This window comes from Kitasatospora sp. NPDC028961 (assembly GCF_055564815.1).
This window is the reverse complement of the sequence record NZ_JBVHVO010000013.1, coordinates 1-57,671: the sequence shown is the minus strand read 5'-3', so window position 1 is coordinate 57,671 and position 57,671 is coordinate 1. Positions and strand designations below refer to the sequence as shown.

Genomic DNA, 57,671 nt, shown 5'->3' with positions numbered 1-57,671 from the left:
CCCGACGTCGCGTTCCCGCATGATCCGGGCGGCGGAGGCGAGGGTCTCGTGCTCACCCACGCACGCCGCGCCCGGGTGCATGATGTCGCTGGCTCTGGTCATGATCGGCCTCCTGACGTGCCTGCCACTCCCGTCCCTCCATCGTGGTCCGGGCCCGGGGGCGCCGCCACCGGGCCCGGCGCGGGGTGGCCGGCGCCGTTCAGCCGGTCCACCGGCGACTGCTCCAGCACCTCCTCCAGCGGCGGGAGTTCGAGCTGCTCCACCTCCGGCAGCCGCGGCGGTTCGGCCGGTGGCGGCTCCGCGCCCGCCTGGTCGCCGCCGTCGCCCACCGTCTTGCGGTTCACCTCCGCCGCGCTGTCCAGGAACCGCAGCAGCTCGACCGGGAACGGCAGCACCAGCGTCGAGTTCTTCTCCGCCGCCACCTCCACCACGGTCTGCAGCAGCCGCAGTTGGAGCGCCGCCGGAGTCGCGCTCATCACCGCCGCAGCCTCCGACAGCCGCGCCGAGGCCTGGTACTCGCCGTCCGCCGTGATGATCCTCGCCCGGCGCTCCCGCTCGGCCTCCGCCTGCCGGGACATCGAGCGCTTCATCGACTCCGGCAGGGCGACGTCCTTGATCTCGACCCGGTCGATCTCGATGCCCCAGCCCAGCGCCGGGCTGTCGATCATCAGCTCCAGTCCCTGGTTGATCGGCTCCCGGTTGGCCAGCAGGTCGTCCAGCTCGCTCTTGCCGATGATCGAGCGCAGCGAGGTCTGGGCGACCTGCGAGATGGCGAAGTTGTAGTCCTGCACGTTGACGGTCGCCTTCACCGGGTCCTCCACCCGGAAGTAGACGACCGCGTCCACCCGGACGGTCACGTTGTCGCGGGTGATGCCCTCCTGGGCGGGGATCGGCATCGTCACGATCTGGACGTTCACCTTGCGCAGCCGGTCCGCCACCGGCATCAGCCGCACCAGCCCGGGGCCCTGGACCTGCTCGCGCACCCGGCCGAAGCGGAACACCACGCCCCGCTGGAACTGCTGCACGACCCGGACGCTCAGCCCGGCCCACACGGCCACCAGTACGACGGCCGCCAGCACCGCATCGAATATCAGCATCGCGGTCTCCTCGCGCGCGCCGCCGCCCCGGCGGTCGCCGCCCCGGCCCGGCCGGGGGCCGCCGGAGCAGCCGATTCCACGCTACGCCTGCGGAGGCGCCGCCGGAACGGCCGACCGCCGGCCGCCGCGCCTAAGATCGTCCCCATGTCCCAGCCCGTAGCCGACGGCCCGGCCACCGACCCCGAGGACCCGGGCCACCCCGTCGCGGCCGCCGCCCGCACCGCCACGGTCCCCGCGCTGGACGCCGTCGTCACCGGCTGCCGCGCCTGTCCCCGCCTGGTCGAGTGGCGCGAGGCGACCGCCCGCACCAAGCGCCGCGCCTACCTGGACTGGGACTACTGGGGCCGCCCGATCCCCGGCTTCGGCCCGCCCGACGCGCCGCTGGTCCTGGTCGGCCTCGCCCCCGCCGCGCACGGCGGCAACCGCACCGGCCGGATCTTCACCGGCGACCCGTCCGGCGACCTGCTCTACGCCACGCTCCACGAGCTCGGGCTGGCGAACCGCGCCGAGTCGGTCCGGCACGGGGACGGCCTGCGCCTGCGCGGGGTCCGGATCACCGACCCGGTGCGCTGCGCGCCGCCCGACAACAAGCCGACCACCGCCGAACGGGACACCTGCCGCCCGTGGATCACCCGCGAGCTGGAGCTGCTGCGGCCGACCGTGCGGACCGTCGTGGCGCTCGGCGGCTTCGCCTGGCAGGCGCTGCTCCCGGCGGTGGCCGCCGCCGGCTGGCAGGTGCCCCGGCCCCGGCCGGTCTTCGGCCACGGCGCCCGGGTCACCCTGCCGGCCGCCGACGGCGGACCGCCGCTGGAGCTGTACGGGTGCTACCACGTCAGCCCGCGCAACACGAACACCGGCCGGCTGAGCACCGTCATGCTGCGCGAGCTGCTCCGCGAGGCCGCCCGTTCGGCCGGTCTGGACCCCCTCCCGGAGCGCCCGGGCGCCGGTGGGGAGCCGTAGCCGTCCGGCGGCCCCTCAGCCCGCCAGTACCTCGGTCAGCAGCCCGCCGACCAGCCGGACGCCGTCCTCGGTGAGGATCGACTCGGCGTGGAACTGCAGCGAGGCGAAGTGCGGGCCGCGCAGCGCGTGCACCTCGCCGGTGTCCGGGTCGCGGCTCACCTCGACCAGACCGACGCCCTCGCACTCGACCTTGGCCTCGACGCTGCGGGCCGCGAAGGTGTTGTAGAAGCCCACCCGTTCCCGGACACCGAAGAGGTCGATCTCCCGCTGGACGCCCTGGTTCGGCGCCTCCCGGCGGACCAGCGGGAGGCCGAGCCGCAGCCCGAGCACCTGGTGGCTGAGGCAGACCGCGAAGAACGGCCGCCGCTCCCGGAGCAGCGTGTCGATCGTCGACCGCAGCCGCGCGATCTTGGGGTGGCCCGCGCCGCGCGGATCGCCCGGGCCGGGGCCCATCACGACGAGGTCGTACCCGTCCGGCGCGTACGGCTCGTCGAACCGGCGGACCGTCACCGCGAGGCCGAGCGAGCGGAGCTGGTGGTCGATCATCGCGGTGAAGGTGTCCTCCGCGTCCACCACGAGCACCCGGCGACCGGCCAGGGCGGGCCTCGGCCGGGAGCGCGCGGACGCCGGTGCCAGCCAGAAGTCGGCGATGCCGGCGTTGCGCCGCTCCAGCGCGGCCCGAACGTCCGGGTGCGCGCCGTAGACGGCCGGGGTCGGGGCCTTGGCCGGGGTCGGGGTCGGGGTCGGGGCCGGGGCCGGGGTCGGGGCCGGTGCCGCCACCGGCGGGCCGTCCGCCTGAAGGGCCGCGAGCAGGCCCGCCGCCTTCGCCCGGGTCTCGGCCACCTCCTGCTCGGGGTCGGAGTGGCGCACCAGGGTGGCACCCACCCCGATCCGGACCCGGCCCGCGTCGTCGATGTCGGCCGTGCGGATCAGGATCGACGAGTCCAGCGCGGATCCGCCGTGCTCGTCGCGCCCGATCAGCGCGACCACCCCGCTGTAGTAGCCGCGGCCCTGCGGCTCGTACCGGCGGATGACCCGACAGGCGCTCTCCAGCGGGCTGCCGGTGACGGTCGGGGCGAACAGCGTCTCGCGCAGGATCTCCCGCGGATCGCGGTCGGTGCGCCCCTCGATGAAGTACTCGGTGTGCGCCAGCCGAGCCATCTCCTTGAGGTACGGGCCCACCACCCGGCCGCCCTCCGCGCAGATCCGGGCCATCATCTTGAGTTCCTCGTCCACCACCATGTACAGCTCGTCGGCCTCCTTGCGGTCGGCCAGGAAGTCCATCACCCCGGGCAGGGTCGGGCCGGACGGCGGGTACCGGTAGGTGCCGCTGATCGGGTTCATCACGGCCTTGCCGCCGGCGAGGCTGAGGTGCCGCTCCGGGGTGGCGCCGACGAACGTTCGGGCGCCGGTGTGCACGATGAAGGTCCAGTAGGCGCCCGACTCGCCCCGCACCAGCCGCCGGAAGAACGACAGCGCGCTGTGCGTGGTGTAGCCGGTGATGTCGGCGAGGAAGGAGCGCTTGATGACGAAGTTCGCGCCCTCGCCCCGGCCGATCTCGTCGGCGACGACCCTGCGCACCGTCCCGGCGTAGGTCTCGTCGTCCATGTCGAAGTGGCCGCCGGCCAGCGTGATCGGCACGTCCGGGAGCCGTCGCAGCACCTCGGCCAGCGGCAGCACGCCCTGGTCGGTGACGGTCATCGCGATCAGCGGCTCGCCGTCGTCGGCGCAGGCGTAGCCGCGCTCGGCGATCTGCCGGTAGGGGACGATCGCCAGCACCTCGTGACGGGCGGCCCCGGCGGCGGCCCCGGCGGGAACGGCCCCGGCGGGAACGGCCCCGGCGGGAACGGGAAGCTCGGCGAGCGTCCCCGGCGTCGACACCGTGCCGACCAGCACGTCCAGCGCGTCCGGGCCGGTCGACTCCGGGCGGTGGATGAGGGCGAAGGGCGGCGGCCGCAGTCCCAGGACGCGGTCCAGCAGGTCCACGGGGTACGGCGCCGCCCCGGCCCCGGTCATGCGCCGGCCTCCCCGGGGCCACCGGCCGCGACGGCGGCCGGCCGGAGCCCGGCGAGGACGTCGTCGGTGGTGACGACCACGGCGCAGCGCTGGGCCGCGTAGTCCAGGGCCAGCCGGTGGTACTCCTCGGAGAAGTCCGCGACGGCGTCCGCCACCAGGAACGGCTGGATGTCGTTGGTGAACGCCTCGACCGCGGACATCAGCACCCCGACGTGCGCGTAGACGCCGCAGAGGACGAGCTGGTCGCGGCCCTGCTCGCGCATCCGGTCCAGCAGGCCGGAGCGGAAGAAGGCGCTGTACCGCCACTTGGTGAACACCCAGTCGCCCGGGGCCGGTTCGAGCGGCTCGACGACCTGCCGGTCGAGCGGGTCGACCCGCATGCCCGGCCCCCAGAAGTCCTTCAGCAGGCCGCGCTCCGCCTCGGTCATGCCGCCGGGCTGGGCGGTGTAGGCGACCGGGACCCCCAGGGCGGCGCTGCGCTCGCGCAACCGGGCGGCGTTGCCGACCAGGTGGTCGCGGACGACCGCGGGGAACGGCCGCAGGAAGTAGCGCTGCATGTCGTGCACGAGCAGCACCGCCCGGTCCGGGTCCACGGTCCACCGGGCGGTGTTGCCGGGCAGGTCGGCCGCGGTCGGCATCGGGTACGGCGCGATGGGGGGTATGCCCGCCATGGCCTTCCTCTCCTGGGTTCCTGGGTCGAATCGTTGGTGGGGCTGGTGGGACCGAGCGGTGTCGAGCGGGAGCGGACGGGCCGCCGGGTGGGTGGCGCGGGCGGCCGCGCCGGTGGGCCGGTCCGGCGCCGCGGGTACGCGGCGCCGGACCGGCGGGTGGGCTCAGCCCTGGGCCGCGGCGGCGCCCACCGGGGTCGACCGGCCGGTCAGCCACCAGGCCGAGACCACGGAGAGGGCCTGGCCCGGGTTGAGCCGGGGGTCGCAGAAGCTCGTGTACTTGGCCCCGACCTCGTCGATCCGGGCTTCGCTCTGGACGCATTCGGTCACGTCGTCGGGAGTGGTCTCCAGGTGGAGCCCGCCCGCCGTACCGCCGGCGTTGCGGACGGCGTGCTGGAACTCCCGCACCTCGCGGGAGATCTCCCGCACGAACCGGGTCTTGAGGCCGTCCGGCGTGCTGACGGTGTTGCCGTGCATCGGGTCGGTGAGCCAGATCACCGGGTGGCCCGCGGCCTTCACCGCCTCGACGAGGACGGGCAGCCGCCCGGCCACCGCCTCGGCCCCCATCCGGGCGATCAGGGTGAGCCGGCCCGGCTCGCGCCGGGGGTCGAGCCGCTCGCACAGGGCCAGCAGGTCGTCGACCGCCATGGTGGGACCCACCTTGCAGGCCACCGGGTTCATCACCTCGGCGAGCAGGGTGACATGGGCGCCGTCGACCTGCCTGGTCCGCTCGCCGATCCACGGCCAGTGGGTGGAGGCCAGCAGCAGCCGCCCCTCGTCGTCCCGGCGCAGCATGGGGACTTCGTAGTCGAGCAGCAGTGCCTCGTGGCTCGTCCAGACGGGCGTCCCGATGGAGAGGGGCCCGCCGCGGCTGCGCCAGCCCAGGTGTCCCATGACGTCGTAGGCGGTCTGGTAGCCCGTCAGCAGTCTCAACGGGTCGGGGCGCCGCAGCTCCGGGTCGGGCTCCGGACTGTTGACCATGTGCCCCCGGTAGACCGGCAGTTCGACGTTCCCGACCCGCTCGGTGGGGTGGGAGCGGGGCTTGGCGAACTGTCCGGCGATCCGGCCGGCGCGGATCACCGGCTTGCAGGTGTCCAGTTGGAGCGCGCCCGCGAGCAGGTCGAGCACGCCGACCTTGCGGGCCACGTAGCCGGGGGTGCACTCGGCCGGGTCCTCCGCGCAGTCGCCCGCCTGCACCACGTGGGCTTCGCCCGCGGCGACCCGGGCCAGCAGCGCGCGCAGGGTACGGACGTCCTCCGCCTCGACCAGTGCGGGGCGGGTCGCCAGTTCCTTCCGCACCTGGCGGACCAGCGCGGTGTCCTCCCACGGTGGTTGCTGCAACGCGCTTTCCAGTCGGATATCGAGCAGAGTACTTTCCACCGATTTCTCCAAATCGCGAACGGGCGATGGGCGCGGTCGCCCCACGGCCGAGCAGGCGAGCGTCGTGCGCGGCTGTCAACGGAGCCGGAATTCGAATCCACACAGGCCCGGGGGCGCGGTCGCCGCACCGTCGGCGGGACCGGGGAACTTCTCGTTCGTCCTGGGTGAACGTCGATGGAACACGAGGGCGGTGGGCGCAGAGGTCGGACCGGTCCGCCGCACCGCGACGGTGGGCGCCGAACCGTCGGCGGCCTCCGCCACCGTTCAAATCATGGAACAGAACGGAGTGCCGGCCAACGTTCGTCATCGCACTTCGTCAGGTGACCGGCACTTCGTCAGGTGACCGCTACTCCGTCAGGTGCCGAATAGTCCATCAGGTCGCTGCGGGCACGTAGCACCGCCGGCGGCCGCATCGGTTCGACGGAGCTCCGAAGCCGGCCCGACGAACTGAATTGCCGTCAAATCATTGTGACAGCAGGAAGACAGGCCGGCCTGGTGACGTCCGGACGGGGGCCTGCGAGACTTCGGGCCATGAACAGCGACCTCCTCTCCGGCAGAATCGTCCTCATCACCGGCGCGAGCAGCGGCATCGGCGCCGCGGCGGCCCACGTGTTCGCCCGGGAGGGCGCCACCGTGGTGCTCACCGCCCGCCGGGAAGAACGCCTGGCCGCGCTGACCGCCGAACTACGCGAAAAGGGAGCCCGCGCCGCGTACGTGGTCGGCGACGTATCCGTCGCCCGAGATGCCGCGAGGGCGGTCGAGTTCGCCGTGGCCGAATACGGGCGGCTCGACTCGGCCTTCAACAATGCGGGGATCGGCGGTGACCGCACCCCGCTGCACCTGATGTCGGACGACGTCTACGACACCGTCATGGACACCAATGTGCGCGGCGTCTTCAACTGCCTGCGGTACGAGATAACGGCGATGCTGGAACAATCCGGCGGGGGCACCATCGTCAACAACAGCAGTGTGGGCGGCCTGGTGTCGATCCCCGCCGCCGCCCCCTACATCGCCTCGAAGCACGCCGTCATCGGCTTCACCAGGGCCGCCGCCGACGAGTACGCCAAGCAGGGCATCCGGGTGAACGCGGTCGCCCCCGGAACCACCCGCAGCGAGATCACGGCCGACTGGTTCGGCCGCAATCCCGGCCTGGAGGATCTGGCCAACTCGCTGACGCCGCAGGGGCGTACGGCGGCTCCGGAGGAGATCGCGGAGGCGGCGGCCTGGCTGCTGAGCGACCGCTGCCCGTTCCTGACCGGTACCGTCCTGCCGGTGGACGGCGGCTTCGTCAACCGGTGAGCCGCCCCCGGCCGCCCGGCGGTGGCACCGTCACCGCCGCAGACCGTTGAACTCGACCCGGAAGGCCGGCTCCCCGCCCTGCGTGCCCGTGACCCGGACGGCGCACCGGGCGGGGTGGCCGGCCAGTGTCTCCTCCGCCTCGATCCAGCACGGCCGGTCGAACTCCACGTACCGCCGGAAGCTGGTGGCGACCCGCAGGGGCAGGAAGGACGACCGGCCCCGGAGGGCCTGCGCGGCCTGGGCCGCGGCCTCCAGCAGGGCCAGCCCCGGGACGTGGTCCACGGGGTGGTCGAAGAGCAGGTGGTTGTCGATGTCGTTGCGCAGCAGCCAGCGGTGCGGCCGGTCGCCCGGCGCGAGGGCGACGTCGGTGGCGCGAGGCCGGGCCACGAGGTCGGCGGCTATCGGCTCCGGTAACGGCCAGGCGCCCCAGCCGACCCCGAGGCCGTCTCCCCGCACCCGCCGGTAGGCGGCGGGCGAGATCCAGCCGAACTCGGAGTCCGCCCGGGCCGCCACGACGCCGTCGCAGCGGATCAGGATGCCCATCCGCAGAGAACTGACGGACCGTCGGTTCCGCACGGCGCCCGCCACCGTGACCCGCACGTCCAGCCTGGCGCTCCGGCCGCGTGGCACGCGGAAGTCCGGGTCGATCGTGTAGTCCAGGGTGCTCAACACGGTCTGATGGGTCAGCGGGACGCCGTACTCGGCGTGCGCGACGACCAGGCCGCACTGCCGGATGGTCTGGGCGAGTATCCGCGGGTCGTACGGCAGGCCCACCTGCACGGCCGGCCACCGGACGCCGACCCCGAACTCGTCGGCACCCAGCCGCTCCCAGCCGGTGACCAGGACGGACGTGCCCCGCCGCAGATGCGCGTAGGCGCCTACGAGAGCAGGCGAAGGAGTGGATGAACGTGGTGCGAGCGTGACGTCTTGCAAGGCCCCCCCTTGGTCTGACGGGTCGGCACAGTTCAGTGGACTGTGCTATTCAAGTACCGGCTCTCCGGTCGGTTTCGAACCATGAGCAAGTCTAGTTCAAGCAATGGTAAAGAGAATGCAGTGGAGGCATAAAGTGTCAAGGCAGGAGCGCGCGATCCATACCCGCCGGCTGATCCTGGAGGCCGCGGCCGAGATGTTCAACGAGCTCGGGTACGACGCCACCACCATCGGCGGCCTCATCGAGCGCATCCAACTCACCCGCGGTGGCCTCTACTTCCACTTCACCACCAAGGAGCAGCTCGCCCGCGGCGTGCTGGCCGAGGCGGTGACCATGGAGGGGCTGGCCCCGCAGGCCTTCAAGCTGCAGGAGTGGGTGGACCTCGCCCTGCTGCTCGCCCATCGGCTCCCCCGGGAGCCGATGCTGAGCGCCGCGATCCGGCTGTCCGTGGACGTCAAGTCCCGCGGCCTGTTCGGCACCCGCTGGCCCGACTGGATCGAGGTGGGGCAGGGACTGCTGACCGAGGCGAAGGAGCGCGGCGAACTGCTCGCGCACGTCGACCCGGCCGAGACCGCCCGGCTGTTCGTGGGGGCGTGGACCGGGGTCCAGCTGATCACCGAGACCCTGCCGGAGCGGACCCTCTCCCAGGAGATCTCGAACCTGTTCGCACTCGTCCTCCCCAATGTCGCCAGCGCCGGCGTGCTGGCCAGGCTGGACTCCTCCCCCTACCGCGCGAAGCGCCTCCTGGAGGAGGCCGGCCGGGCCGGGGCGCCGTCCCCCGTCGACTGACCGGCCGTCCGGACCACCGCCCGACCACCCTCGCCCCGGCGACCGTGCCGGCCGGCCGGCACGGAATTCGCACCTGCGATTCCCGTGTCCACGCGGCACGACGGGGCAGCCACCGTCCGCGCCGGCCTGTATAAATGAGAACAGGACAGCAGTCCTCTTTTGGGAGTCCGACCCGGACGACGCCGATGCGGGGCGGCGGTCCGTCCGGTCGGCTGGGGTGGCGGACCACGGGGGGATCAACCATGCGGCACCTGCACGGATCCGTCGGCGCGACGGACGGCGAACCGGCCGCCGACACGGCGCTCGACCCCGAGCTCAGCGCCCAGTTGTTCGGCTCGCTGCGGCGCAGCGGCCAGCGGCTCAAGGCCGAGCAGTACGTCCGCGGCCTGCTCGCACTGGAGGGGCGCAAGACCCTGCGCGGCATCGCGGCGCAGTTCGACGGCGCCGCGGCGCAGCAGAGCGTCCACCACTTCATCAGCGCGTCGCCCTGGGACTGGATGCCGGTGCGGCACGCCCTGGCCCGCGAGGTGCAGCGGGCCCTGGCACCGCAGGCCTGGGTGATCAGACCGATCCTGATACCCAAGGCCGGCTCCCATTCGGTCGGCATCGACCAGCAACTGCTGCCGCTCGGACGGATCGTCAACGGCCAGCACGCGGTAGGGGCCTGGCTGGCCTCCGGACACTGCGCCGTCCCCGTCGACTGGCAGCTGCGGCTCTCCGACCGCTGGCTGACCGATCCGCTGCGGCAACGGGCGAGCGTTCCCGCCGACGCCGCGGTCGCCACCATCGAGGACTGCGTCCGGGCCGCGGTGGCCGACATCCGGGAGATCGGCGGGGTGCTGCGCGGGCCGGTCGTGGTGGACGTCGGGGAGGTGGACGCCGTGGCGGTCGCCCGCCACCTGGCGGCCCTGGGCGTCGCGTTCGTGGTGCGGGTCGGCCCGCAGGCCCAGCTCTGGCTCGACCGGACCGAACTGCCCAGCTACAGCGGCCGGGAGCACACCGTGGGCGAGCTCGCCGAGTCGCTCCCCCGGCTGCGCCGGCAGGTGAATCCGGGCGACGGCCCGACGACCGCGGTGGCGATCCCGGTGGTGACCTCGCCGGCCCGCGGGGAGCGGATGCTGCTGCTCGGCGAGTGGCGGCCGGCCGGGCGCCCGCGCCGGCGGCTCTGGCTCACCAACGCCGACGCGCCCTCCGTCCTCACCGCGCTGCGGCTCACCCGGCTGCCGGGCGTCGTCCTGCGGGACTTCACCGCGATCTCCGAGCGGGTGGGGGTACGGGACTTCGGCGGGCGGTCGTTCCCGGGCTGGCACCGGCACATCACGCTGGCCTCGGTCGCCCACCTGATCGCCACCCTGGAGAACCGGCGGCCGCTGCTGCCCGGCGGCCGGGCCGGACGCTGACCCACCGGCTCCGGCTTCACAGGACTACTGTCCGGTAATGTGACACTCTCACTCCTCGTGCCATGGCATCGCCCCGGTTCGCTCCTTACTGTCTGGAGCAGGGCACGAGCACGTTCATGACCGCCCCGGGAGACCGAACAGGAGTGTGCACACGTGGAGTTCACCTCTGCCGGACTTCCCTGGCGGCGCTCCGGCAGGGGCCCGGCACGGACCGTGTCCGCAGGGCAGGATGGGCGTCCGCTCAGCCGCTTTGCCTCCCACCCCTGATCGAGCGCGGACCGGTCGGCTCCCGCGCTGAGGACAGGGGCGCCGCACCGCCAGGAAGCCGCTCCCCCACCCGCGGCAGGGCCCGGCGACGGCCGGTCCCGCTTCCGACCCCCACTCCGACCCGACCCCCACTCCGACTCGACCCGCTTCGCCCTCACCCGACCCGCCCCACCGTGACCCGCGCCGCGCCGCCCCGACCCACCCCGACCCGACGCTCCCGATCCACCCGGCCACCGCGAGGCCGGGCCCCGCCGCCGCCGTCCGGCGCCTCCCCCGAACACCACGACCACGGAGACGACTTGACCTCTCAGACGTTGGCACAGCGACGGCGCACCCAGGCTCCGGTCGGCGACAACGACCGGTCGAAGCCCTCCGCCCGCCCCCTGCGCCCCACCGGATTCCCCTCTTCCGTCCCGGCCCCCATCCCCCCTGCGGCCGCCTCTCCGTGCCCGGCGCCGGCCGGTCCGCACGGCACCGCCTCCCCGGCCCGGCTCGCGCCCGGAGGGCCGTCCGCGGCGGCCGAGCCGTCCGGACCGGGCCCGGCCCGGCACCCCCGCACACCGTTCCCGCCCGGTGCCCACGACGTCCTGCTCACCGAGCTGTGCTCGATCCTGTTCACCTCGCTGTCCCGCAGCGACCAGTGCCGCAAGGGCATGCAGTACCTGCGCGGACTGCTGGAGACCGAGGGGCGCAAGTCGATCCGCAACATCGCGGCGCTGCTCGGCAAGCCGGCCTCGGAGCAGAACCTGCACCACTTCATCTGCAGTTCGACCTGGGACTGGATCCCCATCCGCCGGGCGCTGGCCCACTACCTGGCCGGTGCGGCGGCCCCCCAGGCGTGGGTGGTGCAGCCGATGATCATCCCCAAGACGGGGCAGCACTCGGTCGGCGTCGAGCGGCACTTCTTCCCGACCCTCGGGCAGGTGCTGAACGCCCAGCACGCCATCGGCGTCTGGGCGGCCTCGGAGGAGCTGAGCACCCCGGTCAACTGGCGCCTGCATCTGCCCGAGGCCTGGCTCAAGGACGATCTGCGGCGCAGTCAGGTGTCGATCCCGGACGAGGCCGGGGTGGAGACCCTCGGCGAGTGCGTGACCGAGGCCTGCCTGGAGACCACCACGGGCTGGGGGCTGCCGGTCCGGCCCGTGGTGCTCGACATCGGTGAGTCACAGGCCATGACGATCTTCGGGAAGCTGCACGCCCACGGGGTGCCGCTGCTCGCCCGGGTCGGCGGCGACCTCCGGCTCTCCGTACTGGACCAGGCCCTGCCCGCCTCGGGGAGCAGGCCGCAGCCGGCCCTGCGCATCATGAGCCTGGCCAAGGACCTGCGCCGGCTCGTCCCCGGCCGGGAGCACGGTCCGCACACGGCCCCCCGGGCGGTACCGGCCGCCACCGTCCGGGTCGGCCTGCCCGCGCCGTCCGCACCGGGCACACCGACCGCACCGGGCACTCCGGGCACTCCGGGCGCTCCGAGTGGTGAACTCCTGCTGCTGGGCATCGGTGAGGAGGGCGGGCACTGGCCCGCGGAGCTCTGGCTGACCAATCTGACCGCCGTGCCACCGGCCACCCTGGTCCGGCTCAGCCGGCTCACCGGAAAGGTCGACCGGGACTTCACGGAGATCGCGGACCGGGTGGGCATCCGCGACTTCACCGGGCGCTCCTTCAGCGGCTGGCACCGGCACGTCACGCTGGCCTCGGCCGCCCACGCGGTCGTCGCCCTCGCCGACCGGCGCGAGCGGCCCGCCTGAGCGAGCCACCACCGGCCGGGCCGGCGAGCGGCGGGGGCGGCGCCGGCGCCGGCCGTCAGCAGCAGGACAACGCGTCGCAGGGCTGCGCCGCCCGCCGCCCGCCGGCCTGGCCCCACTCCGCGCCGACCGCCCGCTCGCCGCCCTCCGGCGGCTCCGCACAGCTGCCCTCCGGGGCGATCACGGCCCGCGCCTCCGCCGTCGCGAGCTGCGGCAGCATCAACCGCCAGAACGGCGTGACCGCCTGACGCGAGTGCCACTGGGGGTCGCGCCGCCCGAGCACCTCCAGCCCGGCGACGACGGCGGTGATCGCGGCCACGGCGTCGTCGAGCACGATGTCGGCGGCCAGGCTGCCCTGGGCCCTGGCGACGGTCAGCATCAGCTGGACCCAGTCCTGCCACTGCTGCCACAGGTCGGCGCCGCCCGGCCAGGTGGCGTCGCTGCCGAGGCAGAACCCGGCCCGCAGCACCGCGTCGGTGGAGAGCCGCCGGGCCAGCAGGTGCGAGGTGTCGACGAGCAGCTGGAGCGGTACGGGGTGTCGCAGTGGAACGTTCCCGGTGATGTGCAGCAGGATTTCCGAGGCGGCCGATTCGACCGCCTCGCCGAGCGCCCGCTTGTTCCCGAAGTGGAAATGCAGCGCACCGTGGCTGAGACCGGCCCGGACACAGATCTGGGTAATGGAGGATTCCGCGAATCCGGATCGGGCGAAGGTCTCCGCGGCAGAACGGATCAGTTCCTGCCGGGTGCGGACGGCACGATTCTGCTTGGCCATGGGAGCGCTCCGGAAATGGGGTGAGCGACGGGTGAAACGCGCGGAAGCATGCCGCGGGGCGACAAGGGAGGCGTCGATTCCGGTAGCCGTCACGCGTCCCGGCCGGATCGTGCCCGACAGCAGTCGCGCCGGGGTGGATCGCGCCCGGTCCGGATCGGCCTGGATCGGCACCCGGAGATTACCGCCGGGGCCGCCGCCCCCGGCCTGATCGGCATGCGCGCATTCACACGCACCGGGTCGGATTCTATCACCCCGGCAACCCTCCATGTACAGAACGTAATGGCCCGGAGCGCTGTCGCGGCTCGAATTGCTCGCCCTTTCGTTCGACCGCTCCGGCGGCCACCCGGCATTCGCATGCCGCTGGAATATTCCGGCCCCCGGGCCACCCCCGACCGCCCCGGGCCGCATGCGAAACCGCCCGGAGGGCCGGCCCGACGAATGCGGGCCGGCCCTCCGGGCGACCGGGTGTACGGGTTGCGCCGCGGGCGGTGTGCGCGCTCCTGCGGTCAGCGCTCCAGCGGGCGGATCTCGAAGAGCTTGTAGGTGACGTCCACGCCCGCCAGCTGCCGGTCGGCGCTGCCCAGCATCGTCAGCGAGCTCCCCGCCTCGGCGGCGAGCTGGGCGATCCGGGCGGCGTCACCGAAGCTGTTGAAGGTGACCAGGGCCCGGCCGCCGGGCAGCACCCGGGCGTGCACCTGGGCGAGGTAGCGGCCGAGGGCGCTGTAACCGCGGTCGAAGATCGCCCACTCGACGTCCTGCTTGAACTCGAAGTCCTTCGGTGCTTCAAAGACGCTGCAGTTCCAGAAGACGGTGTCGAAGCGCTCCTCGGGGCCGAGCGCGTCGAACACGTCGCTGCGCAGCACCCGGACCCGGTCGGCGACGGCGTGCCGTGCGGCGTTGCGGGCGGCACTGTCGACGGCGGTGTCGGTGATGTCGGTGGCGGTCACCCGCGCACAGCCGTGCAGGGCCGCCCAGACCGCGGTGACGCCGGCCCCGCAGCCGATCTCCAGGAAGCTGCCACCGGCCGGGTAGGGGATCGCGCCGGTGTACCACTCGGTGCCGGTGCCCGGCCGCGGCTCGTAGGTGCCGGGGATCAAGTCCCATTCCAGGCCGAGGAGTTCGAAGGTGGTCGGCTCGGTCTCGACCGGGCCCAGCTGCTCGACGAGACGGCGCCCGAGATCGTAGCGCTCCTCGAACTTCGCGGATGTCCGTTCCATGGTTCTCTGCTCCAGTAGTCGATGTCCGATGGGCGGTGGGTCGTTCGCGCGGCGGGCCGTCCGGCACCGCCGGGGGGTGCGGCGACGGCCGCGGGTCTCACCAGCCGAGGCGCTCGCCGAGCAGCTTCAGGTCGGCGGCGTACTTGGCGATGAAGGCGGGCGAGAGCTGCGGGATGTCCCGCGCCGGTCCGATTCCGGCGGCCCGGACGGCGGCCCGGAACCGGTCAGAGGGGATGACCGACCCGGGCACCGCCTCCTCCGGCCGCTTGAACGCGTGGACCAGCGGCAGCGCCGAGTGCTGTCGCTGCCCCTCGGGCAGGGCCCGCATCGCGGCCTCGAACCGGACGAACCAGTCGTCGTAGTCGGCCACCCGCTCGATCCGGTGCCCGGCCTCGGCCAGCCAGTCCACGAAGCTGTCGAGCGACACCCCGTCGTCGTTCGGGTTGACCAGGCTGAAGGTCCGGTAGCCCTCGGTGCCCTGCCCGCCCAGGGCCACCACCGCGGCGGCGGTGAAGTCCACCGGCAGGCCGTCGTAGTGCGCCCGCCGGCGGTTACCCCGGTCGTCGGTGCGGTAGAAGGAGTGCGGCGCGATGCCGGTGGCGATCACGCTGAGCAGCAGCCGGGTGAACTGGTCCGGGACGTTCAGCTGCCCGGCGTAACGGCTGTGCGCGAGGATCATGTTGGACCGGAACGTGGTGACCGGCAGTCCGCACCGGTCGTGCGCCTCGCGCAGCAGGACCTCGCCGGCCCACTTGCTGGTCGCGTAGCCGCCCGCGTAGCCCTCGTCGGTCTGCTGCACCGGGATCGCGGTCCTGACGTCCGAGTCCTCGTCCAGCGCCCCGCCGGCCCGGGAGGTGGCGACGGCCACGCTGGAGATGTAGGTGAAGGGCTTGATCCGGCCGGTGAGCCCCAGCCGGATCAGCTCGGCCGTGCCGACGACGTTGGCCTCGAACAGGTGCTGGTACGGGAGGACGTGGTTCACCAGGGCGCCGGCGTGGACGATCACGTCCACCTCCTCGGAGAGCCGCTTCCAGGTCGTGTCGTCCAGGCCCAGCCGCGGCTCCGCGATGTCGCCCGCCAGGACTTCCAGGTGCCCGTCGGCCAGCTCCCGGTAGCGGCGCACCAGTTCGTCGTCGCCGCTGACGAAGGCCTCGTCGAGGCGCCCGCGGGCCGCGTCCGCGTCCCGTCCGCGCACCACGCAGATCACCGTCCCGCCGACCGGGGCCAGCCGCTCCAGCCACTCCAGGCAGAGGAAGTGGCCGAGGTAGCCGCTCGCACCGGTCAGCAGCACCGTCCGGGGCTCGCCCGAGGGCCGCGGCAGGGTCCGGGCGTCGGCGACGGTCCGGTCGTCGAGGAACTTGTCCAGCGTGAGGTCCGCGGCGCGGACCCGCGTGCCGTCCTCGCCGTGCACCGAGGCGAAGGTGGTCCCCCGCAGGCCCGTCGCGCGCTTGGTCTCGATGTAGCCGGCCAGTTGACGCAGGTCGTAGGCGGGGCTGATGACGGTGTCGACGGGGACCCGAACGCCGAAGATGTCGTGGAGCAGGTTGGAGAAGGAGACGGCGGTCAGCGAGTCCCCGCCGACGTCCCGGAAGCGCGCGGCGGGGCCGACCTCGACGGTGGAGCCCGCGAGCAGCGCCCGGGTGGCCCGCTGGACCGTCTCCAGCACCGGCCGGTCGGCGCCCGTACGGCGCAGCTCCAGCAGCTCCCGGCTCTCCCGGGCGGCTATGTCGGCGTACAGCGCCTCCAGTTCGCGGCCGTAGCGCTCCTGGAGCCGGGGCCGCAGCAGCTTGCGGTGGTCCGAGAGCAGGCCGTTCGCCTGGTCGAAGGGCTCGGCCTCGATCAGGACGTCGCGCGGGATCTCGTAGGAGTTCAGTCCGGCCTCGCGGGCGATCTGCTGAAACGATTCGCTCAGCAGCTGGCGGAGGTGTTCCCGGTCGTCGCCGAACTGGTCGAGGGCGGCCGGCGTGGGCACGACCACGGCCAGCAGATAGGACCGCTCGCTGTTGCCGTACACGAAGATCTGCCGGACCAGCGGGCTCGCCGCGAACTCGGACTCCAGCCGCGCGGTCGCCACGAACTCGCCCTGGGAGAGCTTCAGCACGCTCTTGCGGCGGTCCAGGATGGTGAACCGGTCCGGCCCGAGCTCCGCGACGATGTCGCCGGTCCGGTAGTAGCCCTCCTCGTCGATGATCTCCGCCGACAGCTCGGGCTGCTTGTAGTAGCCGGGCACGACGGCCTCGGACTTCAGCAGCAACTCCCCCCGCGGGTGCGGGGAGTCGGTCCGGTAGTAGCCGAGTTCGGGCACGTCGGCCAGCTTGTAGTCGATCACCGGTGGGCGGAGCAGCTTGTCGTCGACGGAGACGGCGGCGGCCTCGGTGGAGCCGTAGATGATGGTCAGCTCGAAGCCCAGCAACGCCTCGACGAAGACCCGTAGTTCGGCCGAGAGCGGGGCGGAGCCGCAGCTGGCCCAGGCGAGCCGGCCGCCCAGGAGGTTCTCCCGCAGCTCGGCCAGGACCTCGGCCTCGACCGCCCGCCGGTCGGCGCCGGCGAGCTCCCGCCGGTCCAGCTCGCTCTGGTACTTCTGGTAGAGCATCTCGCAGACCCGTGGCACCAGCGACAGTTCGGTGGGCCGGACCAGTGCGATGTCCTCGAAGAAGGTCGACATGTCGCTGCTGGCCGAGAAGTAGCTGATCCCGCTGCGGGCGAGGGTGTTCTTCAGCGACGAGTGGCCGGCGACATGGCTCATCGGCATGTAGTTGATGTTGATCGCGAGGAGGTCGGAGAACAGCTTCGACCAGGCCCCGCCCCACATCGCGCTCAACAGCGTGTCGGTGTACATCGCGCCCTTGGGCGTTCCGGTGCTGCCCGAGGTGTAGATCAGCATGGCCAGCGGGTCGTCGCCGTCCTCGGGGACGAACAACGGCGCGTCGGGCAGCGCGGATCCGCGGTCGACGACGTCCGCCAGGGTGTCGATCGCCACCTCGCGGCCGGCTCCTGCGAGGCGCTCGCGCGCGGCGGTGAACTTCTCGAACTGGTCGGTGACGTCCGGGTGGTAGTCGAAGACCACCAGCCGACGGGCGGACGGGTTCGCCAGCAGGAGTTCGACCGCGACGTGCAGCCGCTCGATGCTCGCCGCGACGACGAAGGGCTCGGTCTCCTCGACGATCGAGGCGAGTTGCGCCAGCGGGGCGCTGGTCTGCAGCGGGACGCTGACCACGCCGAGGTAGTTGCAGGCGAGGTCGACCACCGCGTAGTCGCCGCTGGCGAAGCCGAGCAGGGCGATCCGCTCGCCCTGCTCCAGCGGATGCTCCGGGTGCCGGTGCCATTCCGCGGCCACCGCGCGGACCCGCCCCCAGAGTTCGCTGTAACTGGTCGTTTCGTAGTGCGCCAGGAGGCGGAGCGAAACGCGGCCGGTGTCGGCGTCCCGCACGAACTCCTTCGCGCGTTCACCGATTGCGGGCCGGTCCGTGTGGCGCTGCATGACTTTTGCTAACGTTTGCGCAAGCCGCATTCTGGGTCTCCGCATCGCATCGCCGGCAGACTGCCGTGGCTGTTATTCGAAGGACCGGTGCTGGTCGGCCTGCACGCCGACGACGGCACACTCGTCTCCCGGACGCTCCGTCCATTGCTCCGAGTTCGTGCCCCGATGCTAACCAGAGCCGAACCGGGTTCCTGAACAAACGAACGACGATCTGTCAGGTCGGCCGTTTGCCGGGCCCCGTACGCCGAGTTCTCCCGAGCCCACTCAAAGTCCTTCGCCTGCGGTCTTGTTGCCGTCGGACCGGGTCGGCCGGCGGGAACCGCCGGTGCGCCGCACCGCGGAGCGGGCGCATGCGACGCGGTCGAACGAGCCGGCCGCGCGCCACCGTCGATGACCGCCGTCCATGGCCGCCGGCCGGGCCCGGAGAGCCGTAGTTGACACGCTTGCCGTGTTCGCCTTGCGCAGGTCTGGTTACTTAGGGCAGCATCAAGCTTATGCAATATAGCGCGTAGACAATTATCGCGGACGCGGATTGAGCGCGCTCAAGATCATTCTAATGGGAGGGATGTGCCCATGTCAGGCAGCTCGGCTCCGAGTGAACACCGGACGGGAGGCGACGCCTTGGCAGCACCCGAGGCGCCGTCCGAGACGGCAGCACCGGAAGTCCAGCAGGACTCCCTGCGCTGGTCGGCACGGTTATGGGTGTCGCTGCTGATCTTCAGCGGCGTGATCCTGCTCGACGGGCTCGACATCTCGATGATCGTGGTGACCATCCCCGAGATCCAGAACGAGCTCGGGATGACCGCGGCCACCGCCCAGTGGCTGGTCGGCGCCTACATCCTGGCCTTCGGCAGCTTCCTGCTGCTGGGCGGGCGGGTCGCCGACCTGTTCGGCCGACGCCGGGTGCTGGTGATCGCGATGGCCGCGTTCGCGGTCGTCTCGCTGTTCGGCGCGCTCGCCGACAGCTCGGTCCTGCTGATCGTCTCGCGCTTCGTCAAGGGCATGGCGGCGGGCTTCGCCGCCCCGGCCGCGATGTCGCTGCTGACCACGACGTTCCCCGAAGGGCCCCAGCGCAACAAGGCGTTCGGCATCTTCAACGTCTTCGAGGCGTCCGGCTACTCCTCCGGCCTGCTGGTCGGCGGCCTGCTCGCGGGCCTGAGCTGGCGGTCCATCTTCATCCTGCCGATCCCGCTCTCCGTGCTGCTGCTGATCGGCGCCCTGCGCTTCCTGCCGCCGGACCCGCCGCGCACCGAACGGCCGCGGCTCGACATCGGCGGCGCCGCGACCCTGCTCGCCGGCACCCTCCTGCTGGTCTTCACCGTGGTCTCCGCCGCCGAGGCCGGCTGGGGCTCGGTGCGGACGATCGGCGGATTCGCCCTGTCCGCCGCCCTGTTGGCCGCCTTCCTGGTGATCGAGCGCAGTGTGAAGGAGCCGCTGATCCGGCTCGCCATCTTCCGCAACCGCAGCCTGGTGAGCGCCAACGTCAGCATCGCCCTGCTGTACGGCGGCGCGATGGGCTTCCAGTTCCTGCTCGCCCTCTACCTCCAGGACCTCCAGGGCTGGCGGCCGTGGCAGATGGCCCTGGTCCTGCTGCCGGCCGGCCTCATGGTGGTCATCATCGGCCCCAAGCTCGGCGCGCTGATGGAGCGGTTCGGCGTGACCAAGATCCTGATGGTCGGGCTGGTCGCCTTCCTCCCCTGCTACCTGCTGATGCTCTTCATCGGCCCCGAACCCGACCTCTGGCGCGTGCTGTTGCCCGCCTCCGTGCTGTGGGGCGTGGGCTTCGCGCTCAGCATCGCGACGCTCATGGTCGCGGGCACCAACGGTGTCGCGGACGAGGAGCAGGGGCTCGCCGCCGGCCTGCTCAACAGTTCGCTGCAGGTCGGCGGCGCCTTCGGCCTCGCCGTCGTGACCGCGGTCATCATGCCCGGCACCGAGCTGTCGATGTTCTACCCCGGCCTCGCGGTCATCCTCGGCTTCGCCGTCCTCACCTTGATGGCACAGTTGACGAGCCGTCAGAAGTGACCGACCGGCGCGGCGGGCCGGAGCTCCGGTGACCGCCGCGCCGGACGCTCCGGCCCCTACCGGACGGTCGACCGGTCGGTGGGGGGCCCGGTCAAGGGCGGTTGCCCGGTCGGCGACGGGAACCCGGCCGAGCACCCGCTTCATGACGGCCCGTCAGCCGAACCGCGCCGGCTCCCGGCCGGACGCCCGCGCTTACACCGCCCACTCGCTGGGCGGAGCGCCGCGCGCGCCGCCTCCGCGGCCGCCAACTCCAGCCCGTACAGCACGCCGTGCCCAAACACGTCGCCGGACCCGGCCGCCCGCTCCCGGAGCGCCGCCGCGGCCACCACCGCGTCCGGCCCGTCCGCCCGGAGGGCGCCGTCCAGCCCGGCGAGCACCGCGGCCCGCGCCCCGCTCCGGTCGAGCACCACCGCACCCGCGGTGGTGTCGTGTGCGGCCATGCGCGTACACCCCTTCACCTCGGCGTCGGCGGGACGCCTTCCGGGCTGGCCCGCGGACCCCGGACGGGCCCGGGGCCCGGGCTCAGGGCCTCAGTTGGACCGCCAGCGACATCGTGTAGCCGACGAGCGCGGCGAAGAAGCAGACCGCGGTGGCGTGCCGCGCGGTGAAGGGCAGCCCGGACAGCGAGGGGAAGAGCAGGACGGCGGTGCCCGCGGCCAGGTCGGCGATGTAGAGGCCGCCGGGCGGGACCACCCCGGTGGAGCGGGCGGCCCAGCCGGTGGCCACCAGGAAGCCGGTGAGCAGGATGAACCCCGAGAGCAGCCCGGAGCCGATGCTGGCCAGGGCGGGGTGCGGCTCGGGCGGATCCTCGCCCTCGGGGAGGGCGGGGCGCAGCCGGTGGGCGACGGCGAGTGCGGTCATCGCGACCGTCACGGCCGCGACGGCGCTGAGCAGGGGGCCAGGGTTCACCTGCGGCTCCTGGAGGTCGGGGGGTGGTGGCCGAGGACCGCGGCCAGCGCGGCCGGGACCAGCACGGCGAGGATCATGACGGTGGCCCAGACGGTCGGTTCGAGGGCGTGCGGCGCCGGCCCGCCGGCCGGGGGCGGGGGCGCGGCGACGACCGCGACCGTCGCGGACGGGCTCGGGGGCGGGGCGGGAGTCGGGGTGACGGTGGCCACGGTCGCCGGGGCGACCGCCGGGTGCTGCGCGGCGGCGGTCTCCGCGGCCGCCGGCCCGGGCACGGCGGACCGGGTCGGGGCGGGCGGCGTCGGGACGGCCGACATCGGGGTGGCCGCCATCGGGGCCGGCGGCACGGGCTGGGCGGATCCCGGAGCCGACGACGTGGCCGGCGGCACGGGCTGGGCGGATCCCGGAGCCGACGGCGTGGGCGACGGCGTGGGCGAAGCCGGGTGCCCCGGTACCGGACAGTGGATCGGCGGCAGGTGGCTGAACGGCGGCTCGGGCGGCTCGGGCGGCACGGGAAGCACCGGAGGCCAGAACGGTGGCGGCGAGGGGGGTGAAGGGAGCGAAGGAGGCCAGGGCAGCGGAGCGGGCACGAGGGCGGGAGGGGCCGGAACCGGCGCCGACGGCCGGGGCGGCCCCTGCACCGGAGGGTGCGCCTCGGCGGCGGCGGGCGGACGCGGGTGCGCCGCGCCGGTGGCGTGGTCCATCGCCCGATTGTCGGAGCGCCGCCCCCTCCGGCGGCAGCCCCTGACGCCCGCTCACCCCGGCTCCGGCGCCCAAACCCATCCCACCGGTGAACCCACCACCCCCGTACCGCAAACGAACGACCGATGACGGGCCATCTGTTCGCCGGTCACCGCTCACCCGCCGACGCACCCTCGTGCGGCGTGTAAGCGTCGTGGCATACTCCGGGGCATGACGACTTCCACCCCTGCGACCAGGGCCCTGCGGGCCGCGGTGTTCACCGCGCTCGCCGTGCCGCTGTCCGCGCTGGGCCAGGTCGTCATCACCGGTCGTCCGCTGCCGCTCGCCCTGGTCGCCGCCGCGACCGTCGTCGTCTTCCTGGTCGCGACCGCGCTGGCCGGCCGGGAGCGGCGGCTGCTGCACATCTCGGCCGTGCTGGTCCCGGTCGAGCTGCTGCTCAACACCACCTTCAACCTGGGCCAGGCCGGCTGCGGCCCGGTCCTGGGCGCCGGACACGCCCCCGCCCGCGGGATGAACCTGCTGGTCTGCGGCGGCGGTTCGGTGGACGGCTCGCTGTTCTCGGGGCCCCTGGGGCACACCGGGCCGGTCGCGCCCGCCGCCACCCAGCTGCTGGTCCTGCTGGCCCATCTGCTGGTCGCGCTGGCCGCCGCCGTCTGGCTGCGGCTGGGCGACGCCGCCCTGTCCGGTCTGGCCCGGGCGCTGCGCGCCCTGCGCCACGCGGTCGCGGCCCCGCTGCGGGCGCTGCTCCTGCTGCTGGCGCCGGTACCGCTGCGGCCGGTGCGGCGGGTGCCGCTGCCGGTCTCGGACCGCCCCCGGCCGCTCCGCGAGGCCGTGGTGCTCAGCCCGGCGCCGCGACGCGGTCCGCCGGCCTTCGCGCCTGCCTGCTGACACCCCCGTCCGGCTTCACGCCGGTCCGTAGGGCTCCCGGCCCGCGGACCCCGTCGGGCCGGACCGGCCCCGGGCCACCGCCCGGCACCCGCAGGCAGCGCGCCGACTCCCGAGCCCACCGACCCGGCCCCCTCGTGCCCGCGGCCTTCCGTGTCGCGCCGAGGTGGCCCCCAGGAAGCGCATGTCGCGCGCCGTGTCCAGGAGTTGACCCACCATGGCCCAGCCCACCGAACAGCCCGCCCGTAAGCAGTCCCAGCGCGTCAGCGCCCGCGAGCGGATCCAGGAGGCGCAGCTGCGCGAGCGCGCCGCCGCCAAGCGCCGGCAGCGGATCGTCGTCGGCGTCTCGATCGTCGCCGTCCTCGCCCTGGCCGGCGGTACCGCGCTGGCGATCAACGCGGCGGGCGGCGACGACTCGTCCGGCCCGTCCGCCGCCGCCGACCCGACCGCGCTGGTCGTCCCGGCCAACACCACCGGCCCCGACGGCACCGTGATCGTGTACGGCAAGCCGGACGCCGCCCACACCCTCCAGGTGTTCGAGGACTTCCGCTGCCCGGTCTGCAAGAGCTTCGAGGCGACCAACGGCGACACCGTCAGGAAGCTGGCGGACGACGGCACCGTCAGGGTGGAGTACCACCTGGCGGCGTTCCTCGACAAGAACCTCGGCGGCAAGGGCTCGCGCACCGCGCTCGCCGCCGTCGGCGCGGCGCTCGACGAGGGCGTCGACAAGTTCAAGCAGTTCCACGACGTGCTGTACGCCAACCAGCCCGACGAGCGCGAGGACAGCTTCGGCGACGTCAACCACCTGCTGGACCTGGCCGGCCAGGTGCCCGGTCTGAAGACGGACGCCTTCGTCAAGGCGGTGACCGACCGCACCTACGCCCCGTGGGCGAAGAAGGTCGCGGACGCCTTCAACGACAGCGGGGTGACGGGCACGCCGACGGTCAAGCTGGACGGCAAGCCGATCACCCTGTTCAGCGGGAACCGCGCCACCACGCCGGAGCAGTTCACCGCCCAGGTGAAGCAGGCCGCGGGCTTGCAGTGAGCACCACCGGCCCGGCCGACCACCCGGCCGGGCCGGCCCTTCACACCCACCGGAGTGCTCCGCGATGACCGCCCCGACTGCCGTGAACCCGCCCCGCTCCCGCTCCGCCGCCGCCTCCTCCCCGCCGCACGGCACGCCGATCGGCGCCGGCCGGGCGTTCGCCCTGTTCGTGTTCCTCGGCGGACTCCTCGGCCTCGCCGCCTCGGCCGTCCTGACCTTCGACAAGCTCCGCATCCTGGAGAACCCGTCCTACGTCCCCAGTTGCAACATCAACCCGGTGATCAGCTGCGGGTCGGTGATGCGCACCGAGCAGGCGGAGGTCTTCGGCTTCCCGAACCCGCTGCTCGGCCTGGCCGCCTTCGGTGCCGTCGCCGCGATCGGCGCCGGGCTGCTGGCCGGCGCCGCCTACCGGCGCTGGTTCTGGCTGGCCCTGCAGGCCGGCACCCTGGCCGGCCTGGTCTTCGTGCACTGGCTGATCGACCAGGCGCTGTACGACATCGGCGCGCTCTGCCCGTACTGCGTGGTGGTCTGGGCCACGGTGGTGCCGCTCTGCTGGTACACCACGCTGCACAACCTGCGCTCCGGGGTGATACCCGTCGGCCCCCGGCTGCGACCGGTGGTCCGCGAGGCCGCCCGCTACCACTGGGCCCTGCCGGTGCTGTGGGCCGCGGTGATCGCCCTGCTGGTGCTCAACCGGTTCTGGTCCTACTGGAGCACCCTGCTCTGACGCCCGCCCCGGAGAACGCCCCCGCCCCGAGAACGACGTCGGCCTCCAGGACCCGTGGGGGGTCCTGGAGGCCGACGTCGGGTACCGGCCCCCGGGCGGGGGCCCGCGCTCAGGAGGCGCGGTGGAACCGCTGGGGAAGCGTCCCCTTGCGCCACAGCTGGTCGAGGCGCTCGAAGAAGCCGTCGGAATCAGCGGAGACCACCCGCCGCTCGTCCGCGGTCATCCGGGCGAACGGGTCGTCGAACGCGAGCTTCTTCGGCTTGACGCCGACGGAGCTGCACATCCGGCGGCACGCGTGGCACCACGTCCGCCAGAACAGCACCGGGCGGCCCGCCCTGCTGCCCTCGTAGACGTAGCTGCGCACCGCGACCTTCCGGCAGACCGGGCACTCCTTCTCCGACTGGTCGTCGACGAAGTTCGGCTGGGCCGCCAGCTGACGGATCTCACTGTCGATGTAGGACTTCATTCCGGTGCTCCCACTGCTCTCCTACTTCCTCCCCTTCGTCCGGCGGAGGTACTCGGCGTAGCGCTTGTCCGCGTAGGCCTCGGCCTGGGCCTCCATGTCGGGCAGGTGGCCGTTCTTGTGATGGTAGAGCTCGTGGAGGATCGTCCTGAGGGCCGTCTCCATGTCCCGCAGCCCCTCCGTACTGATCTCGATCAGCGGGAGCTCGTTCGGCCCGAGGACGGCGACCCGCAGCGCGTTCCCGTTGCCCTTCCCGGTGAAGGGGCTGCTGCCGAGGGCGATGGAGTTGGGGTGCTCGATCTTCGGGACGTGGACGATGTCGTACCCCTTGACGCTCATCCCGGCCCGGCCGAGGGCGATGCGCACCGACTTGATGCTGACGCCGGTCCGGGCCGCCGCCTCGGACCCCCCGCCGGTCGCGGCGGCGGAGGTGCCGCCACCGCCCGGCGTGCCGCCGGTGCCGGTGGGCGTGTCTCCGGTCGCGGCGGGCTCGCCGCCACCGCCGTCGCCGGAGCCCTTCCCGCCCTCGGGCGCCTTGTCGGCCTTGCCCCCGCCGCCGGGTTCGCCGGGCTCCTTGCCGGTGCCCGACTTCGGGTTGCTGGGGCCCTCCGTCTTCGGTGTGGTGGGGGCGGGTTCCGCCTGCGGGGCGGTCGTGGTCGGCAGGTCGCCGTCCACGAACTTCCGGACCGCGCTGATGAAGCCGTCGCCCTCCGACATCGCGAGCTTGATGGCCTTGGCGCTCTTGAAGCCCCAGATGGTGCCCTTGACGAGGCCGACGCCGTCGATGGCCAGCGAGCCGATGGTGCCGGTCCACTGACCGGCGACGTAGGCGGTGGAGCTGGAGTCGGTGTCGAACAGCTCGGCCAGCGGGTCGTCGTCGACGTAACCGGTGTGGCCCAGCTTGTACGGGGTGTCGTTCTCGTAGTCGAAGATCTCGTTGAAGACCTCGTTGTCCCCGTTGTAGCAGTCCGCGGCGGCGTTCCACCCGTCCGAGAGGGTGTTGACGCTCCACTGCCACGGGTCGCCGACGACGGAGTCGCCGACGCCGGTGAAGAAGCCCCCGATGTCGTCGAGGCTCCACCACAGACCGGTCGGGTCGCTGCCCGAGACCGGGTTGTTCGCGGCGTAGGTGTAGCCGCCCATCTGGTTGGGATCGCCGGCCTCGAAGACCGGGTCCACCGACAGGAAGCGGCCGAGCACCGGGTCGTACTGGCGGGCGCCGAGGAGGTCCAGGCCGGTCGTCGGATCGGCCGGCTTGCCCAGGTAGCCGTGGTTGTCCGCCCAGGAGGCCGGGGCGGGACCGCGCTGGTTGCCGTACGGGTCGTAGGCCCGGCGGGTGATCGCCAGCGTCTTGGCGTCGACCTGGAGCTGGGCGGTGCCCTGCGGATTGGTCGGCTGGTAGCTGATGGTGCCGTTGCTCGCCCGGACGATGGTCGTGCCGTCGGGGCAGCTGTAGTACCGCAGGGCGCTGACGGCCTTGGTGGCCTTGTCGAGGGTGAGCTGCTCCGTGCCGCCGAACAGGTAGAGCGTGGTGCTGGTGGGCCCGCGCTGGAGGAGCAGCGCGCCGTCGGCGTCGTAGAGGTAGGTGGTCTCCTTCCCGTCGGTGGTGATGCCGGAGGTCGCGCCCTCGGCGTCGTAGCTGATGACCTGGTCGAGCGGCGCCGCTCCGGTACCGACCCGCCTGGTGGTGTTGCCCGCGTTGTCGTACGTCGGGGTGAGCGTGCTGGTGCCGGTCGTCGGGTTCGAGGTGACGATCCCGGTCGCCGCGTTCGGCCGGGTGGTCGGCGTCGCGCCGGCCACCGGGTAGCTGCTGGACTGCGTGGTGTCCTTGGCCGCGTTGCCGGTCACGTCGTGCTTGACCTGGAGCGTGCGGTCACCGAGCAGGTCGTACTGCCAGTCGGTCCAGTACGGGGCCGGGCCGCCGATGGTCGAGGGACCGGGCGTACTGGTCCTGCAGGCGGCGAGCTGCCCGGCCGTCGGGCTGGTGATCCCCTTCGTGTCGGTCCAGGCGGTGGTCAGCCGGCGCAGTGCGTCGTAGCTGAAGCACTGGGTGTCGGTGACCCGGTCGGCACCGCCCGAGGACTGGGTCTCGGAGACGGTGGTGAGGTTGCCCACCTGGTCGTAGCCGTAGGTGGTGTCGGAGATCGGGTTGGCGGTGTTGTTCTGCAGGGTGACCCGGTTGGTGGCGAGCCGGCCGGTGACCTGGTCGTAGGTCTGCGCGGTGCGCAGCTGCTTGGTCGGGGTGCCGATGGTGGTCTGCAGGACCTGGCCGAGCGGGCTGTAGCTGGTGGTGTTGACGTAGGGGGTGGTCGGCGAGCCCATGGAGACCAGGCCGCCCTGGAGGTTGTAGCCGAAGCCGACGGTCTCCTCGGCCAGACCGCCCGCGGCCCCGAAGGTCGTCGAGCCGAGCAGGCCGACGGTGTCGGTGTAGCTCGCGGCCGTGGTGTACGTGCCGGCGAGCTTGCCCTCGCCCACCGGGACGGTCACCGTGCTGCCGGTCGGCTGGTACGCGGTCGTGTACCCGTCGATCCGGGTGACGTAGGCGTCGCCGGCGCGGCCGTTGACGTACCGCGTCGTGGCGTCGGGGTAGCCCTTGGCCTTGGCGTCGAAGCTCCACTCGGCGAGCAGCTTCGTCTGGTCGGTGGTGCTGGTCCCCGCGTACTTCGCGGTGGTGCGGCCCATGCCGTCGTAGACGTACGACAGCCACTGGCCCCGGCCGTCCCGCGCCCTGGCGAGCCGGCCGAGGTCGTCGTACTCCTTGACCGAGGTGCCGCTGTCGGGGTCGGTCTGCGAGACCAGCTGACCGCGCAGGTCGTAGCTGTAGCTCCAGACGTTGCCGGCGGTGTCCTTGACCGAGGCGACGTCGCCCCTGGCGTCGAAGGTGTAGCTGGTGGTGACGTCGGCGCTGCCGACGGCGCCGGCGGCCCCGGTGGACCAGACGACCGCGTTGGACGCGTTGGACACCGCGACCACGCCGTCGCCCCGGACCATGAGGTAGGCGCCGGTGGCACCGGTCGTGCCGCTCCTCCAGAGCCGCGCCGTCCTGGTCGCGTTCTGGACCACGAAGTCGCCGTCGGCCTGCATGACCGCCACGGCGCCCGGGTTGCCGGACGTGCCCGAGGACCAGAGCGTCCGGCCGTCGGCGAGCCCGGTCAGCACCAGGTTCCCGTCCGCCCGCATCGCCAGCCGGACGCTCTTGGACACCACCGACGTGCCCGAGGCGATCACCGTGCCGGCGGTCAGCTTCCGGTCGGGGGTGTCGTCGTGCACGACGGTCGAGGTGGTGCGGCCGAGGCCGTCGGTGTAGGTCGTCGTGCGCGCCGCACCGACCGTGGTGTCGACGCGGTCGGCACCCGGGTAGGACGTGCCGGACTGCCACAGGGTGCTGGCGAACGAGACCTGCTGGACCGAGACCGGCCTGCCCTGTCCGTCGTAGGCGGTCCTGGTCACCGACGGGCCGGTGTTGTTGGTCTCCGCCCACATGCCGGTGCCCGCCTCGTGCGCGGCGTCGGTGTAGGGGGCGATGTTGGAGACGGCCCAGCCGTGCGAGTCGTAGAAGCTCGACGACACGAGGCGCCCGGCGGAGTTGTCCGCGGTCGTGGTCTGGCTCTGCCGCGGCCTCAGCAGCCCGTCGTAGTAGGTGACGGACTTGTTGTACGAGCCGTTCTCGCGCAGGGTCTCGGTGGTGACGGCGGAGGGGTCCGGCTTGTCGCCGGCACCGTGCACGTCGTAGCCGAACTTGCGGTCGGGGCTCTGGGTCGCCTTGCTGCGGCCCGGCGTCCACACCTTGGTGCGGCGGCCGAGAGCGTCGAACTCGACGTCGGTGATCCGGCCGTTGACGTCGACGGCGTGCGTGACGGCGCCGCGCGCCACCGAGATCGTGCTGGTGGCCACCCAGCCCAGCGGGTTCCTGGTCGACAGCGAGTCCGGGAGGACGCCGTCGGCCGGGAGGTAGGCGGTCGTGGTGGCGGCACCCACCGCGTCCACCGTCTTGGTGACGCGGCCGTACTTGTCGTACTCCAGCCCGCCGAGCGACTGGTAGGACGGCTGCCCGGGGGCGGTGTACGACTTGATGGACTGGGTGCCGGTCACCAACCCGAGCGAGCTGCCGTTGCGGCCGAGCACGCCGTAGGCGGCCGGGTCCGGCACTCCGGCGGCGCCGTCGTAGAAGAAGCGCTTGCCGTAGAGCGTGGTGGTCCCGCCGGGTGTGGTGCCGCACGGCCCGGCGACGGTGAGGACCTCGCTCGGGTAGATCAGCATCATCGGATTGGCGGCGGGCGCCGGGGCGTAGCCGGTGGTGGTGCAGGTCTGCTGCCCCGAGGCCGCCAGGTCGCCCTTCTCGTCGACCTGGTGGACCCGGCCGAGGTCGTCCATGGTGGTCACGGTCTGCACGGTCCGCCACGAGCCGTCGGACAGCAGGCCCAGCGAACGGGCCGAGGTCGAACGGACCTGGTGGGCCTTCAGGTCGGGGAGCGTGGACAGCTTCGCGGGTGCCGGGTCCTCCGAGGTCCAGGCCGTCTGGGCGGCACTGGCGGTCTCGGCGACCGTCGGCGGGTCGGCCAGCGTCTTGGCGACGACGCTGCCGCCGGCCTTGGTGAAGGTCTGCGTCTCGTAGGGGGCACCGGCCGACCAGGGGTTGTCGGTGATCTCCTCGTTGAGCGAGTTCCGCACCTTGGCGGTGCGCCTGGTCCCGTCCGCCTTGTAGTCGCCGTCCATGCCCTGGAGGTAGGAGACGACGCTCTGGGTGATCGGGTCCGGCGCGGCGCCGGTGGTGGTGGTGACGGTGCGGTAGCCCCGGAACTGGTTCCAGGTGCGGTGCTGGTCGTCGGTCAGGTCGGAGTCGTCACGGTGCCAGGCGGCGCCGTCGCCGTAGGCGTAGTTGGTCACCTTGGCCGGCGAGCCGGCCTTCGTCCCGTCGCTGTCGGTGACCTGGGCGACCAGGGTCTTGTGGAACCAGTCCTCGATCGGGTCCTTCCCGCCCGGCGTCGTCCACCAGACCGGGTAGCAGGCCATGGTGTTGGCGTCGGCCGAGGCCGGCATGGTGTTCTTCTCGCGCGAGCACTCCGGCGCCCGGTAGGTGACCGCGACGGATTCGCCGGTCTCGGTCTGGATGCTGGAGACGCGCGGGTGGAACAGCGGCGGGGCGGCCGGAGAGAGGCCGTCGACCCGGTTGTCCATCTCGATGCCGGTGAAGGTGACCGGGTCGAGGGTGAGCGGGCCGCCGCCGCCGGCGGAGGTGTCCCGGCCGGTGTGGACGATCTCGGAGAGCCACATCACGGACTGCAGGGCGCCGGCGTTCGTCGGGTCCTGGGTCTTGCCGGTGACCGGGTCGTAGGTGCCGCCGGCGTCGGAGAAGACCTGCTTCAGCTCGAAGCTGTCGACGTCCTGCCAGCCTGAGCCGGTACGGACCTTGGTGTCCACCGACTTCAGCCGGAAGGTCGACCAGAAGGTCGGTCCGCCGGTGAGGCAGACCCCGTCGGTGTCGTCGTCCTCGACCTTGTTCTTGTCGGTGGCGAGGCAGGTCAGGTCGTACGGCGTGTCCGGCCAGTTGGTCGCGGTGTCCCGCGACAGGTTGTCGAGGGTGCAGACGCTGTCGGAGGTCGTGCAGCGTTGCGCCGCGTTGAACACGACCTTGGCGGCGGGCTCGCGGCCGGCCTGCGCGTCCGTCAGCTGGTAGCCGTAGGAGATCTGGGTGAGGCGGCCGCCCCGGGTGTACTGGGTGAGGGTGCCGCCCTTGTCGTCCTTGGCGACCTGGCCGTAGCCCATGTTGTAGTAGTTGGACTCGGTCGACCAGTCGTAGCGCTGGATGTTGCCGTGCGGGTCCACGGCGAAGTCGAGGTTGAACCGGTAGCCGACCGGCTGGTCGCACCGCGAGTCATTGCCGTCGGCGGAGTCGTGGCACGGGTCCTCCGCCTTCGGGTGGTAGACCGGCACGCCCCAGGCGCTGTTGGTCGCCGTGTCCGACGTGGTGCCCGGCGCGTGGTTCAGGCCCAGGTAGTACGCGGTGCCGTCGGTGGTGGTGACCTTGAAGTACTCACCCTGCCACAGGCCGTTGGTGGCCCCGGTCAGCCGCTCGATCCTCGTGCCGTCGTCGTTCTGCAGCCGGTAGCCGCCCGAGGAGTCCCGGAGCAGCTCGCCGGTGTGCGAGCCGAGCGAGATCGTGGCGTTCCAGCCGCCCCAGCACTCGTCCCCGGAGTCCTCGATGCCCTGGTCCTTGCACGCCTTGTAGGAGCGCTCGATGAAGCCCGGGCTGTAGCCCCAGCCGTCACCGATCCACGAGGACTGCGAGTTGCGGGCCGAGGTCTCGCCGTCCACCGACTGCGAGTCGTAGGCGAGGGTGACCGCCGGCGCGGCGCCGCCGAGCGACGGCGGCACGGTGATCGGGTAGGCGTAGGTGAACGCGCCGGAGGCGGAGGCCGTCCAGGCGCCCGAGGCGGACAGCGAGGTCGCCCCGTAGTCGCCCTGCGAGCCGCCGGAGCCGGCGACCGCCGCGACCGCCATGGTGGCCCCGGCCGAGCGCGCGGCCGACGACGCGGCGGCGAAGCCGCTCGTACCGGTCCGCGCGTCGGAGGCGACCGCGACCGTACCCGACAGCGTCCGGGCCCGCGGGTCGTTGGTGAACTCGATCGGCGTCTGCCGGCGGCACTCCGCGCGCTGCGGCGTCGTCAGTGCACAGCCCGGCAGCGCGACCAGCCGCAGCCGGGAGGCCCAACCGCCGCCGTACGCCTGCTCGATGGAGCTGTAGTCGAGCGACACCGAGACGCCGCCCACCCCCGGCCTGCCGTCACCGCGGGCCAGTCCGACCAGGAGCCCGTCGACGCCGGCGGCCTTGGCGCCGCTCCGGTCGGCCAGCCGGACCTCGACCGAGGAGAGCGGCGCGACCGGGGCGACCGGGGCGACCAGGCGCCCGGACCGCGGGCCGAGCGCCGAGGTCGGGACGGCGGACACCGAGACCGGGGTACCGCCCGCCTTCAGGCGCCCGGTGGCCGGCGAACCGCCGAGGTCGACGGTGGCGGTGGAGCCGCCGGGCCAGCGGGCCGCCTCCGGGGTGTGCGTCCGGAGCTCCCGGGCGCCCTTCGGAACGGCCGGCTTCGGGGCGGGGCGCGCCGCGCCCACCGGCCCCCCGGGCACCTTCGGTTGCTGGGGGAGCGGGTCGGCCGACCATATCTCGCCGGTGTAGCGGTAGGGGCCTACGAGGACGTCGGTGGCCACCGCCAGCGGCGTCGCCAGCGAGAACGCGGCAACCGTCGCCATCGCGACCGTCCCCCGTCTCGCCCATCCCCTCCCCCGGGCAGCACGAGACCATCGCACTTTCGCGCGCATCGTGAATCATCCCCCTATTAACAGTTTTGGACGGCCCCGGGGCTGATGCACCATCACGCGATCCCGCCCCTGGCCAGGGCGAACCGTATTGCCACACACGCATCACCGGCAATACCCTTCCCCGGCAGTCACATCGCTCACAACATTCACACCCGACCCAGGGGTTTCGACGGGTCGGGTGTCCGATGCCTGCGATGTGGCCAAATCCACTGCCCGCCAGGGGGGTTGTGAATCCCCCCGCGAAACGGTCGCGGGCACCAGACACATTCGAAGGATCTTTCGTGGGGGAAAACACCCGCGTCCCACGCGGTGGGACGCGATCGCCAGGACGTCGGCTCGCGCTGACGGCGGCGCTCGCCGGCCTGATACTCGGCACCGCCGGCCCGGCCCTGGCCGACGACCGGCCAGCGGACCGGCCCGCCGTCTCCGACTCACCGATGAGGGCGGCCTCCGAACGCGCGAAGAAGGAGCGGAAGCCGGTCGCGGTCGAGGAGTTGACCTCCGAGACGACCCAGACGGTGGCCAACGCGGACGGCACCTTCACGCTGACCGACCACGTCCAGCCGGTCCGGGTGAAGCGCGACGGCTCCTGGTCGGCCGTGGACGCGACCCTGGCGAGGAACGGCGACGGCACCTTCTCGCCGAAGGCCACCCCGGCCGGGCTGGCCCTCTCCGGCGGCGGCTCCGGCCCGCTGGCCACGCTCACCGACGCCAAGGGCCGCCGGCTCTCCGTCACCTTCCCGGTCGCCCTGCCCGCTCCGGCCGTCACGGGTGACAGCGCGACCTACGGCAACGTCCTGCCCGGCGTCGACCTGCGGGTCATCGCCAACGACCAGGGCGGCCTGCGCGAGGTCCTGGTCGTCCACGACGCCGCGGCCGCCGCCGACCCGGCGCTGAAGTCCCTGAAGCTCGCGGTCGCCACCAGCGACGGGCTGACCGTGGCCGCCGACGAGAACGGCTCCGTCACCGCGCGGACCACCGACGGGACGACGGCGTTCACCGCGCCGACCCCGGTCATGTGGGACTCCTCGACCACCGCCGGTACGGTCGCGGCGCGGCCCGCCGAAGCACCCGCCCCGGCGGCGCGCAAGGGCGAGCTCAGGTCGGCCCGCGTCGACGAGGCGCCGCCCGCCGCGCCCGCCCCCACCCGCTCCACCGAACGCGAGCCCGGCACCGGCGCGCAGCTCAAGCGGATCGCCGTGACGGCCGAGGCCGGCGCACTGACCCTGGTACCCGACGCGGGGCTGCTGACCGGCCCGGACACCGTGTGGCCGCTGTACATCGACCCCTCGGTCAGCCCGGTGACCAACGGCACCAGCCACTACGCCACGGTCCGGGAGGGCTGCCCCGGCATCGTCGCCTACGACGAGCCGCAGGACAACGGCCAGGGCGCCGGCTACCAGCACTGGAACGACTGCCAGGGCCTGTACCGGTCCTTCTACCAGATCGACACCAGCAACCTGACCGGTGACATGGTGGTCTCCCGGTCGGAGTTCCACATCACCGAGACCTACGGTGCGTCCTTCGACTGCAACCACACCGCGCCGGTGTCCCTGGCCACCGTCAGCGAGCTCGCGACCGACACCAAGTGGTCCAAGCAGCCCTGGGTGACCGGCGACGGGTGGCTCGGCGGCGCGCAGTACCCGAAGAGCTCCAACATCTCGAACCACTGCGGCAACCACGAGGCCGTGTTCAACGTCACCGGCCAGATGCAGAAGCTCGTCGGCCACAACTCCAACTGGACCGTCGGCATCTTCGGCAACGAGACCAAGTCGTCGGGCAACAACGACTTCATGCGGTTCAACACCAATCCGTACGTGGTCACGGTGTTCGACATCGCGCCCAACGCCCCCGACATGATCAGCCTCAGTCCGCAGCCGCACAGCCCGGACAGCAACGGCTGCGACGGCGTGAACATCGGCTGGATCGGCAACTCCGGCACCACCGGCAGCGCCTCCAACATCACCCTGAACGCCCGGCTCTCCACCAAGATGAGCGGTGTCAACCTCCAGGCCATGGCGCACGTCTGGGACAACATGTCCAACGACGGCGGTGGCAACCCGGCCGGCAAGTCCTGGCCGTGGAGCGCGTCGGTGAGCAACTGGGGCACCGTCTACGACAACGTCGGCTTCACCGTCGAGGACGGCCACCAGTACGGCTGGAACATGATCGCCAGCGACGGCACCCTGACCGGCCCCAGCTCCCCCTACTGCTACTTCAACGTCGACCTGACCCCGCCGAGCATCCCGACGGTCGCCGACAACGCGGCCTTCCCGCCGCTCGGCAGCGACCGGACGCCCACCGGCCACGCCGGCGCCCCCGGGGCCAAGGTGCGGGTCACCGCCAACGACCCGGTGCCGGGCGGCTGCACCCGCGGCAGCTGCGTGAGCAGCGGGATCGACCGGTTCGAGTACTCGCTGGACGCCAACATCCCCGGCGGCGGCCCGTCCGTCCCCGCCGTCCAGGCGGCCGGCGGCACCGCGACCGCGGACGTCCCGATCAGTGTGAGCAGCGCCCAGTGGGGCACCCACACGCTGTTCGTGCGCGCCGTCGACAAGGCCGGCAACACCCAGGGCACCGTCGCCCAGTACAGCTTCTTCGCCCCGTTCGACCCCAGCGCCAAGGTGGCCCCGGGCGACCTGAACGGCGACGGGGTCCCGGACCTCGCCGCCACCACGACCGCCGGCGACCTGGTGCGCGTCCCGGGCGGCGGCTCCACCGAGGACCTCGAAACCATCTCCACGCCGGCGACCAGCCCGGACGGCACCGGCTGGAACAACTACCTGGTCGCCCACCGCGGCACCCTCACCGCGGCCATGGCCGACGACCTGTTCGCCTATCAGAAGACGACCCACAAGCTGTACCTGTACCAGAACGACGCCAACACGGCGGGCGGCACCACGGGCCACTTCACGCTGACCCAGAACGTCGTCCCCCTCAACAACTCCGCGGGCTGCCCCGCCAAGGGTTCGGACGGCACCTGGAACAAGGTCACCCAGATCCTGGCACCCGGCAAGCTCGCCCAGATGGCCGACGTACCGGACCTGGTGACGGTCGACAACGCGGAGCTCTGGTACTTCCCGGGCACCTACCAGGCGGGCTGCAACCTCGCCGCGGGCGTGAAGATCGGCACCGGTGACTGGTCCCGCACCACCCTGCTCGCACCGGGCACGGTGAACGGCGTCCCCACCCTGTGGGCCCGCGAGAACGCCACCGGCGCCGTCAGCAGCTTCCCGCTGACCTTCGACGGCAACGGCGTCCCGACCACCCGGATCACCGCTCCGACCAGGGCCCCGCTGACCTCCGGCGTGCTCGACACCGCCGGTAAGAACATGTGCCTGGACATCAACGGCTCGAACACCGCCAACGGCACACCGGCGCAGATGTACAACTGCAACACCACCGACGCGCAGAGCGCCGCCCTCGGCACCGACAGCAGCGTCCACCTGCTGGGCAAGTGCCTCGACGTGAGCCGCGGCGGCCTCGACAACGGCAGCCCGGTCCAGCTCTGGGACTGCAACGGCACCGGCGCCCAGAAGTGGGTCCCCGGTCCGTTCGCCGGCTCGCTGCTCAACCCGCAGTCCGGCCGGTGCCTGGCCGACCCCGCGGCGTCCAACACGCCCAAGACCCAGCTGATCCTCTGGGATTGCCTGACCGACCACGCCGAGCAGGTCTGGGCCGCGACCACCACGGGCAAGGCCCTGCCGCCGGCCCAGCCGGTCCTCCCGACCGGCCTCGGCGACCGGCTGGCCCCGACCGTGGCCTCCCCCGGTGACGTCGACGGCGACGGCAACCCCGACCTGTACGGGACGTCCGCCACCGGCACCGTCACCCGGCTCCCGGGCGCCCGGACGCCGGCCGCTCAGGCGGCCGACCGCTGGAGGCTGACCGACACCGCCGACAGCCGGCGGGCCAACGACCTGACCGTGGCCGGCGGAGCGGCCGTCGGCCCCGACGCCACCCGGGGCACGGTCCTGAACCTGCCCGGCGGCACCGGCTACGCGGTCAGTGCCACCGGCTCCGTCGACACGCGCAAGAGCTACACCGTCTCCGCCTGGGTCAAGCCCGGCGACCTGGCCAACACCTCCGTGTTCGTCAGCCAGGGCGGCACCAACAACGTCGGCCTCCAGCTGTACTACTCCGCCTGGGCGCACGCCTTCGCGTTCGGCCGCAACGTCGACGACTCGGCCGTCGACACCTTCAACGCCGTCTACGGCCCGACCACCGGCGGCCTCAGCCCCAGGCTCAACACCTGGACCCACCTGACCGGGGTCTACGACGCCGGTACCAAGCAGCTCCAGCTCTTCGTCAACGGCGCCGCGGCCGGTGCCGCGGCCTACGCCGGCACCGAGTGGAACGCCACCGGACCGGTCCAGATCGGCCGGCGGGTCCTGGCCGGCGGGTACGCCCAGTACGCGACCGGCGCGGTCGGCGACGTCGTGATCGTCCCGTCCGCGCTGCCCGCCACCGCCGCCGCGGCGCTGGCCACCGACACCGCCCAGTTCGACGCCCCGGTGCTGCTCGGCGACGTCCACCGGCCCACCGACCGGTGGAGGCTCACCAACTCCGCCGACGAGATCCGGCCGGCCAACAGCCTCACCGTCTCGGGCTCGGCCTCGTTCGTCAACGACACCACCCGCGGCACCGTCCTCGGCCTGTCCGGCGCCACCGACGCGCTGGCCACCACCGGCGGCCCGGTCGTCGACACCGCCAGGAGCTACTCCGTCTCGGCCTGGGCCTACCTGACCGGGACGAACGACTACGCGACCGTGGCGGCCCAGTCGGGTACCAGCGTGAGCGCCTTCTACCTGCAGTACTCGAAGGCCTTCAACGCCTGGACATTCGTCTCGCCGTCCGGCGACTCGACCGGACCGGCCTCCTACCCGGCCGCGTTCGCGAGCACGCCGCCGGCCCTCAACACCTGGACCCACCTGGTCGCCACCTACGACGCGCCCGGCCAGACCATGAGCCTGTACGTCAACGGCAAGCTCGCGGCCACCGCCGTCAACTCCACTCCGTGGGCCTCCACCGGCCCCCTGACCATCGGCTCGGCCAAGAACGGGAACAGCTTCCCCGGCCGGATCAGCGACGTCCAGACCTGGACCAGCGCGCTCTCCCCGGCCGCCGTCGCCTCGCTCGACTCGGAGCAGCCCGTGCTGACCCAGCTCGTCTGACCCAGCCCGTCCGACCCAGCTCGTCCGAACCGCTGGGCCGGTCCATGACGTCGGCCTCCGGGACCCGCCAACGGTCCCGGAGGCCGACGTTCCGCTGTGTGGCGCCCCTGCGGACGGCTAGCCGAAGACCGCCCGGCGGAAGGCGTTGCGCAGGTCGGTGAGGGGCTGGGTCTCGCGGCTGTAGTGCACCTTGTTGGTGAGCAGCAGCGCCCAGCGGCCGAGCCGGCGGGAGACCCAGATCCCGGTGCCGGTGAAGCCGTAGTGGACGAAGGTGCCGTCGGCGGGTTCGGTGCCGGGGGCGCAGAGCCAGGACAGGCCGCGCGCGGGGGCGAGTCCGCCGGTCTGTTCGCGCAGCGACTCGGCGATCCAGGGCCCGGCCCAGGGCAGCGCGGCCGGCGGGTCGACCAGGGCGGTGAGGAAGCGTTCGAGGTCGCGGGCGGTGGAGAAGGCGCCCGCGTTGCCGCAGACGCCGCCGAGCAGCCGGGCCGAGGGGTCGTGCACCACCCCGCGCAGCGGGGCGCCGACGGCCCGGTCGTACTCGGTGGGTGCGGCGCGGGCGGCCGACGCCGGACCGAGCGGGCCGAAGCGGGTGTCGGTCATGCCGAGCGGGCGCCAGACCTGCCGTTCGGCGAGCACGTCGAGCGGGGCGCCGGCCAGGTCCTCGACCAGGTGGCCCAGCAGCACGGCGGCACGGTCGGTGTACTCGACGGCGGTGCCGGGCGGCCGGTGCAGCGGGGCGGCGACGACGCCGGCCCGGATCGCCGCCCGGTCCCGGCCGTAGCGCTGCTCGAACTCCGTGCGCAGCGGCAACCCGGCCGTGTGAGCGAGGAGTTGACGGGCCGTCACGCACCCCGTCGGCTGCCCCGCGGCCGGCGGCCAGTAGTCGCCGAGCGGGCGGTCGAGCGGGAGCCGGCCGGCCTGCCGGAGCGCGCCCGCACACGGCCAGAGGGCGACGATCTTCGTGAGGCTGGCGAGGTCGAAGAGCGTGTCGGGCCCCATCTCCAGCCCCTCGTACGGGCCTTGGCCTAGCACCCCGACGGAGCCCCGGCCCCGCCCGCCGGCGGCGTCACCGACGGCCCAGACGCCGCCCGTGCCGACCCGGCGCAGCCCCGCCTCCACCAATCGCTCCAACTCCCCGCCGGGGGCGCCGAGCACGGCCGGCGAGTCGGGGGCCGCGGCCCGTACCGGCTGCTCCTCCACGCCTGCCCCCGCCCGCTCAACCACCGGTCCGCCCGGAGCCTACCCAGCGGGCGGGCGGTCAGACGGCGGCCACGCCGCCGAACTCCTTGCCGAGGCAGATGCTCTGCGGGTGGTCGCGGTAGATGCCGAACTTCTGGATCGGGTCGTAGCCCTCGGATCCGTAGAGCGCGACCGCCTCGGGCTGCTCGGTGCCGGTCTCCAGCACGAACCTGGTCCGGCCGGCCTCGGCGGCGGTCTGCTCCAGGCGGCGCAGCACCGTCCGCGCGAGGCCCCGCCCGCGGGCCCGGGGGACGACGAACATCCGCTTCAGCTCGGCGTCGCCGTCGCGCAGGCCGTGCGGGCCGGCCTGTTTGGCGCGCCAGCCGCCGCAGGCCACCGGCTGGCCGTCGAGGTAGGCGATCAGGAACAGACCGGCCGGCGCCTCGAAGTCGTCGGGGTGCAGCTCGGTGAGGTCGCCCTCGCCGTAGCGGCGGACGTACTCCTCCTGCACCTCCGCCGAGAGGCGCTGGGCGTCCGGGTGGCCGTAGCCGGTGACGCGGATCTCGATGATGTCGCCCTTGCCGTCCCGCGGCTCGGCGGTCCCCGTGATGCTCTCCATGGTTGAAAAGACTACGACCTCGGGTCAGCGGCCCTCGAACCGGGCGACCAGCTCCTCCTTGCCGAACATCCGGGCGGTGTCGACGGCGGACGGCGTACCGGCCGTCGGGTCGGCGCCGCCCGCCAGCAGGGCGGTCAGCACGTCCTCGGCGCCCTTGAAGACGGCGCCGGCCAGCGGGGTCTGGCCGCGGTCGTTGGCCCGGTTCGGGTCGGCGCCGCGCGCCACCAGGGCGGTGACGGCGGCGGCGTGCCCGTGGTACGCGGCGAGCATCAGCAGGGTGTCGCCGCGGTCGTTGGTCAGGTTGGCGGGCGCGCCGGCGTCGACGTAGGCGGCGAGGGTGTCGGTGTCACCGGCCCGGGCCGCGTCGAAGAGCTTCCCGGCCAGCTCGATCACCTCGGAGTCCGGGGCGTCGGCGGGCTGCTGGCTGGCGGCGTCGGTCATGGCGGGCCTCTCCTGGGCGTTCTCGGGCACCCCGGGCCTCGCCCGGGAGCTTCTCGGTCTGTCGGTCGCGCGTACCGCACCGTAGCGGCCCGGTGCGCGGACGATCCAGCGCGCGTCCGGACTTCGGACGCAGGCCCGACCGCGGCATTCCCCCACACGACACACGGGCGGGAAGGTTTCGCCGCCGTTCGAGCGAACTTCCCGGGCCCCCCGGCCCTTCCCGGCCCCCCGCCGGGAATGCCTCGCCGCGCCGGTACACGGGGCCGCCGGGCCGCGTTCCGGGCGGTTCGCATACCTCCCCCCGGCGCCCATCCGGGTATTGGCCGAGAAGACCACCCATTTGCACCGTTCCATCATCTATTACTTTTTGTCACGATTAAGGCACATTCCGTGACACTGTCCCTGTCCCCCTCCCCGAGGAGCAGAGCGTGATCCTCTCGATTTCCGGCATCGTCCTGTTCGGCACCATCGCCTTTCTCTTCTTCCGCAGGGACGGACTAAAGGTCTCCCACGCGATCGTCTGCGCCCTGCTCGGCTTCTACATCGCCGGTTCCTCGATCGCTCCGAGCATCACCGCGGGCGGCGCCAGCCTGGCCAGCCTGCTCGGCGGCCTCAAGTTCTAGCGCGGCCACTCCCCCGTACGGGCCCGGGCGCGGATCCCACCGCCCCCGGGCCCCGTCGTACACCCGATGCCGACCCCCTGAACCCGACCGTCCCACTCGCCCGGGGAGCCAAGGAATGCCGCTCAACCGCCACCTCAGCAAGGGCCGCGACCTCGCCCGCACGGCCGGCGACCACGCCTCCGACATGTTCGCGCCGCTGACCGTCATCGGGCGCGGGATGCGCCACCACGTCGCCTGGGCCAAGAGCCGCTGGCAGGCCACCCCGAAGGACCGGCGCGGACCGACCGTCTTCCTGGTCGCCGCCATGCTGCTCGGCATCTACCTGCTGCCGCACGGGCTGCTGTTCGCCCTGGTGGCCCTGATGGCCAGCGCCGCCTGGAACGGCCGCTCCCCCAAGGGCCCGGCGGGCCCGCCCGAGCCGGACGTCGTCGACGTCAAGCTCACCGCCCTGTACGCCGCGCTGACCCCGTACCTGGCCTCGCCGGACGACCTCTGCCCGCTCTACCACCACGAGGGCGGCTACAAGGACGTCTTCAGCGCCTGGGAGTTCGACGCCGAGGGGCGGCTCTCCCGGCTGGAGCTGGTCTACCCGGCCTACTTCACCGACACCGAGCCCGCCGCCCGGGCCCGGATCGAGCAGGTCGTCCAGGGCAAGGCCGGCCGCGCCCGGGAGTACCGCTTCGACTGGGACGAGGAGTCCAACCGGCTGCGGATCGCCGCCCTGGCCCCGCTGCCCACGGACATCGCGGCCCAGCGCTTCGTGACCACGCCCGGCGAGATCGTGCTGGGCTTCACCGACGAGGCCGGCAGCGCCCGGACCATCCCGGTGGGCCAGGGCGGCGCCGTCACCCAGCAGCCGCCGGTGGTCTGGCGCACCGGCCCCCGCTCGGGCGAGCCGCACCTGCTGGCGCTCGGCGTGACCGGCTACGGCACCTCCAGCCTGATCCGGTCGATCGCGCTCCAGGCGCTGCCCCACGGCGACCTGGTGGTGATCGACGGCGCCGGCACCGGCGAGCACGCCTGCCTGGTCAGCCGGCCCGGCGTGCACACCGTGGAGACCAGCCTGCACGGCGCGCTGGCCGCGCTGGAGTGGGTCGCCCAGGAGACCGAACGCCGGCTGACCGCGCTGAACGCCGCCCGGCACGCGGGGGCGGCCGCGCCCGAGGACGTCACCCGGCCGCTCTGGCTGCTGCTCGACCACCCGACCGAGCTGAGCGAGCTGGCCCACGCCGAGGGCCGGCCGGACCCGCAGGACCTGCTGGAGCTCCCGCTGCGGCACGGCCGGGCCGCCCGGGTCACCGTGGTGTTCGCCGACGACATCGAGGCCCGGGACCGGATCACCCCGACCGTGCGGGCCACCACCCGGGCCCGCGTCCTGCTCGGCCCGACCGGCCCCGAGGAGTCCTACGGCACGCTCGGCGCGCCGCTGGACATCGTGCCCGCCGCGCACGCCCCGGCCGGCCGCGGCTACGCCCGGATCGGCACCGGCACACCGGTCCGCCTCCAGGTGCCGGCCACCGTCGACCCGCTGGACGAGGAGGCCCCGGCCCAGCTGCGCGAGGCGGTGATCGCCCTGCTCCCGCACCGCGACACCCGGACCGAGGCGGCCGCGCCGGTCGACGTCCCGCCGCGCCCGGCCGGCCCGCCGCCGGTACCCGTGGCCGAGCCGGTCCAGCAGCCGCAGGCGGTCGACCTGGGCAAGGAGCACGCGCCCCTGCGGTTCCGTCCACTGGCCTGAAAGGGGCCCGCCGGGGCGGGGCGACGTAGGGCGGCGGATCCCGTCCCGGTAGGCTCGTGGTGGAAAGGCCGACCGATCACCAGATGTGAAATAGGTGACACCTGGGGTGATATCCACGGCCAGATGTGACAAATCGGGCGCCGGTGGGTACAAACAGGGGCGGCACGACAGACGACGCATGTCCCGGGACGGGAATCTTCGTCGGAAGCCGAGCGTTGACCGAACGACGAAGAACAGCGACCACTAGTCCTGTGGGCCATAAGCCCGGGAGGCACGATTCATGAGCGAGCGAGCTCTCCGCGGCACGCGACTCGGGGCCACTAGCTACGAGACCGACCGTGGTATCGATCTGGCTCCCCGCCAGACCGTCGAGTACGCATGTCAGAACGGACACCGATTCGAGGTTCCTTTCTCGGTCGAGGCGGAGATCCCCTCGGCCTGGGAATGCCGCTTCTGCGGCCAGGAGGCAGTACTCCTCGACGGTGACGAGCCTGAGGAGAAGAAGACCAAGCCCACGCGTACCCATTGGGACATGCTGATGGAGCGCCGCACGCGCGAGGAGCTGGAGGAGGTGCTGGCCGAGCGGCTGGCCGTACTCCGCTCCGGAGGGATGAACCTCGCGGTACACCCGCGGGACACCCGCAAGAGCGCCTGACCCGTTTCCCGCCCCGGCGGGAGCACGCGAAAAGGGACCCTGGCCCCCAGGGTCCCTTTCGCATGTCCGGGTCCTTCGACGGCGGCCGCCCCGGGGCGCTGATGCCCCGGGGCGGCCGCCGTCGCCGGTCAGCCCTTCAGCGGCGGACGGTAGGCGGTGTCCGGGCCCTGCGGGCCGGCGCCCGGCTCGACCACCTCGCCCTGGATCACCTTGCCGTCCGGGCGGTGGATGCGCAGCTGCTCCTGCAGCCGCACCGCGTCCGCGAGCGGATCGGCCCCGAGGCCGGCGGTGCTGCGCAGCGCCTTGTCCGCGAAGCGGCGCCCGGCGGCCCGCCAGAGCGCCCGGGTCGGCGGGAGGAGCAGGGTCAGCGCCAGCGCGTCCGAGAGGAAGCCCGGCAGCATCAGCAGCAGGCCGGCCAGCACGGTGAGGCTGGTGCCGGTCTGCGGATGCTGCGACTTCGGGTCCCGGCTCTGGTCGATCGCCGCGGACAGCGCCTTCAGCCCCGCGCGCTTGATCAGCGAACCGCCGATCAGGGCCCCGGCGATCAGCAGCAGCACGACGGTCAGGCCGCCCAGCCACGAGCCCACCTGGACCAGCAGCCAGATCTCCAGCACCAGCCAGGCGGTGACCACCAACGGCAGCACCCGGCGGAGCTTTCCGCGCCGGGCCTGAGGGGCAGGGGTAGCTTGCTGGGTCACGGTACGAATCCACTCCATAGCGGTGCTCTGCGCGCCGCACGGGAGGTCCGGGCCGGCTACGGCACCACCTGGTCCAACGACCGGCCGCCGGCCGGTGTTCCACCGCCGCCCGGGCCGACGGGCCCGCCGACCGGCCGCGCCGGGGTCAGGAGGCCGTCGGGCCGGAGGGCTCGGAGGCGGCCGGGCCGGTCACCCGGCGGCGGCCGATCAGCAGGGCCGCCCCGCAGGCCAGCAGGCCCGCGACGGCCAGCGTCCACTCGGGCGCGACGCCCACCCGGTCCGCCACCGTGGTGCCGTCGCGCAGCGGGACGACGGCGGACAGCTCGGCGGCGGTCAGCTCCTCGGTGCGCTGCTGCACCGAGCCGTCCGGGGCGATCACCGCGCTGATCCCGCTGGTGGCGGCGATCAGCACGGCCCGGCCGTGCTCGACGGCACGCAGCCGGGACATCGCGAGCTGCTGCTCGGGCTGGCCGGTCTTCGCGTAGGTCGCGTTGTTGGTCTGGACGACGAGCACCCGGGCGCCCTTGTCCACCGTGTCGCGGACGATCTCGTCGTACGCCACCTCGAAGCAGATGACGTCGCCGATCTTCGCCGGGCCCAGCTGCATGACGCCGTTGTGGTCGCCGGGGTAGAAGTCGCGGGCGACCCGCTGCAGCCGGGTGATCACCTTCATCAGCTGGTCGCGGAACGGCACGTACTCGCCGAACGGGACGGGGTGCTGCTTGGTGTAGGAGGCGCCCGGGCCGGTCTTCGGGTCCCAGACGATGCCCTCGTTCTGGACGTGCTGCTCGTCCGGCCCGTCCACCAGGGTGCCGACCAGGGTGGGTACGCCGACCGCCTTCACGGCGTCGTCGATGCGCCGGTAGGCCAGCGGGTCGCTGAACGGGTCGAGGTCGGAGGAGTTCTCCGGCCAGATCACCACGTCCGGCTTCTCCACCCGGCCGGCCTTGATGTCGGCGGCGAGCTTCTCGGTGGCGGCGGCGTGGTTGTTCAGCACCATCATCGGCCGGCCGAGGAAGTCCATCCCCGGGTTGGGCACGTTGCCCTGGATCAGGGCGACCTTGACGGTGTCGGCGGCCGCGGTGGGCACCGGGACCAGATAACCGGCCAGCAGGGCCGCGACGGCGCCCAGCGCGGCCAGCGCGGCGGCCCGGGGCGCCCGGCGGGGCCCGCGCAGCCGCAGCGCCGCCCAGGCCAGCAGGGCACCGGCCAGCGCGACGGCGAAGGTCACCAGCGGGGCGCCGCCGATCGCGGCGAGCGGGGTGAACGGGGTGGCGGTGTTGGCGAACGCGAGGCGGCCCCAGGGGAAGCCGCCGAGCGGCAGCCGGTCACGGGCCCACTCCTGGGTGATCCAGAGGCAGGCCGCCCAGAGCGGCCAGCCGGGCAGCCGGGAGGTCAGCGCCAGACCGGAGCCGAGGGCCGCCAGGAAGAGCGCCTCGATCACCGAGAGGCCGACGGTGGCGTCCCAGCCGACCACCCGCAGCCAGCTGAGCAGCAGCAGGAAGAACGGCAGCCCGAAGGCGAAGCCCGTCCAGGCGGCCTGCCGGACGGTGCGGCCGAGGGTGAGCAGCGAGAGCGCGGCGACGCCCACCACCGAGAGCGGCCAGAGGTCGAACGGCGGGAAGGCCAGCGCGAGGAGCAGCCCGGCGAGGACGGCCAGGCCGGTGCGGGGCAGTCCGGCGCGCACCTTGGCGACGGCGCGGGCGGCCCGGCCGGGGGCGGGGGCGTCGGACGTCACGGACGCCTCGGGGAGGGCGTCCGACCGCTCCTGTGTGACGTGGAGTGCCACCGGCGCACCATCTTCCTGGTCGGGCTGTCCGCGCTTGGCTGTCCGTTGGCGCGTTCTTCACCGCCCGTTGAGTTCGGACGCTGTGCGAAAGACGGTACCCCGGAACCGGCCCCGCGCGTGAGGCCGGGTGGCCCGCCGAGCAGCGGGTTCCCGGCCCTGGTGGGGCGGTGTCAGCGCGGGCTGTGGCGGACCGTGCGCAGCGGCCAGTCGGCGGCGAGCCAGGCGGCCACCGCGCGGTACAACGGGGCGTCCAGCTCGGCGCGGTCGGCGCGGACCCAGGAGCTGACCGTCGTGGTGGCCGGGTCCTCGTGGTCCGGGTAGATGTACACGCAGCCGACGACGTCGCCGCCGGGGTCCGCCAGCACGGTGTAGGTGAAGCCGCGGCGGTGCTCGAAGTCGGCGGCGTGCCGGCGCAGGTCGGCCAGGTTGCGCTCCGGCGTCATGCCCTCGGCGGGCGGCCAGCTGCCGGTCCAGCCCGGGGTGGCGTGGATGTGGTCGACGCTCGACGTCCAGGCCGCGAGGTCGGAGTCGTTGTGCTGCTCGCCGAGGGGCTCCAGGCGGAACCCCTCGGCGGCGAGGGTGCGGGGGACGACGAAGCCGGCGGGTACCAGCGGATGATCACTCATGCCGGTCAACCTACGCAGCGCGGGCCGCCCCGGTCACCCGGACCTACCGCGCGGCCGCCCGCTCCGCCACGGCCCGGTGGACGGTCCGGCCGCGGACCACGGTGCGCAGACAGACCGGCAGCGGGCGGCCCGGGGTGAGGTCGGGCAACCCGGGGGTGCCGGAGCGCGGGTCGGTGGACCAGCCGGCCACCCGGGAGTCGGGGGCCTGGACCACGAGTTCGTCGGCGGCCCAGACCGCGTAGCTGGCGATCGCGCCGGGGACGAGCACGCCGTCCTGGTCGCGGCCGATCGCCCGCCAGCCGCCCCGGGTGTGGGCGGTGAAGGCGGCGCGGGCCGAGATCCGGTGGTCGAGGGTCCGGTGGAAGGCCGCCGCGCGGACGGTGCCCCAGGGATCGAGCGGGGTGACCGGGGCGTCCGAGCCGAAGGCCAGCGGGACGCCGGCCCGCAGCAGCGCGGCGAACGGGTTGAGCGCGGCGGCGCGCTCGGCGCCGAGCCGCTGGACGTACATGCCGTCCGGGCCGCCCCAGGCGGCGTCGAAGGCGGGCTGCACGGAGGCGGTGAGGCCGAGTTCGGCGAAGGCCGCGACGGACGCCCCGTCCAGTGCCTCGGCGTGCTCCACGCGGTGGCGCAGCGCCCTGACGCGGTCCGCGCCGACCCGCTCGCCGGCCGCCCGGACGCCGGCGAGGACGGCGCCCACGGCGGCGTCGCCGATGGCGTGGAAGCCGGCCTGCAGCCCGGCCTCGGTGCAGGCGGCGACGTGGTCGGCGACCTGCTCGGCGCTCAGGTAGGAGGTGCCGGTGTGGTCGGCGTCGGCGTAGGGGCTGTGCAGGCAGGCGGTGTGCGAGCCGATCGCGCCGTCGACGAAGAGGTCGCCACCGGCGCCCACCGCACCGAGCCGGCGGGCCGTCTCGACACCGCCCAGCTCGCCCCAGTAGCCGAACACCTCGGGCCCCTCGCCGTCGGCGGCGAGGTCCAGCAGCGCGGCGAGGTCCTGCTCCGAGGAGATCTCCGGGCCGGCGCACTCGTGCAGCGCGCCGATGCCGAGCTCGGCGGCCCGGGCCAGCGTCGCGCGCTGGGCACGCCGGCGCTGCTCGGGGGTGAGGTGCGCGAGCGCGGTCCGGCGCACGGCGTGGTGGGCGTCGCGGGTGAGCGGGCCGTCGGCGGAGAAGCCGGGCCGGTCGGCGAGGCCGGCGGTGAGCGCCCGCAGCGCGGTGGTGGCCAGCGCGGAGTGCACGTCGGTGCGGGAGAGGTAGAGCGCGGCGCCGCCGGCGGCCGCGTCCAGCTCGGCGAGCGTCGGCGGTCGGCCCTCGGGCCAGCCGGTCTCGTCCCAGCCGTGCCCGATGAGCACGCCGCCCCGCTCGGAGCGGTCGGCCGCGAAGGCGGCGAGGGCCTCCAGCGCGGCGGCGAGCGAGGGCAGGCCGGTGAGGTCCAGACCGGTGAGCGCCAGACCGGTGGCGGTGGCGTGCACGTGGGCGTCGACGAAGGCGGGGGTGACCAGGGCGCCGTCGAGCTCGACGATCTCGTCTGCGGCGTCGGCGTACGCCTCGGCCGCGCCGTCGCTGCCGACCCAGGCGACGTGCTCGCCCTCGACGAGCATCGCGGTGGCGAAGGGGTCGGCGGGGCTGTAGACGGCGCCGCCGCGCAGCAGGACGGTTCGTGGGCCCCTCTGGCCCGAGGGCGGGCCGGGAGGGAGGGTGCGTTCGGTCATGACGCCAAGTCTGCACCTCCCGCAGGTGCGGTCAGAGCTTCGGGGGCCTCGCCTCGTAGGGCGTCGAGAGCACGACGGTGGTGCGGGTGGAGACGCCGGCCGCGCTGCGGATCCGGGCCAGCAGGTCCTCCAGGTCGCCGGGGGCGCCGACGCGGACCTTGAGGATGTAGTTCTCGTCCCCGGCGACGCTGTGGCAGGCCTCGATCTCGGGCAGCCCGGCGAGTCTCTCCGGGGTGTCGTCCGGGGCGCTGGGGTCGAAGGGCTTGACCGAGATGAAGGCGGTCAGCGCCAGCTCGACCGCGTCGGGGTCGACGATGGCGGTGTAGCCGCGGATCACACCGCGCTGCTCCAGACGGCGCACCCGCTGGTGCACCGCCGAGGTGGACAGGCCGGTGGCCTTGCCCAGGTCCGTGTAGCTCATCCGGCCGTCCTCCAGGAGCAGCTGAACGATGCGTTGGTCGAGATCCTCCACAAGGCGCAAACCTACCCGGTCGGGGGCGCGCGCGGCGCCACAGCGGGCGCGCACGGTGTCACTCGCGGCCGCGCCGGGTGCCGGGCGGGCACATGCCGGGCGAATGTGGCGAAGGACACACCCGGTGCATCACAGTGCACCGGCCTGCAGGATTATGAGTCCGCGTCGGCGGGAAGTGCTGGTTGTGGCCCCGGGCGACCACGCCGGGCCCGATCCGAGGGGGATCACCATGCGTGCAACTGACCGGCACTCGCTGAGCGCCGACGACACCCACGATATGACCGGCCGCGAGGATCTCGCGGTCCCCCACGAGCCGTCGGCGGGGGTGGATCCGGGCGAGGGCGAGACCTGGGACATCGTCCGGGTGCACTGCCCGGAGTGCCGCCGTCCGATCGCCCTGGTGGGCGATGAGGAGCGGCTGCCGCAGCACGCCGTGCTGCCGACCGCCTGGCACCCCTTCTCGCCCGCGCTCTGCCCGGGCTCGGGAGCGCCGACGGACGACCTGGCGGAGGTGGAGTCGGCGGAGGACGCCGAGACCGCCGGCCTGGAGGCACTGCTCGCCCTCCCGTCCGAACTCGACTGGCGCACCCAGCCGTTCTCCCACGCCGTGGCGCACCGCCCGGTTCGGACGGCGCCCGCGCCGGCCATCCCGCAGCAGCGCAGCCGGCTCGTCCGGCACTGACGGCCGCTCCCGTCCCGGGGGTTGACCGGCCGTCAGCCGACGGCCGGTCCCGACCACCGGGGCGGGAGACGCCTCCGGGCGCCACTCCGCACCCTGGAGTGACGCCCGGAGGCCGTTTCGGGGGCCGTCAGCCGGAGGTGAGGTGGCGGCCGATCACCAGGCGCTGGATCTGGTTGGTGCCCTCGACGATCTGCAGCACCTTGGCCTCGCGCATGTAGCGCTCGGCCGGGAAGTCCTGGGTGTAGCCGTAACCGCCGAGGACCTGGACGGCGTCGGTGGTGACCCGCATCGCCGCGTCGGTGCAGAACAGCTTGGCCATCGCCGCCTGCTTGGAGAACGGCCGGCCGGCGTCGCGCAGCCGGGCCGCGGCCAGGTAGAGCGAGCGCCCGGCCTCGATCTGGGTGGCCATGTCCGCGAGCATGAAGGACAGGCCCTGGAACTCGGCGATCGGCCGGCCGAACTGGCGGCGGGCACCGGCGTACTCGACCGCGAGGTCGAGCGCGGCCTGGGCGACGCCGATCGCGCAGGCGGCGATGCCGAGCCGGCCGGAGTCCAGGGCGGCGAGCGCGATCTGGAAGCCCTGGCCCTCGCTCCCGATCAGCCGGCCGCGCTCGACCCGGGCGCCGTCGAAGTGCAGCTGCGCGGTCGGCGAGGACCGCATGCCCATCTTGTGCTCCGGCGGCGCGGCCGACAGGCCGGCCACCCCGGCGGGCACCAGCAGGCAGCTGATGCCGCGCGCGCCCGGCTCGCCGGTGCGCACCAGGGCGCTGTAGAAGTCGGCCTCCCCGCCGTGGGTGATCCACGCCTTGGTGCCGCTGACGACGTACTCCTCGCCGTCCAGGTCGGCGCGGGTGCGCAGCGCGGCGGCGTCCGAGCCGGACTGCGGCTCGGAGAGGCAGTAGGCGCCGAGCTGCTCGCCGGAGAGCATGCCGGGCAGCCAGGCGGCGCGCTGCTCGTCGCTGCCGAAACCGGCCAGGGCGTGGCAGGAGAGGGTGTGCACGCTGACCCCGAGGCCGACCGCCAGCCAGCCGCCCGCGAGCTCCTCCAGGACCTGGAGGTAGACCTCGTAGGGCTGGTCGCCGCCGCCGTACTTCTCCTCGTACGGGAGGGAGAGCAGACCGGCCTCGCCGAGGGTGCGGAACACCTCGCGCGGGAAGCGGCCGGCGGCCTCGTCCTCCGCCGCGCGCGGCTGGATCTCGCGCTGGACCAGCTCCCGGGTGAGGCTCAGCAGTTCGCGGGCCTCGTCGGTCGGCAGCTGGCGTTCCACGGCGTTCGCTGGGGACGGGGTCATGGCGGCTGGTCGCCTCCTCGTTCGGGCACCGGGCCCTGGTGTGGCGGGCCCGACGCGGGTGTGGCACGTCGGGCCGACCGGCACCGGGTTACGGTGAACGGCCGTTCACATGCGTGGCGAAGTGAGTATGCCCGATCCCGGCGCTGCCGTCACGACCTGCACGGAATCACTGTCCGTCCTGGCGTACGGGCCCCCGTAGGGTTGCCGATGTGGCCTCTTCCGAAACGTCCAGCACCCCTCCCGGCGGCCCGGCCGCCCCCGCGGCCGGCGGGGCGCCGGACGCGCTCGGCGGACCCGGAGCGCCCGCCGCGCCCGCAGCGCCCGAGGGCCTCCTCGACCTCGCCGGCCTCGCCGCCGGGCTGCGCGCGCTGGCACCCTCCTGCGGCCCGGTCCGGCTGGTCGCGGTGGACGGGCACGCCGGCTCCGGCAAGACCACCTTCACCGGCCGGCTGGCCGCCGCGCTCGGGGGTGCGCCGGTGGTCCACCTGGACGACCTGGCCACCCATGCCGAGCCCTTCGGCTGGACGGAGCGGTTGCGCACCCAGGTGCTCGACCCGCTGGCCGCCGGCCGGGACGCGGCGTACCGGGTGTACGACTGGACGCTGGGGCGCTTCGCCGGCACCGCGGCGGTGCCGCTCGCCCCGGTGGTGCTGATCGAGGGCGTCGGCGCCGGCCGGCGGGCGGTGCGGCCCCGGCTGGCGCGGCTGATCTGGATGGAGCTGGCCGCCGAGGCCGCCCGGCGGCGCGGGGAGGAGCGGGACGGTCCGGCCCTGGCGGAGTTCTGGGCGGGCTGGGCGCGGGCGGAGTCGGCGCACTTCGCCGCCGACCCCAGCCGCCCGTACGCGGCCACCATCGTCGACGGAGTGACCGGGCGGATCGCACCGAGCACCGTCGGTGAACCTTCAACAAGCCCTTGACCTGCGGTGTCACCAGGACTTAGGTTCTCCTCAGTTGCCGAGGTTGTTGATCGCGCAACATCGGACTCGGCATCCCCGGCTTGTTCCCCCGTGAGCCGGGGGTGCCGTCCCCCCTCCCGCCGCCCGGACCCCGCCCGACCGGGGCCGAGGCCCGGCCGGATCGCACCGGCGCCCAATCCCCGCGCGCGCGATCGTATTTGACTCCGCACGGCACTCTTCCGGATCAGCGCCGCGCCGGTACGATTCCTGGAGGCGCATATGCGCCCCGGGGGCTATCGACGACCGGCCGGCTTCTCCGCACCTCGAATCGCCGACCGAGCCCCAGGCACACCGCGGGGGGCGTGAGTGACGACGGTGGACAGTTCCGACGGCAACAACACGGGCGGCCCGGCTCCGAACCGGCTCGCCGACCGCGCCTGGCTGCGTGCCATGGACGCCTACACGGCGGGCGCGTACGCCCGCGCGGAGGAGGAGTTCCGCGCGGCCGTGCGGCTCGATCCGGGGATGGCCGACGCCTGGCTCGGCCTGCACGCCCTGCGCAGCGACACCTCCGGGGCGCTGCTCGCGATGTACCGCCACCGGACCCGGTTCGGTGAGCAGCGCCGGCTCCACCGGCGCCCGCTCAGTTCCTGGTACTGGCTGGGCTGGTGGGTGCAACCCGTGCTCGAGGACAGCCGCGACCTGGCGCTCGCGCACGCCTCGCACTGGCTGGACGGCCGCCATCTCGCGGAGCTGGACAGGGCGTTGGAGCAGTGCCCGGTCCCGGAGGAGGACCCGTCCGCGCGCTTCCTGCACGCGTGCCGGTCCTACCTCCTCAAGGACTGGGAACAGCTCATCCGGGACACCGACCGGCTGCTGGACGACCAGCTGCTGGGCATCGAGGCCGGGCTCTTCGCGGGCATGGCGCGGGTCCGGCTGGACATGTGCGCCCAGGCGCAGGCCCCGCTCGCCGCCTCGCTGGCCCGCTGCCGCTCCGAGCAGCCGCAGCGCAAGGAGCTGCGGTACTGGCTGGCCCGGGCCTACGAGGGCGCCGGGCGCAGCGCCGCCGCGCTGCCGCTCTACCGGGCGGTGCACCGGGCCGATCCGGCCTTCATGGACACCGCGACCCGGCTCGCCGCGATCTCCGCCGAGGACGGCGTGGTCGACGCGCTGCTGGACGCGGTGGGCGGCCTCGGCCGTGAGGGCGGGAAGGCCTCGGGCGGCGACGAGGCGTTCGACGCGCTGTCGCTGGGCCTGGACACGGTGGGCGCCGAGGAGGCCGGGCTGGACGACGCGGCGCTGGGGGCCTCGGGGTGCGAGGCCCCGGGCCTCGAAGCCGCCGGGTACCCGGGCGAGGCCTACCCCGGTGAGGCCCTCTCCGGCGAGACCTACCCCGGTGAGCCCTACCAGGCCGCGCCCTGTTCCGGCGAGCCGTACCGGACCGAGCCCGGCCAGAGCGAGGCGTACCCCGCCGGGGCCTTCCCGGCCGGGACCGGTGGGCCGGGCGCGCAGGAGCCGCCGGGGGCGGGCGCGGCCACCGACCGGGAGGCCGGACCGGCGCTGCCCGCCGGTGAGCGCTCCGGCGCGCCGCTGCCCCCCGCCGGCTCCGGGCCCGCCGTGCCGGTCCGCGGCGAGGCTCCGCCCAGACCCGCGGGCGGCTACCCGGCCGCCGGACGCGACGGCGACGAGCGGGAGCTGGACGCGGCGCTGGCCGAACTCTCCCGGATGGTCGGCCTGGAGCCGGTCAAGCGCCAGGTCCGGGCGCTCTCCGCGCAGTTGCGGATGTCCCGGCTACGGGCGGCGCAGGGCCTGCCGGTGCAGCCGCCCAAGCGCCACTTCGTCTTCTCCGGCCCCTCCGGTACCGGCAAGACCACCGTGGCGCGCATCCTCGGGCGGGTCTTCCACGCCCTCGGGCTGCTCTCGGGGGACCACCTGGTGGAGGCCCAGCGGGCCGACCTGGTGGGCGAGTTCCTCGGCCAGACGGCCGTCAAGGCGAATGAGCTGATCGACTCCGCGCTGGACGGCGTGCTCTTCATCGACGAGGCCTACAGCCTCTCCAACTCCGGCTACAGCAAGGGCGACGCCTACGGCGACGAGGCGCTGCAGGTACTACTGAAGCGGGCCGAGGACAACCGCGACCGGCTGGTGGTGATCCTGGCCGGCTACCCGGAGGGCATGAACCGGCTGCTCGCCACCAACCCCGGCCTCAACTCCCGCTTCACCACCCGGGTCGACTTCCCCAGCTACCGCCCCGGCGAACTCACCGCGATCGGCGCCGCGCTGGCCGACCGGGACGGCGACGGCTGGGACGAGGACGCCGCCGAGGAACTGGCCAGCATCTGCATCCACGTGGTCCGTGAGGGCTGGATCGACGACCTGGGCAACGGACGGTTCATCCGCACCCTGTACGAGAAGTCCTGCGCCTACCGGGACCTGCGGCTCTCGCTGCTGCGCGAGCCGCCCGGGCGCGAGGACCTGGCGACCCTGCGGCTGCCGGACCTCGTGCAGGCGTACGGCGAGCTGATCGACGGCCGGGGCTGAGCCGGCGGAGCGGGCCCGCCGGCTCCGCCGCTCAGCTCCCGAGCACCTTCGCCTCCCGCTCCGCGTCCAGGCCGACCACCGGCCGGTCCGGGCGCTGCGGGGCGGTGCCGCCGATGGACCGCAGCCAGGCCCAGGTGTCGGCGACCGTCTCCGCGACCGGGCGGCAGCGCAGCCCGGCGGCGACCGCCTTGGCCACGTCGGAGCCGTGCACGGTGTCGTGCAGCTCGCCCGGCGGGACCCAGACCGGCAGGTCGCTCCACGGTTCGATGCCGGCCGCCAGGATCCGGTCGGGCTCCGTCCAGCGCAGCTCCGCGTCCGAGCCGGTGGCCCGGACGCAGGCCTCCAGCAGCTCGCCCATGGTGGCGTGCCCCTGCGGGCTGACCAGGTCGTACGCACCGCCGTGGCCGGCCACCAGGGCGTCCAGGGTCCAGACCGCGATGTCCCGGGCGTCGATGTACTGCACCGGCAGGTCGCGCGGGCCGGGGGCGAGCACCGGGCCGCCGCGGGCGATCCGGCCCAGCCACCAGGGCAGCCGGCCGATGTTCTCGTACGGACCGATGATCAGCCCGGCCCGGGCCAGCAGCGCCCGGTCGCCGAAGGCGTCCAGCAGCGCCAGCTCGCCGCCGCGCTTGGCCTGCGGGTAGGCGACCTCACCGGCGTCCGGCGAGCCCTCGACCAGCGCGGCGCTCTCGTCCGCCCCGGCCGGGGTCGGGTACGCGTACACCGACCGGGTCGACACGTAGGCGTAGCGGCCGACCCGGCCGGCCAGCAGGCGGGCGCTGTCGCGCACCGCCGAGGGCGCGCCGGACCAGGTGTCCACCACCGCGTCCCATTCCCCCTCGGCCAGCGCGGCCAGGCCGTCCTCGGCCCGCCGGTCGCCGTGCAGCGCCCGCACACCGGCCGGCGGCACGTGCGTCCCCCGGTGGAAGACCGTCACCTCCCACCCGCGCTCCAGCGCCTCCTCGGTCACGGCCCGACCGACGAACTCCGTCCCACCCAGCAGCAGCAGTCTCATACCGACCACCCTGCCGAGCGGACGGCGTTCTGGGAACGGCCGCATGCTCAGGGCAGAATCGCCCACAGCGGAACCCGGCCGCCCTCCCGGGCTGCGGAACCCGGCGACTCGGGAGGGCGGCCGCCGGAACGGCCCGTCAGGCGGCGGAGCGGTGGTCCGGGTCGTGCACCTCGCCGACCAGCTCCTCCACCACGTCCTCCAGCGTCACCACGCCGAGCGTGCGCCCGTCCTGGTCGACCACCGCGGCCAGGTGGCAGGCGGCCCGGCGCATCGCGCCGAGCGCGTCGTCCAGCGGGAGCGTGCCGCGCACCACGGTGATCGGGCGCCAGAGGCGGGCCGGCACCGGCGCCGCCTGGTCGTCGACGTCCAGGATGTCCTTGAGGTGCAGGTAGCCCAGGTAGCCGGGGCCGGCCGGGTCGCCCTCGGTGACCGGGAAGCGCGAGAAGCCGGTGCGCAGCGCCAGCTCCTCGACCTGGGCGGCGGTCACCTCGGTGTCCACGGTGACGAGCTGCTCGGGCTTGAGCAGCACCTCGGTGACCGGGCGGCGGCCCAGCTCCAGGGCGTCCTCCAGGCGCTCCTGGCGGCCCTCGTCGAGCAGGCCGGCGTCCCGGGAGTCGACCAGCAGGTACATCAGCTGCTCGGTGGTGAAGACCGACTCGACCTCGTCCTTGGACTCGACCTTGAACAGCCTCAGCACGGCGTTGGCGAAGGCGTTCAGGAAGAAGATCACCGGTGCGAGCCAGCGGGCCAGCCGGTCCAGCGGCGGGCCGAGCCGGAGCGCGGCCTTCTCCGGCCCCGCCAGCGCGAGGTTCTTCGGCACCATCTCGCCCATCACCATGTGCAGGAAGACCACCACGGCCAGCGAGATCCCGTAGGAGAGCGGGTGCATCAGGCCGGCCGGCACGCCGAGGGCGTGGAACGGCCCCTCCAGCAGGTGGGCGATGGTCGGCTCGGCGAGCGCGCCCAGGCCCAGCGAGCAGACGGTGATGCCGAGCTGGGCGGCGGCGAGCATGGCGGAGACGTTGGAGAGCGCGTGCAGCACGGTGCGGGCGCGCTTGTCGCCCGCCTCGGCGAGCGGTTCGATCTGGCTGCGCCGGACGGAGACCACCGCGAACTCGGCGCCCACGAAGAACGCGTTGCCCAGCAGGAGCAGGATGGCGAGGGCCAGTTGGAGCACGGTCATCGGGCGCCGCCCTCGTCGTCACCGGGGCGCGGGCGCCCGCTCGTGCGCTCCACCCGCACCCGGCTGGTGCGGTGGCGGTCCACGGCCTCGACGGTGAACCGCCAGCCGGGCAGCTCGGCCTGCTCGCCCGGGACGGGCAGCCGGCCGAGGAGGTCCGAGACCAGGCCGGCCAGGGTCTCGTAGGGGCCGTCGGGCGCGTGCAGGCCGATCGACTCCAGGTGGTCGATCCGGGCCCGGCCGTCGGCGGCCCAGACCGGCAGCCCGTGCAGCGGCGGCAGCGGGATCAGTTCGGGGGTGTCGGCGGGGTCGTGCTCGTCCTGCACCTCGCCGACCAGCTCCTCGACGATGTCCTCGACGGTGACCACGCCGGCGGTGCCGCCGTACTCGTCGACCACGATGGCCATCGGCTGGAGCCGGCGCAGCTGGTCCAGCAGGCGCTCGGCGGGGAGCGTCTCGGGCACCAGCAGCGGCGGCACCGCCAGATCGCCGACCCTGACCAGAGCGCGCCGGGCGGGCGGCACCGCGAGGGCGTCCTTGAGCGTGACGGTGCCGGTGACCTCGTCCAGGCTGTCGGTGTAGACCGGGAAGCGGGAGAGGCCGGTGGCCCGGGTGAGGTTGAGCACGTCGGCGGCGCTGGCGTCGCGCTGGAGGGCGGCGACGTCGATCCGCGGCGTCATCACCGACTCGGCGGTGAGGTCGCCGAGGCCGAGGGTGCGCACGAACAGGGTGGCGGACTCCTCGTCCATCACCCCGGCCCGGGCCGAGTGCCGGGCGAGTGAGCCCAGCTCGGCGGGGGTCCGGGCATGGCCCAGCTCCTCCTGCGGCTCGACGCCGAGGGCGCGGACGGTGCGGTCCGCCGAGCCGTTCAGGAAGCTGATCAGCGGGCGGCAGGCGTGCGAGAAGGCCATGTGCGGGGCGGCCACCGAGCGGGCCACCTGGAGCGGCCGGGAGATCGCCCAGTTCTTCGGGACGAGCTCGCCGATCACCATCTGCACCACGGTGGCCAGCAGCATGCCGACGATCACCGCGACGCCCCGGGCGGCCCCGTCGGGCAGGCCGACGGTGGTGAACACCGGCTTCAGCAGGACGGAGAGGGCCGGCTCGGCGAGCATGCCGACCACCAGCGAGGTGACGGTGATGCCGAGCTGCGCGCCGGAGAGTTCGAACGAGAGGTGCCGCACGGCGCGGACGACCCGGGCGGACCGGGCGTCGCCGGCTTCGGCGGAGCGCTCCACCGCACCCCGCTCCACGGTCACGAAGGCGAACTCGGCGGCCACGAACAGGCCGTTGGCGAGGATCAGCAGGAACGCCGCGAACAGCAGCAGCCAGGCGGTGATCACAGTGCCGCCTGCCTTCCGATACCGGGAAGCCGGGCGGCGCGGGTACTACCGGACGGATCGTCCATGGACGGGGGGAGTCACTCCTCGAGTCGTTTCCGCGCAGGGCCCGCTGTCGGGCGGCGCCGGTCAAATGGCATGGCTTTGCCCTGCTTTTTACCAGCGTAGACGATACCCGTGCGACTGTCGGCCCCCCGTTCGGACCCGCCAGGGGGCGGCGCCGGGCGGACAGGGGGCGGCCCGGGCGGCGTAGGGGGCGGGTAGGGGCCGGGCAAGCCGGAGGTGGTCGGGGCGGCGGATCAGCGGCCGCGGCGCTCGACCAGGTCGCGCAGCGCCCGGGCGTCCGCGATCGCCTGCGCCTTGCCGAGCCCGGACTGGATGCCGACCACGGCCAGCGAGGTGCCGTCGGCCAGGTCGAGGGTCGCCCACGGGTCCCCCTGGCGGAAGTTGACCCGGACGATCTCGGCCCAGGCCAGCCGGCGGCGGCGGACGAAGTTCACCACGGTGATGCCCTCGGTGTCGGCGCTCACCCGGGGCCGGGCCAGCATCAGGCCGACGCCGGCGAACAGCACGCCGCTGAGCACCATCATGAGCCGGTCGTTGAACTGCCAGCTCGCCGGGAGCGCGAGGGCGATCGCGACGAACATCACGACCAGCAGCACGCAGACCGGCAGCAGCACGGCCCGGGTGCGGCGCGGGGCCCAGGTGACGGGGAACTCGGCGGGGCTGGTCACGTGCGGTCTCCGGGGGGTCCAGGCGGGGCGGCACCGGCGGCCGGGTGCCGGCCGTCGACGAAGGGGCGGGGGGGGCGAACAGCGCCCCCCCCCCCCCTCACCCCCCCTTTCCCCCCCCTCCTCCCCCCCGGTTGTGTTCGAGAAGGAAAAAATGGATGTTTTTCCCCCCAAAAGC

The 57,671-nt window shown here is 73.6% G+C and carries 42 protein-coding genes and 1 pseudogene (1 of these 43 running past the window's edge); 16 read left to right on the top strand and 27 right to left on the bottom strand.

What is annotated here, in order from left to right; genetic code table 11:
- A protein-coding gene (locus ACZ4UX_RS22445; RefSeq protein ID WP_329486479.1) for a CBS domain-containing protein crosses the window boundary here: on the bottom strand, window positions 1–102 show its beginning. It extends 363 nt beyond the left edge of the window; 102 of the gene's 465 nt are visible here — the first part of the coding sequence; its start codon is at window positions 100–102; its stop codon lies off the left edge, out of view.
- Window positions 99–1,097, bottom strand: a complete 999-nt coding sequence (locus ACZ4UX_RS22440) for a slipin family protein (protein WP_465707930.1) — start codon at window positions 1,095–1,097, stop codon at window positions 99–101. Before ACZ4UX_RS22440 ends, ACZ4UX_RS22445 begins: the two co-directional genes overlap by 4 nt.
- 144 nt (window positions 1,098–1,241) lie before the next feature.
- On the opposite strand from ACZ4UX_RS22440, the gene ACZ4UX_RS22435 reads away from it, so the two are divergent.
- Window positions 1,242–2,057 (top strand): uracil-DNA glycosylase, encoded by an 816-nt coding sequence (locus ACZ4UX_RS22435; RefSeq protein ID WP_465707929.1) that lies wholly within the window; start codon window positions 1,242–1,244, stop codon window positions 2,055–2,057.
- Between the two features lie 15 nt (window positions 2,058–2,072).
- Here ACZ4UX_RS22435 and ACZ4UX_RS22430 read toward each other — a convergent pair whose 3' ends face one another.
- The 3 genes from ACZ4UX_RS22430 to ACZ4UX_RS22420 form a co-directional block, all read right to left on the bottom strand.
- On the bottom strand, window positions 2,073–4,073 hold the full coding sequence (locus ACZ4UX_RS22430) for an anthranilate synthase family protein (RefSeq protein WP_465707928.1): 2,001 nt from the start codon (window positions 4,071–4,073) through the stop codon (window positions 2,073–2,075).
- Complete coding sequence (locus tag ACZ4UX_RS22425) at window positions 4,070–4,744, bottom strand: isochorismatase family protein (protein ID WP_465707927.1); 675 nt, start codon at window positions 4,742–4,744, stop codon at window positions 4,070–4,072. The genes ACZ4UX_RS22430 and ACZ4UX_RS22425 overlap by 4 nt, the downstream gene beginning before the upstream one ends.
- 162 nt (window positions 4,745–4,906) lie before the next feature.
- The gene (locus ACZ4UX_RS22420) at window positions 4,907–6,121 is read right to left on the bottom strand and encodes a 3-deoxy-7-phosphoheptulonate synthase (protein ID WP_396486679.1); all 1,215 of its coding nucleotides are present in this window, start codon (window positions 6,119–6,121) and stop codon (window positions 4,907–4,909) included.
- Window positions 6,122–6,652: 531 nt separating this feature from the next.
- Between ACZ4UX_RS22420 and ACZ4UX_RS22415 the strand changes: the two genes are divergently transcribed.
- Window positions 6,653–7,420 carry an SDR family NAD(P)-dependent oxidoreductase gene (locus ACZ4UX_RS22415; RefSeq protein WP_329486488.1) on the top strand — a complete coding sequence of 256 codons (768 nt, stop codon included), beginning with the start codon at window positions 6,653–6,655 and terminating at the stop codon, window positions 7,418–7,420.
- Window positions 7,421–7,450: 30 nt separating this feature from the next.
- On the opposite strand, the gene ACZ4UX_RS22410 is transcribed toward ACZ4UX_RS22415, so the two are convergent.
- On the bottom strand, window positions 7,451–8,353 hold the full coding sequence (locus tag ACZ4UX_RS22410) for a ScbA/BarX family gamma-butyrolactone biosynthesis protein (RefSeq protein ID WP_465707926.1): 903 nt from the start codon (window positions 8,351–8,353) through the stop codon (window positions 7,451–7,453).
- 133 nt (window positions 8,354–8,486) lie between these two features.
- On the opposite strand from ACZ4UX_RS22410, the gene ACZ4UX_RS22405 reads away from it, so the two are divergent.
- From ACZ4UX_RS22405 to ACZ4UX_RS22395, 3 genes are all read left to right on the top strand, one after another.
- Window positions 8,487–9,140 carry a ScbR family autoregulator-binding transcription factor gene (locus ACZ4UX_RS22405; RefSeq protein WP_352288776.1) on the top strand — a complete coding sequence of 218 codons (654 nt, stop codon included), beginning with the start codon at window positions 8,487–8,489 and terminating at the stop codon, window positions 9,138–9,140.
- Window positions 9,141–9,382: 242 nt separating this feature from the next.
- The gene (locus ACZ4UX_RS22400; protein WP_352288773.1) at window positions 9,383–10,540 is read left to right on the top strand and encodes an IS701 family transposase; all 1,158 of its coding nucleotides are present in this window, start codon (window positions 9,383–9,385) and stop codon (window positions 10,538–10,540) included.
- Window positions 10,541–11,394: 854 nt separating this feature from the next.
- Window positions 11,395–12,552, top strand: a complete 1,158-nt coding sequence (locus tag ACZ4UX_RS22395; RefSeq protein ID WP_465708018.1) for an IS701 family transposase — start codon at window positions 11,395–11,397, stop codon at window positions 12,550–12,552.
- Between the two features lie 55 nt (window positions 12,553–12,607).
- Here the strand turns inward: ACZ4UX_RS22395 and ACZ4UX_RS22390 are convergent, their stop codons facing one another.
- From ACZ4UX_RS22390 to car, 3 genes and pseudogenes are all read right to left on the bottom strand, one after another.
- Window positions 12,608–13,321: a ScbR family autoregulator-binding transcription factor gene (locus ACZ4UX_RS22390; RefSeq protein WP_465707925.1), complete on the bottom strand. Its 714-nt coding sequence runs from the start codon at window positions 13,319–13,321 to the stop codon at window positions 12,608–12,610.
- A gap of 506 nt (window positions 13,322–13,827) precedes the next feature.
- Window positions 13,828–14,538, bottom strand: coding sequence for a methyltransferase domain-containing protein (locus ACZ4UX_RS22385; protein ID WP_465707924.1), 711 nt, complete (start codon window positions 14,536–14,538; stop codon window positions 13,828–13,830).
- 97 nt (window positions 14,539–14,635) lie between these two features.
- Window positions 14,636–18,076 (bottom strand): annotated as a pseudogene (car, locus tag ACZ4UX_RS22380) (carboxylic acid reductase); the annotation flags it as partial.
- Window positions 18,077–18,640: 564 nt separating this feature from the next.
- Here car and ACZ4UX_RS22375 point away from each other — a divergent pair.
- On the top strand, window positions 18,641–20,044 hold the full coding sequence (locus ACZ4UX_RS22375; RefSeq protein ID WP_359809695.1) for an MFS transporter: 1,404 nt from the start codon (window positions 18,641–18,643) through the stop codon (window positions 20,042–20,044).
- 140 nt (window positions 20,045–20,184) lie between these two features.
- Here ACZ4UX_RS22375 and ACZ4UX_RS22370 read toward each other — a convergent pair whose 3' ends face one another.
- The 3 genes from ACZ4UX_RS22370 to ACZ4UX_RS22360 form a co-directional block, all read right to left on the bottom strand.
- Window positions 20,185–20,484, bottom strand: a complete 300-nt coding sequence (locus tag ACZ4UX_RS22370) for a hypothetical protein (protein ID WP_465707923.1) — start codon at window positions 20,482–20,484, stop codon at window positions 20,185–20,187.
- Window positions 20,485–20,566: 82 nt separating this feature from the next.
- Window positions 20,567–20,953: a hypothetical protein gene (locus ACZ4UX_RS22365; RefSeq protein WP_329486498.1), complete on the bottom strand. Its 387-nt coding sequence runs from the start codon at window positions 20,951–20,953 to the stop codon at window positions 20,567–20,569.
- Complete coding sequence (locus tag ACZ4UX_RS22360) at window positions 20,950–21,297, bottom strand: hypothetical protein (RefSeq protein WP_465707922.1); 348 nt, start codon at window positions 21,295–21,297, stop codon at window positions 20,950–20,952. The genes ACZ4UX_RS22365 and ACZ4UX_RS22360 overlap by 4 nt, the downstream gene beginning before the upstream one ends.
- 565 nt (window positions 21,298–21,862) lie before the next feature.
- Here ACZ4UX_RS22360 and ACZ4UX_RS22355 point away from each other — a divergent pair.
- The 3 genes from ACZ4UX_RS22355 (at window position 21,863) to ACZ4UX_RS22345 (ending at window position 24,309) form a co-directional block, all read left to right on the top strand.
- A complete protein-coding gene (locus ACZ4UX_RS22355) occupies window positions 21,863–22,540 on the top strand; it encodes a hypothetical protein (RefSeq protein WP_380388116.1) in 678 nt (225 codons plus the stop codon).
- 214 nt (window positions 22,541–22,754) lie between these two features.
- Window positions 22,755–23,582, top strand: a complete 828-nt coding sequence (locus ACZ4UX_RS22350; protein ID WP_465707921.1) for a DsbA family protein — start codon at window positions 22,755–22,757, stop codon at window positions 23,580–23,582.
- Between the two features lie 64 nt (window positions 23,583–23,646).
- The gene (locus tag ACZ4UX_RS22345) at window positions 23,647–24,309 is read left to right on the top strand and encodes a vitamin K epoxide reductase family protein (protein ID WP_465707920.1); all 663 of its coding nucleotides are present in this window, start codon (window positions 23,647–23,649) and stop codon (window positions 24,307–24,309) included.
- Between the two features lie 109 nt (window positions 24,310–24,418).
- Here the strand turns inward: ACZ4UX_RS22345 and ACZ4UX_RS22340 are convergent, their stop codons facing one another.
- Both ACZ4UX_RS22340 and ACZ4UX_RS22335 read right to left on the bottom strand, forming a co-directional pair.
- Window positions 24,419–24,775 carry a hypothetical protein gene (locus tag ACZ4UX_RS22340; RefSeq protein ID WP_465707919.1) on the bottom strand — a complete coding sequence of 119 codons (357 nt, stop codon included), beginning with the start codon at window positions 24,773–24,775 and terminating at the stop codon, window positions 24,419–24,421.
- A gap of 21 nt (window positions 24,776–24,796) precedes the next feature.
- Window positions 24,797–32,026: an RHS repeat domain-containing protein gene (locus ACZ4UX_RS22335; RefSeq protein WP_465707918.1), complete on the bottom strand. Its 7,230-nt coding sequence runs from the start codon at window positions 32,024–32,026 to the stop codon at window positions 24,797–24,799.
- A 506-nt stretch (window positions 32,027–32,532) separates the two neighbouring features.
- Between ACZ4UX_RS22335 and ACZ4UX_RS22330 the strand changes: the two genes are divergently transcribed.
- Window positions 32,533–37,269, top strand: coding sequence for a LamG-like jellyroll fold domain-containing protein (locus ACZ4UX_RS22330; protein ID WP_465707917.1), 4,737 nt, complete (start codon window positions 32,533–32,535; stop codon window positions 37,267–37,269).
- Window positions 37,270–37,386: 117 nt separating this feature from the next.
- On the opposite strand, the gene ACZ4UX_RS22325 is transcribed toward ACZ4UX_RS22330, so the two are convergent.
- The 3 genes from ACZ4UX_RS22325 to ACZ4UX_RS22315 all read right to left on the bottom strand — a co-directional run bounded on the left by ACZ4UX_RS22325 (window position 37,387) and on the right by ACZ4UX_RS22315 (window position 39,508).
- Window positions 37,387–38,469 (bottom strand): serine hydrolase domain-containing protein, encoded by a 1,083-nt coding sequence (locus ACZ4UX_RS22325; RefSeq protein ID WP_465707916.1) that lies wholly within the window; start codon window positions 38,467–38,469, stop codon window positions 37,387–37,389.
- Between the two features lie 58 nt (window positions 38,470–38,527).
- Window positions 38,528–39,016, bottom strand: coding sequence for a GNAT family N-acetyltransferase (locus tag ACZ4UX_RS22320; RefSeq protein WP_465708017.1), 489 nt, complete (start codon window positions 39,014–39,016; stop codon window positions 38,528–38,530).
- 75 nt (window positions 39,017–39,091) lie between these two features.
- Window positions 39,092–39,508: an ankyrin repeat domain-containing protein gene (locus tag ACZ4UX_RS22315; protein WP_465707915.1), complete on the bottom strand. Its 417-nt coding sequence runs from the start codon at window positions 39,506–39,508 to the stop codon at window positions 39,092–39,094.
- 428 nt (window positions 39,509–39,936) lie between these two features.
- On the opposite strand from ACZ4UX_RS22315, the gene ACZ4UX_RS22310 reads away from it, so the two are divergent.
- The 3 genes from ACZ4UX_RS22310 (at window position 39,937) to ACZ4UX_RS22300 (ending at window position 42,524) form a co-directional block, all read left to right on the top strand.
- Window positions 39,937–40,131 (top strand): hypothetical protein, encoded by a 195-nt coding sequence (locus ACZ4UX_RS22310; protein WP_327674940.1) that lies wholly within the window; start codon window positions 39,937–39,939, stop codon window positions 40,129–40,131.
- A 115-nt stretch (window positions 40,132–40,246) separates the two neighbouring features.
- A complete protein-coding gene (locus tag ACZ4UX_RS22305) occupies window positions 40,247–41,869 on the top strand; it encodes a hypothetical protein (RefSeq protein WP_465707914.1) in 1,623 nt (540 codons plus the stop codon).
- Window positions 41,870–42,149: 280 nt separating this feature from the next.
- On the top strand, window positions 42,150–42,524 hold the full coding sequence (locus tag ACZ4UX_RS22300) for an RNA polymerase-binding protein RbpA (RefSeq protein ID WP_030396357.1): 375 nt from the start codon (window positions 42,150–42,152) through the stop codon (window positions 42,522–42,524).
- A 128-nt stretch (window positions 42,525–42,652) separates the two neighbouring features.
- On the opposite strand, the gene fxsA is transcribed toward ACZ4UX_RS22300, so the two are convergent.
- The 5 genes from fxsA to ACZ4UX_RS22275 all read right to left on the bottom strand — a co-directional run bounded on the left by fxsA (window position 42,653) and on the right by ACZ4UX_RS22275 (window position 47,817).
- Window positions 42,653–43,222: an FxsA family membrane protein gene (gene fxsA, locus ACZ4UX_RS22295; protein ID WP_465707913.1), complete on the bottom strand. Its 570-nt coding sequence runs from the start codon at window positions 43,220–43,222 to the stop codon at window positions 42,653–42,655.
- Window positions 43,223–43,367: 145 nt separating this feature from the next.
- Window positions 43,368–45,011: an apolipoprotein N-acyltransferase gene (gene lnt / locus ACZ4UX_RS22290; RefSeq protein ID WP_465707912.1), complete on the bottom strand. Its 1,644-nt coding sequence runs from the start codon at window positions 45,009–45,011 to the stop codon at window positions 43,368–43,370.
- Window positions 45,012–45,181: 170 nt separating this feature from the next.
- Window positions 45,182–45,637, bottom strand: coding sequence for a GNAT family N-acetyltransferase (locus ACZ4UX_RS22285; RefSeq protein WP_465707911.1), 456 nt, complete (start codon window positions 45,635–45,637; stop codon window positions 45,182–45,184).
- 43 nt (window positions 45,638–45,680) lie between these two features.
- The gene (locus ACZ4UX_RS22280) at window positions 45,681–47,345 is read right to left on the bottom strand and encodes an amidohydrolase (protein ID WP_465707910.1); all 1,665 of its coding nucleotides are present in this window, start codon (window positions 47,343–47,345) and stop codon (window positions 45,681–45,683) included.
- A gap of 31 nt (window positions 47,346–47,376) precedes the next feature.
- The gene (locus tag ACZ4UX_RS22275; RefSeq protein WP_329486516.1) at window positions 47,377–47,817 is read right to left on the bottom strand and encodes an Lrp/AsnC family transcriptional regulator; all 441 of its coding nucleotides are present in this window, start codon (window positions 47,815–47,817) and stop codon (window positions 47,377–47,379) included.
- A 229-nt stretch (window positions 47,818–48,046) separates the two neighbouring features.
- Between ACZ4UX_RS22275 and ACZ4UX_RS22270 the strand changes: the two genes are divergently transcribed.
- A complete protein-coding gene (locus ACZ4UX_RS22270; RefSeq protein WP_359808075.1) occupies window positions 48,047–48,499 on the top strand; it encodes a hypothetical protein in 453 nt (150 codons plus the stop codon).
- A 127-nt stretch (window positions 48,500–48,626) separates the two neighbouring features.
- Here ACZ4UX_RS22270 and ACZ4UX_RS22265 read toward each other — a convergent pair whose 3' ends face one another.
- Window positions 48,627–49,790 carry an acyl-CoA dehydrogenase family protein gene (locus ACZ4UX_RS22265; RefSeq protein ID WP_465707909.1) on the bottom strand — a complete coding sequence of 388 codons (1,164 nt, stop codon included), beginning with the start codon at window positions 49,788–49,790 and terminating at the stop codon, window positions 48,627–48,629.
- A gap of 359 nt (window positions 49,791–50,149) precedes the next feature.
- Here ACZ4UX_RS22265 and ACZ4UX_RS22260 point away from each other — a divergent pair, with 359 nt between their 5' ends.
- Together ACZ4UX_RS22260 and ACZ4UX_RS22255 are read left to right on the top strand one after the other, a co-directional pair.
- The gene (locus ACZ4UX_RS22260) at window positions 50,150–50,707 is read left to right on the top strand and encodes a uridine kinase family protein (protein ID WP_465708016.1); all 558 of its coding nucleotides are present in this window, start codon (window positions 50,150–50,152) and stop codon (window positions 50,705–50,707) included.
- A 429-nt stretch (window positions 50,708–51,136) separates the two neighbouring features.
- Window positions 51,137–53,227 (top strand): AAA family ATPase, encoded by a 2,091-nt coding sequence (locus tag ACZ4UX_RS22255; RefSeq protein WP_465708015.1) that lies wholly within the window; start codon window positions 51,137–51,139, stop codon window positions 53,225–53,227.
- A 31-nt stretch (window positions 53,228–53,258) separates the two neighbouring features.
- Here ACZ4UX_RS22255 and ACZ4UX_RS22250 read toward each other — a convergent pair whose 3' ends face one another.
- The 4 genes from ACZ4UX_RS22250 to ACZ4UX_RS22235 all read right to left on the bottom strand — a co-directional run bounded on the left by ACZ4UX_RS22250 (window position 53,259) and on the right by ACZ4UX_RS22235 (window position 57,496).
- On the bottom strand, window positions 53,259–54,242 hold the full coding sequence (locus ACZ4UX_RS22250) for an NAD-dependent epimerase/dehydratase family protein (protein WP_465707908.1): 984 nt from the start codon (window positions 54,240–54,242) through the stop codon (window positions 53,259–53,261).
- Between the two features lie 136 nt (window positions 54,243–54,378).
- The gene (locus ACZ4UX_RS22245) at window positions 54,379–55,425 is read right to left on the bottom strand and encodes a hemolysin family protein (protein WP_465707907.1); all 1,047 of its coding nucleotides are present in this window, start codon (window positions 55,423–55,425) and stop codon (window positions 54,379–54,381) included.
- Window positions 55,422–56,765, bottom strand: a complete 1,344-nt coding sequence (locus ACZ4UX_RS22240) for a hemolysin family protein (RefSeq protein WP_352288724.1) — start codon at window positions 56,763–56,765, stop codon at window positions 55,422–55,424. Before ACZ4UX_RS22240 ends, ACZ4UX_RS22245 begins: the two co-directional genes overlap by 4 nt.
- 296 nt (window positions 56,766–57,061) lie before the next feature.
- The gene (locus ACZ4UX_RS22235) at window positions 57,062–57,496 is read right to left on the bottom strand and encodes a PH domain-containing protein (RefSeq protein WP_329486522.1); all 435 of its coding nucleotides are present in this window, start codon (window positions 57,494–57,496) and stop codon (window positions 57,062–57,064) included.
- Window positions 57,497–57,671: the final 175 nt, after the last annotated feature.

What these genes read in the sequence shown, in the direction of transcription:
- ACZ4UX_RS22385 (WP_465707924.1), bottom strand. Translation starts at nt 14,538, where the DNA reads ATGGAACGGACATCCGCGAAGTTCGAGGAGCGCTACGATCTCGGGCGC.
- ACZ4UX_RS22265 (WP_465707909.1), bottom strand. Translation starts at nt 49,790, where the DNA reads ATGACCCCGTCCCCAGCGAACGCCGTGGAACGCCAGCTGCCGACCGAC.
- ACZ4UX_RS22300 (WP_030396357.1), top strand. Translation starts at nt 42,150, where the DNA reads ATGAGCGAGCGAGCTCTCCGCGGCACGCGACTCGGGGCCACTAGCTAC.
- ACZ4UX_RS22330 (WP_465707917.1), top strand. Translation starts at nt 32,533, where the DNA reads ATGAGGGCGGCCTCCGAACGCGCGAAGAAGGAGCGGAAGCCGGTCGCG.
- ACZ4UX_RS22350 (WP_465707921.1), top strand. Translation starts at nt 22,755, where the DNA reads ATGGCCCAGCCCACCGAACAGCCCGCCCGTAAGCAGTCCCAGCGCGTC.
- ACZ4UX_RS22285 (WP_465707911.1), bottom strand. Translation starts at nt 45,637, where the DNA reads ATGAGTGATCATCCGCTGGTACCCGCCGGCTTCGTCGTCCCCCGCACC.
- ACZ4UX_RS22415 (WP_329486488.1), top strand. Translation starts at nt 6,653, where the DNA reads ATGAACAGCGACCTCCTCTCCGGCAGAATCGTCCTCATCACCGGCGCG.
- ACZ4UX_RS22340 (WP_465707919.1), bottom strand. Translation starts at nt 24,775, where the DNA reads ATGAAGTCCTACATCGACAGTGAGATCCGTCAGCTGGCGGCCCAGCCG.
- ACZ4UX_RS22270 (WP_359808075.1), top strand. Translation starts at nt 48,047, where the DNA reads ATGCGTGCAACTGACCGGCACTCGCTGAGCGCCGACGACACCCACGAT.
- ACZ4UX_RS22425 (WP_465707927.1), bottom strand. Translation starts at nt 4,744, where the DNA reads ATGGCGGGCATACCCCCCATCGCGCCGTACCCGATGCCGACCGCGGCC.
- ACZ4UX_RS22355 (WP_380388116.1), top strand. Translation starts at nt 21,863, where the DNA reads ATGACGACTTCCACCCCTGCGACCAGGGCCCTGCGGGCCGCGGTGTTC.
- ACZ4UX_RS22335 (WP_465707918.1), bottom strand. Translation starts at nt 32,026, where the DNA reads ATGGCGACGGTTGCCGCGTTCTCGCTGGCGACGCCGCTGGCGGTGGCC.
- ACZ4UX_RS22305 (WP_465707914.1), top strand. Translation starts at nt 40,247, where the DNA reads ATGCCGCTCAACCGCCACCTCAGCAAGGGCCGCGACCTCGCCCGCACG.
- ACZ4UX_RS22430 (WP_465707928.1), bottom strand. Translation starts at nt 4,073, where the DNA reads ATGACCGGGGCCGGGGCGGCGCCGTACCCCGTGGACCTGCTGGACCGC.
- ACZ4UX_RS22250 (WP_465707908.1), bottom strand. Translation starts at nt 54,242, where the DNA reads ATGAGACTGCTGCTGCTGGGTGGGACGGAGTTCGTCGGTCGGGCCGTG.
- ACZ4UX_RS22315 (WP_465707915.1), bottom strand. Translation starts at nt 39,508, where the DNA reads ATGACCGACGCCGCCAGCCAGCAGCCCGCCGACGCCCCGGACTCCGAG.
- ACZ4UX_RS22440 (WP_465707930.1), bottom strand. Translation starts at nt 1,097, where the DNA reads ATGCTGATATTCGATGCGGTGCTGGCGGCCGTCGTACTGGTGGCCGTG.
- ACZ4UX_RS22280 (WP_465707910.1), bottom strand. Translation starts at nt 47,345, where the DNA reads ATGACCGAACGCACCCTCCCTCCCGGCCCGCCCTCGGGCCAGAGGGGC.
- ACZ4UX_RS22435 (WP_465707929.1), top strand. Translation starts at nt 1,242, where the DNA reads ATGTCCCAGCCCGTAGCCGACGGCCCGGCCACCGACCCCGAGGACCCG.
- ACZ4UX_RS22370 (WP_465707923.1), bottom strand. Translation starts at nt 20,484, where the DNA reads ATGGCCGCACACGACACCACCGCGGGTGCGGTGGTGCTCGACCGGAGC.
- ACZ4UX_RS22255 (WP_465708015.1), top strand. Translation starts at nt 51,137, where the DNA reads ATGGACGCCTACACGGCGGGCGCGTACGCCCGCGCGGAGGAGGAGTTC.
- ACZ4UX_RS22245 (WP_465707907.1), bottom strand. Translation starts at nt 55,425, where the DNA reads ATGACCGTGCTCCAACTGGCCCTCGCCATCCTGCTCCTGCTGGGCAAC.
- ACZ4UX_RS22390 (WP_465707925.1), bottom strand. Translation starts at nt 13,321, where the DNA reads ATGGCCAAGCAGAATCGTGCCGTCCGCACCCGGCAGGAACTGATCCGT.
- ACZ4UX_RS22400 (WP_352288773.1), top strand. Translation starts at nt 9,383, where the DNA reads ATGCGGCACCTGCACGGATCCGTCGGCGCGACGGACGGCGAACCGGCC.
- ACZ4UX_RS22345 (WP_465707920.1), top strand. Translation starts at nt 23,647, where the DNA reads ATGACCGCCCCGACTGCCGTGAACCCGCCCCGCTCCCGCTCCGCCGCC.